This is a genomic window from Methanomassiliicoccus sp. (assembly GCA_033485155.1).
Lineage (GTDB): Archaea > Thermoplasmatota > Thermoplasmata > Methanomassiliicoccales > Methanomassiliicoccaceae > UBA6.
This window is the reverse complement of the sequence record JAWQJJ010000004.1, coordinates 1-57,671: the sequence shown is the minus strand read 5'-3', so window position 1 is coordinate 57,671 and position 57,671 is coordinate 1. Positions and strand designations below refer to the sequence as shown.

The window sequence follows — 57,671 nt, the reverse complement described above, 5'->3', positions numbered from 1 at the left end:
GAGATCGGTACCGGGCCTCACCCTCATACGGGCCCTCTGGCCCAGGGCTCGCGGGGACCTCCCTGAGCGCCACCAGCGTGCCTCCGAGACGACCGCCCTCGCTCAAGAGGGGCGATGATCGATATGATATCCAGATACCAGAACCGTCCTTGCGACGCGCCCTGACCTCCTGGCAGCCCGGCCGTTCGCGCAGGCCTGGACGCTCCACAGGGGCCAGGAAATCGGAGACCGGGCGACCAGTCATTTCCTGAGGATCGTATCCGAGGAGAGCAGCGCCGCGATCGTTCACAAGGCCGATGCGGCCACCCGGGTCGAGGATCCAGATGCCCTCGTCGACTTTATCTCCTGGACCGTTGATCGGATCGGACTGCAACATCGGGGGGCCGTTCTCCATCTTCTCTATCCTGAAGCTCGACCGATCCATCGCCGTTCGAACTCCATGTCTAAAATAGAGGTCCTATAGAATCTATGTTTTCCAAAAATGGGGTCGAGCCGTCAGTGATGGGCCCATTGATAAAAGCCGCCATCGATGGTGAGCGATACCTAGGCGAAGGCCTCGAGCGTCACAATATAATTCATTTCGACCTTGACCCGGTCGCCATAGAAGAAGGGATTTGCGAGAGGGGTCGGGCAAACCCCTGGCTCGCTTTGGGATGACACATCTTCCTCGATGTCACAACGCACCCCGTTGGCGCGGTAGACCTCCTCCCAACTGTTATCCTCCACGTCGGTGAGCATTGTCACATCACTGTTACTGTGAACAGCACCCGTTTTTATATTCTCGACGGCGGGAGGTGGGTGAAAATCTAACTAGATAGCATATACCTGGCAAGCAAGGTGGAAGTTTGAAAGTGGCTACTTCCGCTTCCTCTTGTGCCGGATGCGGACCGCCTCGCCCCTCCGGCTCTGCACCATCTCTTCCCCCGACATCGAGGCCACTCCGACACCTTCCAATTCGCCATTGCGCACGATGGCCACCTCGTCTCCGGTCCGGATGCGGTGGTCCGCCCCGGTCACCCCTACCGCGAACAGGTTGCCGCTCAGGTCGAAGTCGCCCATTTCCACCGTGGCGATGCCATTGTCCATCAGCACCTTTCCCCCGTCCATGGTTAGGGAGAGCATACCCCGCTCCGGCGTCAGCATTCCGAGCTGCACGTCCCCCCGCAGGAACTTGAGGTAAGGATACTTGCCCATCACCGAGCATCCGTCCAGCAGGGCTGCCCCCTCTTCCCCAAACTGATACCTGGCCTGGGACCGCATGAGCTCGACCCGGTCCACCGCCCGGGGGACCTTCTCTACATTCCCGCATGCTTCCTCCAGCTCCTTGCGCAGGCCCTCCAATGCTTCGGGGGTTGTCGTCCCCGAGCCCTGGGTGGTGTCCACGCAGTCGACGACCTCGCCCACGAACCCGCTCTCGCTCCCCAGGTGGGATATTATCTTCGAGAACCCGAAGGATGCCGCGTGGACGACCAGCTCCTGGATCATGCTGACCTCCTCGCGGTCCCAATTGCCGGTTACCGGTATGTCGTACTGGGCCGCGGGATAGAATAGCTCCAGCTCCCGGGGCACCGCTCCCAGGGGGGAGGTGATGATCAGTTCCTGCACCACGCTGGAGTTGGGAACGGAGAGGAGCACCTCTTCGAACATCCGGTGACTCTTAGATGTGAAGTAAGGCTTCTTGGCCGAGCAGGGGATGAGCAGGAGGACCTTCTTGTGAGCACCTGGCTTCCATCTCCCGATGATGCGGCGGCGGAAGCGCCATACGTCCGGGCGGAACAGGGAGGCTTTGGAATTGGCGTAGAACCTTGGGCCGACGACAGGCCAGCGCTTCTCCTGGTACTCGTAGTGCCGCAGATCCAGGACTCTCAGCGCGGCCACCATCCACGGGCTGGCATTGACCCTGGTCTCCACCAGCTCCCGCAGCCTACCGATCCTCACCATGTGCCGCACCAATTGCAGCTCCCTCCACGCAGCCTCCAGATTGTGGGTCCCCGCCCCATCGGCTCCCGCCAGCCAGCTGCCGTCCTCCACCGTCATCGAACCCTCGGTCAGCAGCAGTCTCCTCCGGGCCGACTGGTAAAGCGGCAGAGTCGAGTCGAAAAGGTCGATGCCCAGGTAGGTGAGCAGGGCCAAGTTGGACGGCTCCATCAGCCCGGGGGCGTAGATGAGCTTGTCCGCGCCCGCGGCCTCACGCAGCGCGACCACAGTATCCACGAACACGCGAGCGTCCCGCCGGAGTTCGAAGGCGTTGCCCAGGACGACGATCTCCTCGGGACGCCCCGACAACGATGCGGGCCGTCCGCGCACCACGATGGCATTGGTGCCCTCCTCGACCGTAGCCTCCTTCAACGCGTCCAGCGGCCGAATGATGGTCTGTCCGAAGCTCGCCAGTTCCCCGCCGTCCTTGCTCCTCACCTCGGTCCGCTTCCCTCCGGTGACGGTCAGCTCGGCGTACGGGGGCGCTGAGTACAACGGTGAATCGCGGAACAGGATATTGGGGAATTCGACCTTGGTCGGTCCGGCGGTCCAGCGTCCTGTGCGGGCCGGGCCAGAGCGGTCGGTGACGTCGAGCATGCACGTGGATTGAACTTGACCTTAAAAAACAATGGGGGAAGGGGTTTCAGAAGGTATTGACCAGCTGGTGCGCCTTTACGACGGCCCGCGCTTCCTCCCACGAGATCAGTTTCACTCCCTCTAGGACCTTCATGTCGCCCGCCCTGGCCCTCAGGTCCGGCTCCACGCAGTACACGGACCCATCGAGGTCTATGATATCCTGCAACGCCTCCAGGTTCGACGGCATGCCGACCGCTCCGGGGCTCTGGGTCTCCAGGGCGTTGAGCGTACCATCGCCCATCAGCAATAAGTTGGAGTTGTCCATGATCCCGCTGACCTTGCCTCCCAGGGCCAGCCTGGCCCCGGCGAACGCTTCCTCCAGCCCGTACGGCGGTTTGGTTATGAGTACCAACAAACTCTCGGCCATGATCTCACCTCGCGATCGTCACCAGGCGGTCCGACTCGGACGCCATGCGGGAGAAGTCGTTGGTAATGCTTCCGATCTTCGTCCCCTCGATCTCCTCTCCCCGGCGCACGCCCCGGGCATGGCAGCAGGTCTCGCACACCACGACCTCCAGGCCCTCCTTTACCATCTTCGCCAACTCGTTACCAACGTTGGGGAAGCGCTTGGGGTCCTGGCCGGCCTTGATGAGGGTGATCCCCTCACCATAACCGAAAATCTTCACCTTGTGGCCCTTGTCCATGGCCGCCCTCGCCAGCTTGACGACGACGTTGGTGTCCATGTTCATCATCGTTCCCGAACGCAGCTGAATGCACATAGTTCCCATGTCCAAGCCTCACAAAGTTATGGTCTGGTCGTATTCGTTCATGATGAGATCGACCGCCCTCGGGTAATTAATAACCTCGAAGCCCTTGCCCGCCCTCCCCTTGAAGCCGCGGGCCTCCAGGTCGTCCTCCATGACGTAGACCTCGTCGGCCACATCGACGATTTCCTCCCGCCGGTCCGCGAGGACCGTGAAGAGCGTGGCGTCCTCGAACAAGAGGACGCCAATGCGGTCATCGCCTCCCAAGGCCGCTACCGCGTCCAGGTCGTGGTACTCATGGGGCGATTTCAACAATATGAACAGAGTGGATGACATGTTGATCCTCAGCCTACGAAGAACTGCATGTCCGTATCGGCGGCGATGTCGAGGAATCCGGCAGCCCCGATGACCTTCACTCCATCCACCAGGTCGCTCTGCTTGATCTGCAGGAGGGACATGGTCGTGCTGCAAGCGTACAGGCTGACGCCAAGGTCGGCGGCCATGGCCAGCTGCTCAGGGTAGTTCACTACCCCGCCCTTGGCCATGCGCTTTATGAACGTCCCGGTAAATAGCCTGTAGATACCCGGCAGTTTGGGCTTGGTCCCCTTTTTCAGGAGGTTAAGCCCGAAGAACGTGAAGAATATATGCGCCTCCATACCCATGCTGGCGGCAGTGTTGGCGATCATCAATGCCATCATGCCCTTGTCGAATGTGCCTTCGGACACTACGATCACTAGTTTCTTTGTGTCTGCCACATGATCACCTCGTTTGCTTGAACTACGATCTTCAATCAAATTTCTGACCCGATGAACCGGCCGAATCGTTCCCTACTGTTCTTACTTCAGCTTCTTGATTCGGTAGGTGAAGATCCCGTTACCCTCCTTCATCTCCACCAACTGGTTCCCCGTCCTCTGACACCACGCCGGGACATCGTTCTTTGAACCTATATCGCTGGCGATAAGGTCCACCTCGTCCCCGATCTTCATGGTCTTCATCTTCTTCGCGAGCTGCACGATCGGCATCGGGCACATCATTCCTTTAACGTCCAATGTCTCAACCATTTCGTTCTCTCCTATCGGTTTTGCACGGTTGTGCAATAACTATATATAACCCCCTTTATAATGCTTTCCCAGTAAGGGTTAGGGATGTGAACGATGCCACCGCAGAGAACCATTGCCACCATAGCCTCGTGCAAGGACATCGTTCAGTGTGCATTCAGTCTAAATGACTTCGAGGTCGAGGTCTTCCGTGCCGCTGCTCAATACGGGCCGATGCGTGCAGATGAACTGGCCGACATCATGGGCCGGGAGAGATCAACAGTCTATCGCGCCCTCCAGAAGTTATTGAGCTGTGGAATGTGCATCCGCGAGACCCACTCCCTGGAGAAGGGCGGCTATTATCATACATATAGCGCGATCAAGAGGCAAGAGCTGAAGATGAAACTAGAGCAGTGCGTTGAGGAATGGAGCCTTAGGATGCGGGAGGCGTTGTCCCGCTTCGACGAGAACCTGTTCTCAGACGATGGCCTGCAGACAAATGGCCACTGACTGAACAGTTATTATAACCCCCCTTGGCCATTCTCAACCGACCGCCATGACGTTCAAAGGGATGGATGTCGTTTCTGTTCGTGACCTGAGCAGAGAGCAGATCGAGCAGGTGCTCGACCTGGCACAGAAGATGGTGCCGTACGCTAAGGGAGAGAAGACCACCAAGATCCTCGAAGGCAAGATCTTGGCCAACCTGTTCTTCGAGCCATCCACCCGGACCCGGCTGTCGTTCGAGAGCGCCATGACCAGGGCGGGTGGGCGATGCATAGAGATCGCCCAACCCCTGACCTCGTCCACAGTCAAGGGGGAGACCCTGGCCGACACCGTGCGGATGGTGGACGGGTACTCCGACGCGATAGTCCTCCGTCATCCTCACGAGGGCGCGGCCAGGCTGGCAGCGCACTTCTCCTCCAAGCCGGTCATCAACGCCGGGGACGGGGCGGGGCAGCATCCTACTCAGACCCTGCTGGACCTGTTCACCATCAGGCAGCAGACGGGGGCCATCGCCGGCAAGAAGGTGGTAATGGTTGGCGACCTCAAGTACGGTCGCACCGCCCACTCCCTGGCCGAGGCGCTGGCGATGTTCGGAGCGGACCTGACCTTCGTGGCGCCGCCTCTTCTGCAGATGCCCCGGGAAACGGTCAAGCAGCTGGAGAAGGAGGGCGTTAGAGCCAGGCTCAACACCAACCTTGAGGAGGTCATCGCCGATGCCGATGTTCTCTATGTGACTAGGATACAGCGGGAGAGGTTTCCCGATCCCTCGGAGTATCAGAAGGTGGCAGGCTGCTACCGGGTGGATAACACCCTCCTAAGGGAGGCTAAGAAGAACCTCGTCATCATGCACCCCCTGCCAAGGGTGGACGAGATCGCTCCGGAGGTCGACTACACCGAGAACGCCAAGTACTTCGTTCAGGCGTTCAATGGGGTGCCGGTAAGGATGGCACTTCTTTCGATGGTCATGGGAGGTGAGCTGATATGAAGGACTTCCGGGTCACTCCGATACGCAACGGGACGGTCATCGATCATATCGACTGCGGGCAAGCCCTCAAGGTGCTCAGGATCATCGGGGTCACCGGCGACGTCGCATCTACCGTGTCGGTGCTGATGAGGGTGCCGTCGAAACGGGACGGGTGGAAGGACGTGGTCAAGGTAGAGGATCGCGAGCTCGATCCGAGGGAGGTGGACAAGATCTCACTCATCGCGCCTAAGGCGACGATCAACATCATCCGGGACTTCAACGTCTCGGAGAAGTACAACGTGACGATGCCTGATGTCGTGAAGGGCATCGTCAAGTGCGGGAACCCCAACTGCATCACCAACAAGAACGAACCGGTGGAGCCGCAGTTCACCGTCGAGTCCAAGGATCCGGTGGTCCTCAGGTGCTTTTACTGCGACCGCATCCAGGAAGACTTCTCCGAGCGACTCATATAAACCCCTTACTAAAAACCATTTTTAAGGCCGCCAAGCGGCAGAGCCTCGTGGTGACCAGCGGTCAAAAAAGATTCAGCGGAGCCAGACCAGCTCTTCCTTGGTCCGGGTCACGATGTGGGTCATATTCTCGAGGATCTTGGCGTCCTCCGTCTCCCGATCCACGGTGGCCACGATGAGAAGGCTGGAAGAAAGCTCAGAGATGTACAATTTGGTATTGCGGAACACCGCGATGACGTAGTCGATCTTGTCTCGGAAGATATCGTTCTTGGTTGCCTCTGCCGCCGAGAACATGATGGCCGCCATCGCCGAGAAGGTCTCTGCCCGAGCCGACGACGCCGCCTTACCGGCGACAAGCAGGCCCGTCTTGGATACAATAGAGACGCTCTGAATGCTCTTTCCCTGGGGAAATTCCCCATTAATGATCTCCTCAAGGATGTTCTCGACCGACTTGGCGTCCTGCACCTGCCTTCCTCCACAATACGGAGCCTGGTCTCCCAGGTATAGATGTAGATAAGCGAGAGCATGATTATAAATGTACGGGGCCAGAAAACCAAAAGGTAAAGTTATCCGGCCGCCACTCTTGATGATACATAGCGTAAGCTGGGCCTGCCTGGAGGAGAGGCCCGATGATGGAGTCGAAACTAAGAAAAGCACTAGTAGGTCGTCATCGTTCCATGCTCAGCAGGTAGTTCAGAATTGCCAAAGGTCATTATTCTAACGGGCATGCCCGGAGCGGGCAAAGAGGAGTTCGTCCAGGTCGCCCTGGAGAACGGATATAACATTATCCGCATGGGCGATGTGGTCCGCGAGGAGGCCAAGCGCCGAGGGACGGCCATGGACGATCGGGGTGTGGGCGGGTTCGCCAATCAGGAGCGCGAATCGCACGGCCCAGGGATCTGGGCGGAGCGATGCCTGCAGGCCCTAGACGAAGGAGACACGGTGATCGACGGCTCCCGCAGCCTGATCGAGCTGGAGGTCTTCCGCCGCTTGTTGGGCGGCGACCTGCGCCTGGTGGCCATCCACTCGTCCCCGCAACAACGCTTCCTACGACTGCAGAGAAGGGGACGCTACGATGCCCCTCCAGACCACGAGGCGTTCAAGGAGCGGGACAGGCGGGAGCTCGGCTGGGGGCTTGGCTCGCTCATAGCCATGGCTGACGTCATGCTCGTCAACGAGGGCACCCTGGAACAGTTCCGGAGGTACGCCACGGAGGAGCTGAGAAGAATATGGTGAAGTTTAAGGTGGTGCGCCTGTGCAAGGAAGAAGCGGTCTCCGTCGTCCCGACCGAGATGCTTCGCTACGACCTCGATAAGGCCGCTAAGCTCCTAGAGTCCAAGGGGTACGAGGTCGTATCCCAGGGATTGATGGTCATTGCAAAGGGGGGCGGGCATGAGGTGACCCTGTACGCCAGCGGTCGCATGCTGCTGTCTCGGGTGGAAAATAAGGAAAAGGCCGGGGAAGTGGCCAAAGAGGTTTATGCAACAGTGGAGGGCTCATCGGAGCCTTCGGCCGCCAAGAGGTCCTGAGATATCTCCTGCGCGGAGCGCTCCATGTCCTCGGCGTCCATCTTCAGTTCCGTCCTGGTTCCGTCGCGGTAGCTGATGGCCAGTCCGAGATGGTCGTCCTCCAGGCTTATCTCTACGGAGCGAAGATTGGAGATATAGTAGGTCACACGGCTCTCGGGGTCCGTACGGCTAAGGATATTCATCTGTTCCATCTCCTTCACCATGCGGTAACAGCGGGAGACGGATAGGTTGGTGACAGCAGCGATTTCCCGGGCGGACCGTGGAGTGGTCTCAATGGACGAGAGTATCTTCCGGCTATCGATGTTGCATGCCAGTTGGGCTATGTCGAAGTACATTGCATCCCTTCCTCGGTTACCTACTGGCGGCGACATATAAAGGTATTTTTTTCAGATTATCTAGTGTGATATCATTAAACAATGATAATATTGAAAAAGGGCCTAGAGCCTGCGCTCCATTGCGGCCAATATCATTTAAATAGAATTATATATGCTTATAACGATTGCTGCCTGGCCATCAAGGGATGCTGATGAACAAACAAAATTCCTTAGCTTGCTTGCTCTCGTTAATAATGGTATCATTGCTACTTCTCGTTTCGTTCAGCGCCCCATTATCCCCTTCCAGGGCCATCTCGCCGACGAGTTCCGATTCTGGTGCCCATTACTCCGAGGCGAACCTGTTCGCCCGGAACACAGTGTTCACCGATCGGGTCCAATCATATTCGATGCCCGGTGATGTCCGTGATATGGCTACCGGTGACTTGAACCACGATTCTTACACCGATTTTGCAATAGCTACCGGGACTGGCGTGACAATCTACTACGCCAATTCTACTGGATCTCTCGTTAGCTCATTCAACTTACCCTTGAGCGCAAGCGATGTCCGGCGGATCGCGGTGGGCGATCTGGATAACGACGGGAAGGACGATATTGCCGTCACATATATTGGTTCGTCGGATGCCCTTCCCTGCATCGGCATCTTCTATCAAAAAGACAGCTTCACATATTCATCCTCCTTGCAGATACAGACATATGACGACCCTTGGCAGGTCGTCATCGGTGACTTTGCCAATACCAGCACGAACGGCTTGGCCGTGATTTGTCGTGGAGACCCTGGCAATGGCCTCTCCGCAGAACTAATGCTTCTGAAGGAACCATTCTACAAACTTGGTGACAGAAAAGCCATCGAACTCTCTGGATTGACCAATCTCCAGCTCCTGGCATCTGGATATGTTAACACCGACAGTCGCCTCGATCTGGTCGCAGGTGACTCCTATGGGAAGAACATTGTCGTCCTCACTCAACCGGCTACTTTTTCCACCTCATGGTCCCCGGTGACCATGGACATCGGGGGCTCGATCGCGGACATCCAGTTCATTGACTATTCGGGCAACGGGATCGCTAAAGATCTGGCGGCAGTAAAGTACGGAGTGGACTCGGGACAGGTGGAGATTAGGATCAACGACGGGAGCGGAATTCCGATCGCCTCGGGCAAGGTACTCTCGCTCTCAGGAGCCAGCTCGCTGGCGATGGGGGCCATGACCTCAACCCAGTATCCTGACATGGTGGTCCTGTCCAGCTCAGAAAGCCTGCTAAAGATGTATCCACGTCAATCCAGCGGCCTAGATGCCAACACTTACTTCCAATTCCCGGTAAACACTGCTCCCATCAAGGCCAAGATCCTGGAGTACGGCGTATACGTGCTTTCGTCGGGAAGCGCTGCTGCTGGACCGACTCTCGATCTGTACCGTTACGTAGGCTCCAGCATAGGGAATGCTAATGGGAACAGCTTCCTGACCGATGGTCAGCCGACTGTAGTATGCGCCGGGGATGTTACGTTCGATATCGTGGCTGCGGCTTACGACGGCCAGAACGCAGTGTACATTACAACTCTCACTGGGTTAAGCAGGGTCATTACCACTGTCAGCGTCCCCACCAGCCTGTACATCGGCGATCTGGATGGCGATGGGGTCGGGGATCTGGCCATTGGATTCAGGAGCTCCAACAGCGTTGTCATCTACAAGGGATCAAGCGGATTCATGAGCAACAATCAGCCGGTGACAATCTCCCTCTCCCTGAGCCAGCCACAATCCCTGACCGGCGGGAGGATCGAATCGATCGGTAAGGATGTGCTTATAGTAGGTTGCAAGGCAGGCATCGACGTCATATATGACGCCCTTTCAGGGTCGCCGACCCAGGAGACCATCGGGACCGGTAACTCTGGTGACCGGACCGATGTTGCCTTTGGTCGTCTGAGTTCTACTGGAGCAAATGGTGGCATCGCCGCTCTTAACGGCAACAGCATCGAGATCTATCTTGTCAAGAGCTCCCCGACGATAGGCGACTGTTATGATTCCACCTACAATGCACACCTCTCCATGTACGGTTCCACCCCAACATCCATAGCGGTTGGGAATTTCGACGGTTCGGGCGGTGATGACGTCGCCGTGGCCACGACCGTAGGCCAGAGCCAGAGCCAGATAAAGATCTTTATTAATTCCGGATTTTATGATTGGTCATCTGCATCCGCATCCATCTCTCTTCCAGGAGCTGCCAGCCAAATACGATCGGCCGATCTGAATGATGATGGTAAGGCCGATATTGCGGCCAGATATTCATCGATCGCCAAGGTTGGTGTTTGGTTGAGTAAAACTGGCATGGTTTTCACAAACCCATTCAACCTAACTGCGGGGGGGGTAGCAAATGGCATCTATGTCGGCGACATAAATGGCGATCTAAGAGACGATGTTCTTGCTTCCTCATCAACAGCCGAAACGGTCAGTTGGTGGTTCCAGAATGACCTCGCGCCAACTGCAGCGATGTGGCAATCAAGCCTCGCGATCGATATCGGGGCAACAGTGAGCTTCGATGCCTCCAACTCCACGGACTCGCACTCGGACATCGGTTCCTTGTCCTATCTCTGGAATTTCGGTGATGGTGGCTCATCGACGAGCAAGGTCGCCACTCATATATATTTAGAATCGGGTATCTATGCTGGCTCCCTGACAGTCTCCGACCGCAGCGGCCTAACCGACACCCTCACCTTCGTAACCCAGGTTTACAATCCACTGACGGCATCGTTCATAATTTCTAACTCTCATCCGATGATCGGTGAGAACATAACGATCCAAGATACTTCGGGCATCTCGCAGGATCGTATAGCATCTAGAGTGTGGTATCTAGGCGATGGCCGTTCGATTACAGGCTCTCAGAGCGCCAATTTTAGCTATACTTTACCCGGCGATTATGTCATTACGTTGGCCATAACAGATAAGCGGGGTGTGACGGTCGCATCCAACCAAACGATCAGGGTGGTATCCAGTTCAGAGGTCGTTGAAAGTGTTGTATCCGACGGAGGCAAAACGAGTTTTCTCATGGACCAGCCGATCGATTTCGAGGTGAGGACGGCAAGGGACACAACCACCATCACCAGATATGAATGGGATATGGACTATCATCCGGAAAAAGGCTTTAACGCCGCACCTAATGTCAGCCTTAACCACACGACCCATTCCTATGATTCGCCTGGAGAGCACACCATTAATGTGAGGATGTATTTCTCATCATCCAATTCGTTTATCCAGATGAATCTGACCGTTGCCGTAATGAATGTCCAACCGGTGGCTGACATCAAGGTTTCGTCGACCGCGACTGGGAATTACACCTTTGATGCCAGCGGAAGTACAGATACATACTCAGATATGCAGGCCGGCCTGATGTACAGGTGGAACTTTGGAGATGCTAATGGATGGACCGATTGGACAAAAAGTGCCCAAATCGTGAAAGAATTTTCTAGTGACGGTGCTTACAACGTCACTCTTGAAGTCAGGGATCGGTGGAACAACATCGGCAGCACATATTGTGTAGCGCTTGCCGATAATGATCCCCCCTCCATCAAGATATCCTCTAGCCTCATCTCGTCCCAGGTTTATCGTGGTGATGACTTGGTCATCAAGGCTGAGGTTACCGATGAGTCGGGTGTGAGCCAGGTCTTGTTGGTATATACCAGCAATAATCTGACCAAGACCCTCATTATGAGCCAGGTCAGCGGGACAGATACCTACGTCGCCACCATCCCAGCCTCGGATATAACCAGCGATTTGACATACCATGTTGAGGCAGTCGACAGTAGTGGTCACCGCTCGGCCTCCACGACATTGACAGTTGGTCTGGTGAACAGACCGGACAGCACCTGGATGTTCGTTGCCTTGTTCGTCATCGCAGCATTGGGGGCCATCTTCTTCCTCCATTATCGAACCACATCCATGGTCGTCGATGAGGTTTTCATCATCTACGAGGACGGCAACCTGATGGCTCATCAGACCCGACGGCTGAAGCCGGGGATGGACGACCAGATCCTGAGCAGTATGCTCGTGGCCATACAGGACTTCGTCAAGGACTCGTTCAAAGATGAGTCGTCCACTGGGCTTAGCCGCATGGACTTCGGAGACAAGAAGGTCCTGATAGAGAGGGGCGATCACATCTACCTGGCAGTGGTTCTCCACGGCAAGCGCGAGGGGCGCGTGCCTCAGCGGATGAGGGACATTATCGCTAGAGCGGAGAAAGAGTACTCGAACGTGCTCGATGGGTGGGATGGCGACCTCGAGAAAGTCAGGGGCATCAAGGACGAGACCAACGGCCTGCTCAAGAGCACGGTGAAGGACATCGTCTCCTCGCTGCCGTTCAGGAGCCACGAGAGCGAAGAGCCGATACCGATGACCACCTGTACCTACTGCGGGAACCTGTTCCCTGCCACCGACCCCAAATGCCCGACCTGCGGGACCGCGGTGGACAAGAAGGTATCAGAGGAGCGGCCAGAGGGGCCGGGCGGTGACGCGGCCTGATATGTTCAGAAATAAAACCGAGCTGGCAAGATTAATAACCGAAGGGCCTGTTTACCGTGCATGGTTAGCCTGGAGAGCCTGGCCATCGTGGTTGTCCTGTGCACAGTACTGTCGGTGCTCTCCTACCGCTTCGGTCTGCTGACCGCCAGCGGCTCGGCCGCCTCCTTCCTCGTGGGCATGGCCATCGGCGGCCTGGGCTCGATCGGATGGCTTCTGACCCTCGTGGTCTTCGTGTTCATGGGCTTCGCGGTCACCAAGTTCCGCTTCCAGATCAAGGAGAGCAAGGGCCTCCAAGAAGGAAAGAAGGGCGAGCGGACATACCGCAACGTCCTGGCCAATGGGCTGGCTCCGGCGCTGGTGGCGATCATAGCCTTCGCCAGCGGAACCCAGGATTCGACCTTAGCGGTCATCGCCTACATCTCGTCGGTGGCGGTGGCCGCAGCAGATACCACGGCCAGCGAACTCGGGGTGCTATCCGACCGCACTTACCTCATCACCACCGGGCAGCGTGTCCCTCCGGGGACCGACGGGGGGGTTTCGCTCATGGGCACCTTCTGGTGCATCGTAGCCTCGGGGGTGGCGTCCTACACTGGCTGGCTGGTCATCTTCCACCAGCCTTTCGATCCTCTAGTGCTCATCCCGACAGCAATGGGCGTGGCCGGATGCATGGTGGACAGCCTCATCGGAGCGACCCTGGAGAGGCGGGGGGTGGTGGGCAAGCTGCATGTCAACTTCATGTCCATGGCCTTCGGGAGCGTGGCCGCGGTCGCCCTATATCTGCTCCTGTGACCCCGGGACCGTCAATGATAGCAATCCTTTTATACATGGGGCCTATTCGGAGAGTTGGTGTGACGGCCACAGCGGCGGGGATACACCCGGTCCCATTCGAACCCGGAAGTTAAGCCCGCCTGCGTTCCATGCTGTACTGCGGTGCGCGAGCCCGCGGGAACCATGGAACGCTGTCAGCCACTTTTTCCTCTCCATTAACAAAAATCACTAACTGTATCGCAAATTGTTTTTACACCCCATAATAATTGTTCCGCAGCAGGGTGCTCAACATGGACATATCCCTGGAGATTGTCTTGCTCATCGCCGCCGTGGCCTTCGCGGCCGTGGTGGGCTTCCTAGAGCTCAGGTTCCTGAGGGGACGCAAGCAGGTCAAGATGGACGCGGCCATCGAGCGCGACGATGCCTACAACGCCGTATGCACCACCAAGGCGGTTGCTGAGTCCCTTCGCCAGAACGGAAGGGACACCACTGAGGCCGACCTCCTCATCTACAAGGCGCAGAGCGCCTATGAGCGGAGGGAGTTCCTCGACGCTACTGATATGGCGAAGAGAGCGAGGAACATCCTCATGAACTGCAAGGAAAAGGACCTCATCTCCATGCCCTCCCCCGACCCCGTAAAGGCAGGGAAGGAGAGCATCGAGGTGCCCGCCAATCAGGTCAAGAAAATGCCTGCCAACTATCTGGAGTCGAAGTTCATCATCGATTCCGTGCGTGACGGCATACCCGGTGCCTGTGACGAGGCCAAGGTCGAATCCACCCTGTGCCTGGACCGGGCCCAGGCATGCTTCGACGCCGAGGACTACGACGGAGCATTGAAGGAGGCCATGAAGGCTAAGCGCCTGCTCGCTCCCATCGCTCCGGCGGCGGGGAAGAGCTACCCGTCCACGGTGGTCAAGCTCGCTCCTCCGACCAAGATCCCGGTGGCCGAGGGGCCGGGGATCAGGTGCTGCCCCTCCTGCAGGATCGAGGCTTTGCCCGACGACATGTTCTGCCGGAAGTGCGGGACCCGCCTCGGCAGCTGAATTCCGAAGGGTTGCCCAGACCCTAGGGCGTGGATTTCGACGAGCGCCGTTGGTCCCGCTCGTATCCTATTTATACGCCACGCGGTATGTTCCGGCCGTACCACATGTTGCTGGTAAAGCTGGGCGGCAGCGTCATCACCGACAAGATGAACTACAGGGTCCTGCGGGAAGGCATCCTGAAAAGACTGGCAGAGGAGATAGCTGGTTCGGGGGAGACGACGGTGGTCGTTCACGGGGCTGGCTCGTTCGGCCATGTCGTAGCCGCCAAGCACCGCATCCAGAACGGATACGAGGACGCATCTCAGCTTATGGGAGCGGCCCAGGTGCTGGAGGATGTCAGGGTGCTGAACCTGGCGGTGACCTCGGCCCTCGTCCGGAGCGGGGTTCCCGCTGTCTCCCTGCCCCCGTCAGCGCTGGTGAGGCTCTCCGGGGGCGTGTTGGAGAGCCTGGACGTCGACGCCTTCCGCCGATACCTGGCACTAGGGATAGCACCGGTGACCTTCGGGGACGTGGCCCTCGACGTCAAGCGCGGCTTCGGCATCTGCTCGGGGGACCAGCTTATGGAGGTCCTGGCCCGAGAGCTCTCTCCCCGGCGCATCATCTTCTGCTCCGATGTCGACGGGGTGTTCAGCAGCGACCCGCGGTGCGACCCCTCGGCCCGCATGTACGAGGTGGTGGATCGCTCCGTTCTGGACGCGCTGCCGCGGACCCAGCACTGTGCCGATGTCACCGGCAGCATCTATGGGAAGATCGAGACCATGCTGAGGATCGCCGCCCACGGCGGCGGCTCGATGGTCATCAACGGCATGGTGCCCGGCCGGCTGGCCGCGGCGATGAGGGGCGAAGAGGTCGTGGGCACAAGGGTGGTGGTTTAAGGTGAAAGGGATCGAGCAGAGGAAAGCTGAGCATATCCAGGTATCGCTGGAGGAGGACGTGGCATCGGCCCACGACTACTGGAACGACGTCAACCTGGTGCACGAGGCCCTGCCCGAGGTCGACCTGGAGGAAGTGGACACCTCCACCGTCCTGTTCGGCCGAAAGCTCGCCTGCCCCCTGATGGTCACCGCCATCACCGGCGGCCATCCCCTGGCGGAGAAGATTAACCGCAACCTGGCGGAGGCCTGCGCGAATCTGCGCATCGGGCTCGGCGTAGGAAGCCAGCGCCCTGCCCTGGAGAAGGGGGCAAGGAAGAGCTATGAGGTCATCAAGGACTACGACGTCCCTCTGAAGGTCGGCAATATCGGGGCTCCCCAGCTAATTCCTCAGAAGCGGAAGCGGGCCTTCGGCCCGGACGATGCCCGCAAAGCCATCGATATGATCGACGCGGACCTTCTGGCCATCCATCTTAACTTCCTGCAGGAGATCGCGCAGCCGGAGGGCGACACCAAGGCCAGGGGCTGCTATGACGGCATCCGTTCGCTATCGCGGGAGCTCCCCATCCTGATCAAGGAGACCGGGGCGGGCATCTCGAGGGGGGTCGCTATGCGCTTGAAGGGCATCGGCGTGCGGGGCCTCGATGTCGCGGGTGCGGGAGGCACCAGCTTCTCCAAGGTCGAGGGACGGAGAGCCACCCGGCAGGGAGATTGTAGATGCGAGCGCATCGCCGCCACCTTCGCCGAGTGGGGCATCCCCGCACCGGTGTCGGTCATGTGGGCCGATGTCGGCCTGCCCATCATCGCCAGCGGGGGCATCGAGAACGGGCTCCAGGCGGCCAAGGGGATCGCCGTCGGCGCGGACTGCGCGGGATTGGCCCGGGCGGTCCTGAGGGAGGCGATGGACTCTCCCAAGGCGGTTGAGGAGAAGCTTTCCCTGATCATCGAGGAGATGAGGATCGCCATGTTCCTCACCGGGTCAAGGAACGTCAGAGAGCTGGGTAACGCTCAATACATCATCACCGGCATCACCAGAGAGTGGGCCGCTGCGGAACAGGAGATCTGATCATGGACGTGCTTAAGGAGATCACCAAGAGAGCGAAGTTGATCGATGGACAGGTCATGTCCTACCTCGAGGGTGGGGACGACATGAAGTTAATGCTGGCGGTGAGGCACTATCCCGTCGCCGGCGGGAAGCGGCTGCGGCCGATGATGGCCCAGGTGGTGGCCCAGGCGGTCGGGGGGGCGGGAGACAAGGCCATCCCCTTCGCCAGCGCGTTGGAGATCATCCACAACTTCACCCTGGTCCACGATGACGTCATGGACAACGACTCGATGCGGCGGGGACGACCCGCTGTGCACGTGCTCTTCGACGTGCCTACAGCGATCATCGCCGGGGACGCCCTCTTCGCCCGGGCCTTCGAGATCATCACCGACGCGGATATCCCGCCGAAGCACATCAACCGCCTGGTCCGGATGACCGCCCACACCGTGTGGCTGATCGCCGAGGGACAGCAGGAGGACATGGACCTGGAGAACATCCCGGTGGACCGGGTGGCTCTGGACGACTACCAGAAGATGATCTACAAGAAGACCGCGGTGCTGTTCGAGTGTGCCGCCGAGGGTGGGGCACTCATCGGCGGAGGGACCGAAGAGCAGATTGCCCGCATGAAGGATTACGCCAGGCTCATGGGCATGGGCTTCCAGGTGTGGGATGACATCCTCGCCCTGACTGGAGACGAGAAGCAGCTCGGCAAGCCAGTGGGGAACGACATCCGCAACGGCAAGCGGACGCTCATCGTCCTGCATGCCCTGCACACCATGGACCCCAAGGACCCCCGCCGCGCCACTCTGATGAGGGCGCTGGGGAACGACAAGGCGACCGCGGAGGAGATCTCGGCGGCGATCCAGGTGCTGCACGATTGCGGCGCGATCGACTATGCCAAGAGAACCGCGGCCGACTACGCGGCCAAGGCCAAGGAGCAGCTGGAGTGCCTGCCCCCGACCTTTGAGCGGGAGTTCCTCAGCGGGATCATAGACTTCGCGGTGGGCCGCAAGGTTTGAGCTAGCAGCTGATCCCTTCGGCGGTGAGGCGGAAATCGGCCTCTAGGCCTTCGGGCAGGTGGCGGGCCTTCATCAGGACCGCCCTCCTCCTCCCTCCGGAGCGGACCTTGTCCACCCGGACGATGAGCTTGGCGTTGTGGTGCAAGGCGTGGCCACCCAGCGCCTCGAAGGTCCCCGTCTCCACGTCTGTGTATACCTGCGAGGTGACGATGACCGGCAGCGCCTTCTCCCGGGCGAGGTTGGTGAGCTTGGTGGTCTGCCCGGCCAGCGATTTACGGTCGGCGCGGTCCTCCTCCTGGCTGGTCAGCCGGTAGTGCATGCTGATGGAGTCGATGATGATCATCCCGACATCCACATTGCCCTGGGCCAGCTTGATGGCCTTGTCCACCATCCTCTCCTGCTCGTCAAAGCTGCCGATGTTGGAGAACAGGATGTTCTTGGCCACCGCCTCGAAATCAGGTCCGGAGATCTGCCTAAGGCGGTCGATGGAGACCCCCTCGGTGTCTAGGTAAACGACCTTCTTCCCTGCCCTGGCCACATCCCGGGCGAGGAGCAGGCACAGCGTGGTCTTGCCAGTACCCGCCTCTCCGTAGAGCAGGGTCAAGCACCCCGCCTCCACTCCGCCGTCCAGCATGGCGTCGAGGCTGCCGCACCCGAATGGGAGTTTGTCCATGGTTGTAAAAAATGATTCAATTATGATAATCTTTCTCTACTAACGGGGGCAGAGGACAGGATGCTTCCTCCCGGCCCTTAAAACCGAGCAGCGCCGCTCCGCTCAGGACGATCAGGGCCGCGAGGAGCAGGAGGGCAGCATCGTAGGAGCCGGTGACGGCAACGATCGTTCCCACCGAGACCGGTCCCAGGGCACCCAAGCCATTGGAAACGCCGTTCTCGATCCCAGCCGCCGAGCATGTCAGCCAGGAAACGCAACAGCCCTGCAGGAGGGTCGCCACGTTCGGCCCCAGTATGGCTACGAAGAAGAACATGGCAGAAAGAGCGAGTATCGTCTCCACCTTTCCGGTCAGGAACACCAGCGACAGCATCATCACCGCCCCGGCCATCAGGAAGGAGATGGTCACCAGGGACCTTCGACCGGTCCGGTCGCTGAGGAACGAGCCCGCCAACAGGCCCCCTATATATCCGACGTAGGGGATCGCTGCGGCCCATACCAGCTCATCGGACGAGAAACCCCGGGCCATGATCATGAAGGTCGGCAACCACATGGTCAATCCCTAAAAGGCGATGGACCACAGGGAATGGCTGAGGATGAGAAAGAACGGGCCCTTGATGCGCACCGCCTGCCGGAGCTGGGAGGAGGCGTAGCGCACGTTGTCCTTCAGTGTCTCCGGTTCGCACTTGGCCGGCCCCTCCGGGGAGTCCCTGAGCCACAGGACAATGGGTACCAGCAGGACGAAGCCCAGCGCCCCCAGGACGATGAACATCAGGTTCCATGATGCAGCCATCATCAGCGGGATGAGCAGCAAGGGCGACAGAATATTGGCCAGGGCAATGGCCGAGTAGTACATGGCGTTCGTCCTCGACCTTCGCCGCGGGGGCGTCCATGCCTGGGTGATCTTTCCCGCCGCCGGGAAGACTACCCCCTGAGCCAGGCCAAGGGCGGTTCGGAGCAGCACGAACGCCGCAAACGCCATGCCCACCACTCCCATCAACGCGGTCACCGCGGACCACAACAGCACGGCCAGGGGGCTGAGGAAGACGTTGGAGAGGCCATACTCCAACAGGAATACGCCCATGAGGACGCCACCCAGACTCCCTATCTGCTCCGGAGATCAATCGTAGTCCACGGCGATGAAGGGCAGGGCAACGGAGATGGACACCCGGGCGAGGTAGGCCGCGAGCACGGTCATGAACAGGATGGCTCCTATCCTGACCTCTATCTTCCTTCGCCCCTCATTCACTTCCATCGCTCTACTGGTCTTGGACCTCGGCCCTTTTATGGTTCCCGGTGCAGCTTACGGTTAATCGCAATGAATGGCTAGGACGAGGCGCGGTCATCCTCCTCATGGAAGCTTGCGAGATTCATCAGGGTTCGACAGAGGGACAGACGACAGGCCTGTTTCCCCATCAGGTTGTACGCGGGGGACAGGAGAGATTCCTGGAAGATGCCCGCATGTGCATGGCCCATCGAACGCACCTACTGGCCCATGCCCCCACAGGACTGGGGAAGACGGCGGTGGCCCTCACCGCAGCGGTGGAGACCGCATTAGCCTCCGACGGTGTGGTCCTATTCCTCACCTCCCGGCAGAGCCAGCATGCCATCGCCGTGGAGACTGCTCGGGGAATATGGAGGAAGAAGCGGATCGGAGTGGTGGATATCATCGCCCGGGAGGACATGTGCCTAGCACAGAAGGACGGAGCGAGCGTTCCGTGCGCCCGGGGGCGCCGCTGCTTCTTCTCCCGTCGGCAAGAAGGCGGGAACGACGTCCTCCTCGACTATCCTCTCAACATCCAGGAGGCGATGCGCTCCTGCCTGCGGGCTGGGCAGTGCCCCCACCAGGAGGCCATGCGCGCCGCAGCCGAGGCCCATGTGATCATAGGGGACTACAACCAGATGTTCGGCCGCGGCCCCAACATCCTGCAGCGGCTGGGCCGCCGGGAGTCGGACGCCATCCTGGTCATCGACGAGGCCCACAACCTCCCGGCGAGGGTCATGGGGGCGGGCAGCGGGAGCGTGAGCGCGTTAGCCCTGTCACACGCTCGTGACCTACCCGCCCTGAGGCACTTCACCGAGGATGTGGACATCCTCGCCGAGGTGTTCCGCGACCTGGCTCGCCGGGATCCCGAGCGTATCGCCGGAGAGGACCTGGACCGGCCCCTCAAGGAGGCGTGCGGGGTCGACGCCGGCGGCCTGGCCGAGGAGATCGAGACCGCCGTGGGAGAGGGCAGCGAGGTCAGCAGCCTCATCGACTTCCTCCACGCCTGGAGCGCTCCCGACGACGTCACCGTCCGATACCTGGACGGGGAGCCGGCCAGGCTCAGGGTCAGCCTCATCGACCCCTCTCCGGTCACCGCGCCGGTGCTAGCCAGAGTTCGGAGTTCGCTCATCATGAGCGGGACGCTCCACCCCCCGGAGATGTTCGCCGAGCTCCTGGGAGCGCGCAACGCCGTCTGCCGCAGCTACCCCTCGCCCTTCCCCCAGGAGAACCGCCTGGTGCTCGCCTCCGGCCGAGTGTCGTCCAGGTATCGGTGCCGGGGTCAGACGATGTACGCATCCATTGCCGAGGAGATCGCCCGGAGCGCGGACAAGGTACCGGGAAACGTCGCGGCGTTCTTCCCGTCTTACGAACTCCTCGGACAGGTGGAAGGGTACCTCGCGGCGATGGTGGGCGACCGGCGGATCCTCGCCGAGCGCCGGGAGCACGGGAAGAACGAGAAGGAAGCCCTGGTGCACCAGCTCCGGGAGGGAAGGAACCTGCTGCTGGGCACGATGGGGGGCTCGCTCTCCGAAGGGGTGGACTTCCGGGACAACCTGCTGGGGGCGGTGTTCATCGTCGGCCTTCCTCTGGCCCCACCGTCCCGAGAGATGGAGGGTATGCTCCACCGAATGGAAGGAAAGTACGGCACGAAGAAGGCGAATCTCTATGTCCAAGTGTACCCTGCGATCTCTAAGGTGCTGCAGGCCGCGGGCCGGGCCATCCGGTCGGGGACGGATCGGGCGACCATCGTGCTCCTCGACGATCGCTATTACCTTCCTCAGGTGCGGAGGGCTTTCCCCCAAGACTTCATCATCTCGCCGGAGCAAGAGATCCCCGAGAAGATCGGCGCGTTCTATATCCAGACATGAACGTCCGCCTTTCTCTCAATATATTATATTGTAATTAATATCAAAATGTTTATATCTATATGTCACCTCCGATAAAATGGATATGAGGGAATCGATCGTTCATTCAGAGGACGGGCTGAGCCTGATCCAATACGTCATCGTGGTGGTGGGAGGGCTAACGCTGTTCATCACCCTGCTGGAGTGACCGGCGCGCCGAAAGGGGGGATGTGCCGCGGGCCGCCTGCGGCCAGATCATGCGGACGTCGGCGTGAGGCAGGAAGGGAGGCCGCGGCCGCCTGAGCGACGGCCGCGTGCGTCCAATCATTGCAATCCTTATCTATCCTCAGGCTATCTCCGGGGACCATGGAGATCATTCGCCGGGGAGCCGAGGCCGAGATCAGGCGCGGATGCTGGCTGGGACGCGATGTCATCATCAAGAGCAGGGTGCCCAAGGCCTACCGCCACGCCGACCTTGATCGCTCTCTGCGTGCTTCCCGCACCCGCAACGAGGCTCGTCTCATGCATGATGCCAGAGAGTTGGGCGTGCCCACGCCCATCCTCTACGACATCGACGCCGTCGCCGCCGAGATCACCATGGAGGAGATCAAGGGGCCGCGGGTGAAGGACGAGCTGGACACCGCCGACGGAGCGCGGGCCGCGGAACTGTGCCGGGAGATCGGTCGGCTCATCGCCCTTTTGCACCGCGGAGGCATCGTGCACGGCGATCTCACCACCTCCAACATGATCCTGGCCGAGGACAGGATGTGGTTCATCGACTTCTCGCTCGGGAGCCGGGGGGCCATGGTGGAGGAGATGGGCGTTGACCTGCACCTGCTGAAGGAAGCGTTCCAGTCCGCACACTCCACCCTCTTGGACCTGTTCCCGACGATCCTCGAGTCTTATGGTCAGCATTTCGACCGCGCCCCCGAGGTCATCAGAAAGATGAAGGAGATCGAGGGCCGGGGGCGGTACACGTGAGGATCAGCCTGGTCACTTCGAACCTCGGGAAGCTGCAGGAGTTCCGCTCGGCCCTTGCCTCCCTGGGCATCGAGATCGACCATTCGCAGGAGGATTGCGATGAGATCCAGGCGGACTCCCTGAACGAGGTGGTTCTATCCTGCCTTGACCAGCTGAAGAGCCGGGGAATGAGGGACATCGTCATCGACGATTCCGGACTGTTCATCCACGCGCTCAACGGCTTCCCCGGGGTGTACTCCTCGTACGCCCTTCGCACCCTCGGGATGGAGGGGGTCCTCCGCCTCCTGGAGGGCATCCAGGACCGCTCTGCGCACTTCGAGTGCTGCATCGGCGCCTCCGTCGGCGGTGAGGAGTTTACCGTCACCGGGCGGTGCGACGGGAGCATTGCCTTCGAGCCGTCCGGGCACGAAGGGTTCGGTTTCGACCCGATCTTCGTTCCGTCTGGATTTTATCGAACCTTCGCCGAAATATCCATAACCGAGAAAAATGGTATATCCCACCGCGGGAGGGCCATCCAGGCCTTCGCCGCTGAACTAAGGGGACGAATCGATGAAGCTCCAAGATAGAAGGGTCGTGGTCACCGGGTGCGCCGGGTTCATAGCCAGCCACCTGGCGGAGGAACTCCTGGCACGGGGCAACGAGGTAGTGGGCGTGGACAACCTTTCCGCCGGCAAGCGGGAGTTCATGTCCGGAATGGTCAAGAACGACAAGTTCTCGTTCGTCGAGGGGGACCTCCTAACCATGGATCTGGCTAAGGTCCTCAAGGGGGCGGAGGTGGTCTGCCATCTCGCCGCCAATCCCGACGTTCGGCTGGGGGCCAAGAATACCCACATCCACTTCGAGCAAAACATCGAGGTCACCTACCGCCTGCTGGAAGCGGGCAAGGACAACGGGATCAAGGACATCCTGTTCCCCTCGACATCCACCGTTTACGGGGAGACGGAAGTCATACCAACGCCCGAGGACTACGGTCCCCTGCTGCCCATATCGGTGTACGGGGCGTCCAAACTCGCCTGCGAGGCCATGATCTCGTCTTACTGCCACACCTTCGACCAGAACGCGGTCATCTACCGCTTCGCCAACGTCGTAGGCACGCGGTCGACGCATAACGTCCTGCATGACTTTATCCGCAAGCTTAGGGAGAACCCCCACCAGCTCGAGATCCTCGGAGCGGAGCCGGGGACCTCGAAGTCGTACGTGCACGTCAAGGACTGCGTCCGCGGGATGGTCGCCGGTGCCGAAGGCGCGAGGGATCAGGTCGAGGTGTTCAATATCGGCTCCCGGGATTGGATGACGGTCAAGGACATCGCCGACATCGTGGTTGAGGAGATGGACCTGCCCGAGGTGGAGTACAAGTGGACCGGCGGGGTCAAGGGCGGCCGGGGTTGGGTCGGCGACGTGAAGAAGATGCTGCTGTCCGTCGATCGGCTGGAGGCCAGGGGCTGGGAGCCGAGACTCAACAGCCGGGAAGCGATCCGCCGGGCGGTGCAGGAGATACTGGCCTAGAGGGACCCGAGCACGCCGCCGGAGATCGTCTTACCGGTCACGTCAATGCTCACCAGATAGGAGGAGAGCATTGTCCAGTTGCCGTCGGCGGTGGTCGGCTCGGACTTCGCCGGCAGGCCGCCGGCATAGGGGAACCCCGTGGTGTCGATGACCAGCCAGTAGCCGCTGGCGTCGGTCAGGTAGGTCATCCTGTACTCGGACGTCTCCAGGCCGTAGAAGGAGGCGAGGGATTGCTTGGCCTTCAGCAGGTCCCCGGCGGTCGAGCCGATGTACACTGTGGGGAAGGCGTGCTCCTGGATGATGTTTACGCGGGATGTCCCGCCGAGGGCGCTGATCATACTGCACAGCAGGATGGCGTGGTCCTCGCAGTCCCCGGTCCCACGGCTCAGGGTCTCCGAGGCAGTCTGCCAGTAGTCGGTGGAGGTATCGGAGATATAGGCGATATTGTCCTTGACCCATTCATAGGCCCGGGCGATCTGCAGGGTGCTGTATCCTCCGGGATAGGCGTCCTCGATGCTCTGGGCCAGAGAAGCGACGACCTTGGTATCGATCCGCTCGTTCACCCGGTTATAATAGTCCTTGACGTTCAGCTCGACGTTCTGGTCCCGGGCGTAGGTCAGGGGGTCGATAGTGGCGGTGTTGGAGCTGCTGGGCATCGTCCCCGCATCGTACCAAGTCGTGCCCGCCCGGTTGGACACCGCCGCCTTCACGATGATCTGGTATTTCGCGGTGCCGGCGGAGGGCGCACCGAAGAGCAGCAGGCCCACATCTCTGGTGTCGCCCGAGACGATAGCCACGCTGCAGTTGCGCATGTAGGTCTGACCGCTCTCCGCCCACTTCAGGCCGAAGGAGTATACATACAGCGTCCCGGGGTTCATGTTCTCGATGCGAAGCTGTAGCGCGCCGCCGTAGCCGGCATAGATGTCCTCGGTGATGTTCCAGAACAGGTTGATGTTCTCGGCACTGATGGGGACCAGGGACATGTTGCCGATGAGCGACAGGTTCGAGGTCGGGGCCAGGGGGGCGGTGGGCTTGACCAGGTCCCCGTGCTGGAACCCGACAGAACTGCCAGTATCGTCGACCACCACAAGGGCGTAGTAGCTGGCGCCGATCAGAATGACCACGGTCAGGGCTACCGCGGCGAATATGCCTGCCCCCTTCATGCTATGCCTATGTCAGGTACCTTTCTTAATCCTTCGGAGGCGGTTATCAGTGGCTACCGGGTCAGATATGGCAGCAAGATTTATTGAGGGGTTCGTATTACTCGCACTCAACGGGTCTGTGGGGTAGCTTGGTCCATCCTTGGGGCTTTGGGAGCCTTAGACCCCGATTCAAATTCGGGCAGACCCACCATCAACTATATCCAGATGTTCCATAACGATTGTCAATAGAGGGGGGTCCGTGCATTATTACTGGTGTCTCCCTCCATAGGTCCTTGAGCTTCTTGCTGGCTACGCCGCGTTCTATTTTGTTGTAGAACTTCAGCGTATTGTTCGGATCCAAATGCCTCAATTGGGCCGACATGGGTATGATCCGGCTCATGTCACCGTTCACGGTGATGGTTGTCAAGGTTGAGCGGAGGTCCTTGAGCTTGAACTCCACTCCCGAAAGAACCTCGACCTTGTGTTTAATCTGGTTGAATCGGTTTGCAGAGTAGAACCCCTTCTCGCTAATAGTGTTTGGAAAGAGGGCCACGGCAGAACTGACGCCCCTAGCTCGTAGATGGGTAGCTCGCTCTCGGACGTACCGCTCGATCAGGGGCAGCATGTCTTCACGGATGATGTCGACCGTCTCCGGGCTTGCCCAGTTGCCCAGACCTTTGGGTTTACGGATAAAAAGGGTCCGCTTCTTGAGGTTAAGATCCTCAAAGTGGGCTTCTCTCAGCTCCGAAGGTCGCTGTCCGGTGCCGAAGTATAGTGCAAGCATCCCCCGGGCGACAGAGCCGGTCCAACCCTTCAGCTCATAAAGGCATCCAAAGACGGCAATGAGCTCATCTTGTGACAAAGCCCTGATCGGCTTCTTGTGGGTTTTGGGCATTCTTACACCTTCGATCTTCATATCCTCAATCACATGGTTCTTGTAGAATGCTAGATACCTCTTCAAACGACCCATCTGCTTGGTCTGAAAGTTTGGGTCAGCCTTACGCAGTTCGACCATATATTCCTGAATGTCGGCGCGGGTGAGGTGCCGAGGGTCGGTGGACTTGATGCGACCTTGCGCTTTCAGTTCTTCGAGGTTTCTAGCAATCTGCTCCAACTTCCTTCGCTCCTCTTTCATAGTAGTTTCTGGGTTCCAAGTTCCTTTTCTGCTCTCGATGTACGGATCGATGCCCCCGCGGAAGGGGTACCTTCCTAATCGCAGGGAATCGACCTCCTTGTCGGCACTATTGAGGCGACTCCTTCGTGCACGAGGTTTCGCCTCACCTGCCATATCGGAAGACGCCCTATTAGCATCATAGGTAGCGAGCGCGGAGATTTGCTCACCAACCTGTTAACCTGTTAATTAAGGCTGTTAATACGACATCTGGCACCTCATTAACAAGTTGAGGGCACGACCTGTTGGAGAACCTATTAATCCAGTTACTAGAACCTATTTGGCCCCTCATTGGGCCCCCGTCGAAGAAGGCTCGATTTTCTTGACCTCCCTCTTCGAGATTACTATCATCCGCTCCTGTTCGCGATATCTAGTGAGGTCAGCCTTAGGCCTGTCGAGCACCTTGAGCCCCTTAGCGTCAAAATCCTTCTCTAGCTCGTAGCGGTAACATTGATAGACATAAGTGCCGCGGCTTCGCAGGGGGGCGATAATGCGGGGCAGGTGGATGCCCAACGCAATGCCCCCCTTCGGCCAGTTCTTATCCTTGGTCTCGATGTTGCAGATCTTAGGGATGTTCCTACTGGGATCGTTGATCCAATCATGTAATTCCGTTGCCGTGCCGATAAAGCCACATAGAGAGGCGACATGCTCGATAGCGACAGCCAGCGGGTCGCCCTCCATCGCGTCCGAGTCCCTCCGCTCGATGACTCCCTTAAACATCTTCTCAAATGATTCTTCTCCACCTGCGGAGTCATTCGCCATCGCTTTGTTGATGGCCATCATCCAAAGGTAAGCGTCCTTGAGGCGAGGGCTCCAGCCCTTGCGGGCTTTGAGCCCCTCATGGATCGGTATCGCCTTAACTAGCAGGTCCAGGGCGGCACCGAACGCGTAGGGCATGAGGTTCGCGATCTCGTAGTCGACCTCTTCCTGGCCCAGGCGCTGCTCCTCTGCCACTACCTCACAATTGTAGATGATAGTGCGGTCTAGTAAATCAGGGCGGACGCCACTCTCTAAGCCGATTGCATTGAGGACTATCTGGGTGTGGTAGCTGCGACTGTTCTCATCGTTGTTCGTGAACAGCGCTCGCCTTGACGATGAACCGCGGGACGCCCTTGTGAGGGTATCAGAGAGGTTGGCCGTTATTCTTGAAATGTTGTCGTAGGCGGCGACACATCTCTTCGACAAATGAAGGTCGAGGTCATCGACCTTTGCGGGCAGCGAATCGCGATTATCGCTGCCGGGATCCACAGTCGCCTTGAATATGTCCGTCCCGGTACTCTTGGTCGAGCCTTGCGGGCCTAAGAAGAAGGCATAATAGAGGAGGATGCGAGGCACTAGTGATATGATAATGTGAGCCTTGAGCAGCCTCCTCGACTCTTCCGAAACGTTGACAAGCCTGACCAGGTCATCCAGTGCTTCCGGCCTACCGGAGATGGGCATTACTTGGGGTCGCATCTTGTCGAAGCGCCGGAACATCACTGGTGGGTCGTCCACAATCTCCCAGCCCTCTGCGGTGATGCGGACGGCCCGCCATTGATCGTCGCATAAATCGTAGAAGAATGCTCCATCGTGCTCGCCTTTTCGGATGTAGACCTCCCGCTCCTCCCCCTCGAACCTTGCGAGGACCGAAACAGTATCGATGGCCTGATTCAGCGGATCTTTCTTCGGGGCCCTACCAGTCTTCTTAACCGCGCGATACTTTATCCAGTCCGAAAAGTCCTGCTCGCAGATGGCCTTTACCTCGTGGTGATTGCCCTCCCACACACGAACGAAAGGCATGTTGGCGGCGTTGTGGAAGAACTCCGCCTGTCCGCCCTGCTTCGCCAGGCGGATGAGCGAATCGACCTGCTCGGCCGTGTGATCGACGATACCCTTCATCGAGCCATTGGCCTTTCCCTTGGCCACTCTCGATGTCAGTACCAGCCCGTATTTCTGTTGGGCAGCCTTCAAGGCCTCCTTGAACTTCTCTCCGTTCAGGCCGCCCCGCACGCTCTCGCTACACTCGATGATCTTCTCCTGAATGGCGATGGCGTGCATCGGCCCGCCTCCGGTGCTGTGCCGGAAGCAATGCCAGACGTTCTTATCCAGGTCGATGGTAAAGTTCGAGCCCGTCTCACTACCGTGCCAGGGGCACGGCCCTTGGTACTTATGTCCGTGCCGTGTGAGCTTGTCGAGCGGGACGATTTTCTCGATCCGCAGCTGATCGAGGTCGTCCCCGCCCTCGGGGACGTGTCTTTTCATGTCCTCCGGAGTGTCCATCTCTGGCGGAGGTAAAAAGTCCTGGAGAGCAGCAAGCAGCTGCTCGGCGGCAATTTCGGTTATGGGTAGGTCCTTAACGATCTCGTATTTCCGCCCGGTCCGGTGCGTGCTGCCTGGACCGATGACCTGCTTCCCTGTGGATTGAACGTCCCCGCCCTCGCCCTTCTTGGCGCCTGGGACCTCTAGCCTGATTGGGTTAGGTAGATCCGGGCACCAGTAGTAATAGTGAAAACCTCCAGCACCATCCCTGCCCGATTTGACGGTGAAGGTTTTCGGCAGCCTCTCATCGACAGTCGCGGCGACCTCTGGATAATCGGCGTCGATGACGATCAGCCCGTGACCGCACAGGACGCCGTAGTTGCCTCCGTCGGCGATGTGCTTCGCTAACTGGAGGGAATTAAAGGGGTATGCGTTCTCCCATTCATTCCAGCCGTTTCCCATAGCTTCCTTACCGTTGGCGGGCTGCCCGTTCGGTTTGATCTCCCCCACCCTGCGGACTCTTACGAACCTGATCCGCAAGTCTCGCAGCCTCTCGGGGATGGGGGGTGCCACCTTCATCTCGATGCCCGTGGAAGCCCCTAGAGTGGCGATGGGGGCATCCCCTACCTCCGGCACATTGGAGGTCAGCTTCTCGGTCTCCGCCGCCGAGATGTCGATCTTCTCGGCCTTCCCTCCGAGAATCAGCGCACGGGCGGTGTTGTCCGGCAGCCGCACTAGATCCTCCTTCCTCAGAAGCCTATCTTTCCCGTTGCTATCGCGGATACTTGGCAGGTCCTCAGGGATCCCCACAGTAACCTCATGGATCTCAACGCCCTTGCTGGCCCTCAATAGTTGATCCTTGAAAGCGAGAGCCTTGGTCTTCGGATGCTCGACGAGCTCTCCGCGCTCCTTCAACCTGGTCGCCATCTTCTGAATCTGCGCCGCATCAGTCCCCTCCAACCTGCGGAGATCCTTCATCGTGGTTCCCGGGTGAGCATCCAGGTAGGCTCTGAGGTTACCAACCTGATCAAACACGGAACCACCACCTGATCTTGTCAATCACTTTCAGAATGTGGTCTTCCTGAATGACGAGGAAACCTCGATACTCATCTACTGTTGAGGATTGATAGGATGGCAAGCAGATCTCTCCCCTCTCACCCAATCGTTCAAGAAGAGCATTGATCTCACGAAGGGCTTTGGGGGTAGCTCGGCAGAAGATAAAGCTAATCGGTTTAAGCTCAGATGGGGCCTCTGAGGACTTGGTTGAGGAAGCCTGCATGCCTATGGCTCCCTCCCGGGGTCGCCCCCATCATACCTCGAGCCGTTGTTTTCCTCAGGCACGATGTATAATCGGCCGAGGCTGGCCCGATGATAGATTATCCTGGTGCCTGGGATGCGCTCGATGGCGTGCAGGATCTCAGGCATCCTGGAGATGTCAGTCTGAACTAAAATTGCCAGATTCCCGCGCGATTCGTGGACTAAAACTGAACCTCGAGAATCGATATTATTAAATTCGGTTGTTACTTTGTTCGTACCGGTCTCAGACAAGTTGGTTGCCTCCAGTTTGTTTCGGACCATCCAGCAGGATCGTTGATACTCGTCGCCAAACGTTGGTAGCAACGATTCTGCTGGACTATCCCAGGCTTCTCTCTGTCTTAACCTTGTATTCGGTTATTTTTAATTTAAAAGTCGAGCACCGTCCCGGTACAATAACTTACTCATCTCATTCAACATGGTCTTAGATTATACGCCATGATGAGACAATATGATCGAAGTTCCTTGGAGGAATTCTAAGGCAATAACTCTTGCATATGCATGTTAATGAAAATGATGGGCGATTGCGACTATAGGGCCATCTTCAAGCCGCGACTCAGGTACTTAAGGCCCCGGTTCCCTGGCTTCGGTGTGGGCGATGCGCTCGGGCCCGGAGTCTGGAGAGATACTGCGGTGGCGCCGTTTCGGGAGATCAGGGGGCGGACTAGAAAAGTCCATCGTCTCCAGGCACTCCGATCGCTGCCAGTTCATGGAGGCGGCTGAGGCGGTCATCCCTCCCTGAGCCGTGGAAGTCATGTGCCGCCGGGCCCCATTACACCTCTCCCGGCGGGAGACCAAGCTCGATGCAAGAATGGAGCTTGGGTATATTAAATTTTAGCCTTTATGGGAAATAGTCGTACATTTGTCCTCACGCTTATCTTCCTGATCGATGATGTACTTGAGAGGCATCCGATCATGACTTACGCACGTGAGGCCGTGGAGCAATACCGACCATGGTTAGGAGTATCGAGCAATCTACCATTCTGTGGTGAACTTGACCACATCCAGAATCAATGGCGACAGCGGTGCCTGATATTCGTCACCCTAGTCGTGCCCGTCGGCTTGCTCGGCGTGTTTCCCCTAGACCTCAGTTCGACCCAACTCGCCGTCGTTATTATCTTGGGCCAGGTGGGGGCCAGGAAGACCTACCATCTCAGCGTTCACGTGGATCCCAAGATCAATGCTATGCTACTCTTGGAAAAGAGACGCACTGGAATGACCATATCCGAGATAGTGGAGAAGATCTTCAGGGAGTACCAGAGACGGCGAGAAGGTAAGGGCCCCTTAGCATGAGATTTATTATTACTTCTGAGATCTTTCGATCTAGGGACCTAGGCAATCGAGCCGAGGATGAAAACGCAACGATCTCGCTCCGAGCTACATACTAGAGTTACTTGTTCTCTCTCTTATCTATCTCTAAAACTCAATAGCACCCCCCTGTTGCGTTTTGCGTTTTTGCTGGCTCAATTTATAATCCGCAAACAAGATATTTTTGATATTTACCGATAACCCAGGTTTAGGTTACCCGGCTCGGAACCCAAGGCAAACCCAATTACTCTTCCTGAGGTGTCAACCAGAGATCGATCCGCTTGGTTTGATCTTGGTTTCAAACCAAGCAACGAGCTCGGAACCAAGAAAACGATGATCGATCCGGTTTGGTTTTAGGTTGGTTTTCAAACCTAAATCGAACCTAGCACCAAACCCCACTGGATAACCCGACGAAACCCAGGCTCAAAGCTTGCGAAAGCGACTTCCGAACCTGGGTTTCCTGGGTTTGTTGCTTGTTGCTTGCTCTCGAGCGAGCTGATCTTCCCTGAGCTTAGCGTAATTGCGGACCGCGACGTCGAGAGTGCAACCCATGACCTGCGGGATCTCATAGATCGAGTAGCCTTCTGTGGTGAGGCCGCGAAGGCACCGGTTATGGCGGAAGGTCATAGGACTGACGTCCTGATACCCGGCCTTGAGGCCAATCTTCTTCACCAAAAAGTGGTAATGCTGCCGGGTTTTTCGCCTCATTTTCAGGAAGTTCTCGATGATCTTGACGCGGTCGTTCGGTACCAGCGCTTGAAGCGTCTTCCTGGTCTTCGGCCGAACCCATCGAATGTAGGTTTTCCCGCCCTGCCGGATCAGGTTCTCAGGACCGAGCTCGCACATGCTTGAGACGTGCATGCCGGTTAGATCGAAGATGGTGACCAAGCCGCGCTCCTCGTCATCGTTGCAGGAACCCATCATCCTGAGGTAGAAGTTTTCGTCCAGTATTGGGAATTTGGTACTGCCCATATCTATCTCTTATAGGAACATTTTACCTATTTAGGTAATAACTTTCGTTCTAGTTAATAGTATTGATATCTGTCGCCCAGGGCAATGAAAGAGATCAATGACATGACTACAATTCATGATACTAGCAACCTTTATCTTGATAGCTGGTGCCTTAGCCCCTGATGCCCGCCGATTTACGCGATCAAAAGAACTTTGCTAACACATACTTCGGAAAATCTCTTTTCGAAATCTCTGAGGATGATGTTAGCGATTTCGTTATGAGGAAGATTGAAGAGAACTTGACGCTTGAATATAAAGGCATTAAGGCACTAACTAAGCGAGCCGAAATTGGAAAAGAGATTTCTGCTTTTGCGAACTCGTCAGGTGGCCTTCTCTTAGTTGGCATATCCGAACAGAATGCCAGAGATGGTCGGAGTAAGATCCCGGTAGGCATAGAGGGGAATAATGAAAAATGTTACACAAAAGAGTGGTTTAGTCAGGTCATATTGTCAGGCATTCAGCCTCATGTGAACGATATTGACGTTGTATCAATCCAAATAGACAATGGAACAAGTAATATTTTCATCGTCGATGTCCCGTCGAGCCCATTCAGTCCGCACATGTCCTGTTGCGACGACCACCAGTATTACGAGAGGATTGGGGCTAGGTCAGAGCCTATGGAGCACTATCAGGTCGATTACCATTTCGGCAAGAGGCTGAGGCCCGACCTAAGGCCGCAGTTGATCGTTAGCAAGGATCCATCTGGCCGACACCTCCTTCAACTATCAGTCAGGATTAAGAACGATGGCAGATCTCTCGCAAAGTGGCCCTTCATCAAGATCGAGTTCTTCGGTTGCCATTTATTTGAAGACCTCATCAATCCCAAGGTGAATGAGAGATATATTGGTCACGGGCAATTGCCATGGCCATTTGTTCAATTCACGAGCTCGGAAATGGCCATATATTCCAATGTGATGATAGATCTTTTCGATGTTTACCTAGCTACAACCAGTGACTATATTGCATTCCGGTTAAGCGTTTGCGGAGAGGATGTGGTATCGAAGAGTTTTATTGGATTTGCATATAGGCCCAAGCTAGTGGGGCAAATAGAAAAAAGTCCCAAACCTGTAGAGATGCCTGTTTTTCCTATTGAGGACATAAATGATACGATTGAATACCTAGTGACAATCGCTCCCAAGGCGACGGAAGATGGAAACACACCGACGCAGGGACGAAAAAGGGGGTTTGGATGGCTTTACCAACGACTGTTATTTGTTGACAAGAGTGATAAGGAGATAGATGAACTCATCGACAAACTTGAGGTCGAATATGAAGAAAGGTTTATGGCGATGATTGGTGACAAACAAATTAATCCCCCCAAATAATAGACCTCAGCAGGCCCCCCTCTCCTGTTGCACCTTACTGTCCCCCAAACTGTAGGCCAGCAATATCGATATACCGGAGTTCTTTACTATCCTACCTCTCAGTATAAAAAAAGGCAAGCGTTCAGCCCTTTTCAGATTGTTGTTCCTCGCTCAACGCCTGACACTTCTCTAGTGGAAAGGCAACATGTTGATGTTTCAACTAAATCCCTATCGATCTCGATGTAGGGCTTAATGCCAAAGACATCCCTGGCTCATAGCGCCGGGTCAGGGGAGTGGCGCAGGGTGCGGAGGTCCCCACTCATCGATCCCACTGAGGAAGGCGGTGTTTATCGATTGAATTCGAGAGGCTTTCTGGAGGCTTTGCTCCGTGTTCAATATCAAGTGGAATATGATGTGTAATTAAATATTACATAAAATATATGCTTGATTGGGAAGTTGGAGAATGGAGAGAATACTATCATTGGTTAGCGGAAGCGCTAATCGAGATGTTCCACTCCAACTTATTCATGGGGTGGGATTATTAGAAATGGGTCGATCCAAAAAAAGAGCATCATATACGGATTGTGTGTGGTTTTGGGCTGTCTTGCCATGTTGGTCCCTACCACCATGGCTCCAATGGTCTCGGCAGCATCAATAACTCCTCAGCCAAGCGGCGAGTTCAAGGGCGTTTCCCTAAGCGATACATTCAAAATGGACAAGACGGCGATTGGGCAGTCCATAACGAAAGGTGAACCGATAGTTCTTTCAATAGATGGCCAGAAAGTTTCATTCGTCCTTGAAGAGAAGGATATACTATCGTCCGATTTCTCCATATGTTATGCTAATGGTATGGGCTTTTCTAAGGCTCAAACAAGAGGGGAATTAAGGACATACATCGGTATCGAGCTGAGTGGTGCAAACCTAGTAACATCCAGCATAACGTCTGGAAAGATGCACTTTGCCGTCGATATGCCAAATGGCAAGACATATTATGTAGATGCGCTAGACGGAACCGGTCAATCAGGATATTACGCAGCATATGCAGCTGGAGATATTAACAACCCTGTGAGTCTGGATGGGAGTGCTGCGGTCACGGTTCCTGTGTCAACTCAATCTGGAAGTACTTATGTCCCTGTGGCGACGTCTATCTCTGCATCCGAGGAGTCATCGACCGGCAATTCTTCCGGCACTGTAGCACCTCAGGATGGTACGAGGGAAGCGGTGGCTTCAGATTGTTCAGTCCAAGGAAGCGGAGCTAATGTTGTTCAAACTATGGCAGCATACTCAAATGAGAGAACAACTTATAAGTCTGAGGTCTTCGTAGCGTGTGACTACACCTACTGGAGCACACATCAATATTGGTGGTCAGATATCGTGACCCCTTTCTTCGATATCGAAGCGAGGTTTGAGCAGCAGACCGGTATATATCAACATATCTCAAGGGCAGTACAGTTGCCCAATGACGTTTGTACATCAACAGATTCAGCAACCCTCCTGGAACAATTCAGATCGTATCTTATTACGCCTGGTAACGTGGCGGCGAGTGAAAGGGACTCTGCAATACTGTGTTCCGGTAAAACCCTCTCAGGCGGAATTGTAAAAGCATACGAGACCGGTGCCGGGCTCAAATTACTCTATGGATCGGACTATGATGGGTATGGATGCGCTGTCATGCAGATGATGCCCACCTCGCCACAGAACGAGTGGTTGATGGGACACGGCCTAGCGCTTACATACAATGCTGATGAAGCCTATGGCCAATACAATGGTGGTTCAGCGACTTGGATGTATGGCACATACTATTCTACATCGACCCTAAATTTTGAAACAGCTAACATCGCTCGAATGAAATCCTGGTCGTGTGAAGTCCTACCCATGCGATATATTAACTATGGACCATCCGCGGCTGAGACAAGGGCCGGATTGAACATTATAGCAAAGAATATGGAGGTGTCGACAACAGACAACGTTTTCACCGTTGGTAGTCAAGTGACAGCTAGGTTTGATATCGAAAATCTCGGCGGCACATCTAAGACATTCAATACGATCTCCCTTGTAGTTAGGGATAGCAATGGGAATGCTTGGAATATCGGATTCCAAGGACCCATCACTATCAATGCAGGATCTCAGTACTCTTACTCATACACCTTTGCAGCTCAGTTCTCTGGTGAATATACACTCTGGCCGACCTTCAATTACCAGGGAACTACTGGAGTGAGCGAGTGGTTGGATATCCATCCAACTTTTTATTATCAGCTGAGCTCTTGGCAGAACCATGCTACATCTGGATACAGCACTGATCTCTTCTATCGTTGGGGCTTATACTCTACGGTAGCAAATCCGGTGCAGGGGAGCACGGTCCACGCTTCGTTTACTGTGTTCAATACCAACTCAGGAACCGGGTCCGACAATTATCAACAGATTGGCCTGGGTATCAGGAACCCAAGCAATACTGCCCTATCGGCCGGCCTAATAGCCTCCACGCTCACTCAGAAAGCCGGCGGCGTGGTGGGAGGGGGACAGCACATAGTTGTCGATACAACTCTTCAAAGTCCAGCGGGAATCTGGAAATTCTGGCCAATCTATGAGACTTCGGCAGGGAACTGGGGTCCAGTCTGGGCTCCGATGTACATCAACACTGGCTATAGTTTCGCAGGTTACATCACTGATAGTACAACGGGGAATCCGATCGTTGGCGCTACCGTAACCTGCCCCGGCCACGGCTCATATGTCACCGATACCAATGGCTTCTACGCGATAAGTACCGGAGCGTCCGGCAGCTTCGCATTTACTGCGACGGCTACTAACTACAATTCTCACTCTGGTACAGGTATCGCCGGACAGTATGCTGGGTACGGCAATAGCAGCTTTACAATGAGCTATACTGGGACTTCGGTTAACATTGCGGGCCACATCTATGATGCGGTAAGTGGTGAAGCAATAGCCAATGCTACAATTACCACTAGAAGCGGTACGCTATACACGGACATCAACGGCTACTACTTGATGCCGGGATGCCATGTTGGTAACGTCATTGCCGTAACCGTGAGCAAGACCCACTTTGTCGATGTAACCGCGCCGGTACAAGTGGCATCGACAACATTCGATCTCCGTCTGGGACGGGACTCAATGGCAAATCGGTCCTTCGGCGTTGACGAGACGACTGCATTGGCCCATGCGATCAATGCTTACATCAATAACGTTGCTGGAGAGGCAGGCTTGAATATGAACTTCCCCGGCCCAGGAGGTTATATGAGCATCACGGGATGTAGCAACGAGGCCACGTTCTGGGATAAGTACTTCGAATATTGTCAATACTATGACATTGACCTGGTTCGGGTAGGAGCCGCCGATTTATGGGGAACAAGTATACAGTATGATGCATGGAAAAACCATACCACCGATAACAAATATCCCGATATGCTAGTGGCCATGTGCGACCGATCCTATGCCCATAATGTCAAGATCGTGCTCGTCATAGCCGGATCTGCGAATAATAAAAGCAACGATCCCATATTTGCTTTCAACAAAGCCAGTAATCCGTTTGATAATACCACTGCGGCCTATTGGGAATACATACGGTATGCCAACAGTACTATGGGCATCCTAAACAACATGACCTTATCTCATAGGCCCATTATGATCGACTTGTGGAACGAGCCAGATCATAATCATGCCAATTACATATATTGGCATAATAGGATAGGTCTATTCCATGGGTGGTCTAATGGTGTGGCACGTCAGACTAGCGGGCACAACCAAGGATACCTTAGGACGATGGGGACAGCAGTTCAAGCTAACATGACTGACAATAACACGATTGATAGCTCGAGCCCGACGAATAAAGCTAATCTTACTCTGGTAATGAACACCGGTCTCGAGGTATGGCAAGCCCACCTATACAGGACCGACAACGGAGTTACTTCTTATCAGGTGAACGCATTGACCAATTGTTCTGCTGGCCACCCTCTCTTTTGGGGAGAGGTCGGATTGGAGAATTGGAATAGAAATACGTACATGGAGCAGAAGATCTATGCGAATGGTTGGACCTATGTGTGCAGCATGATGCTATATAACGCCACTGCCGACTATCCATATGCGGGGGTGGCACCAGAGTAGGCCCCCCATAACAGAGAGAAGGCCTATCGGATTAGCTGTGCCTTGAAGAGAGGTTAGCAGTAAGCTGGCTGCTTCAGCAGATGGGCCGATTCCCTATATACGGGCGCAAGTGGATTAACTCCGTAAGTGGTCTACCTGGCATCGTGATGAATATCCTCAAATCCTTTTTACCTATTATATCGGAACATGATGTCTCATAGCACACATCTTGAGTATCTTTCTTAGCATGTAACTCATGCTATCGGATCCCGAAGCGATGAGGGTCGCATTGCAACTCGATGTGGTTATGCGAGCTTAAGAAGGCCCCAACCACATCCCAATCGTGAGTTGGAGAGACACAGTCCACGGCCAGCGGCATAGGCTGGGCTACTCCCCAACAGACCCATGATTGCCATTCACAAACCTGAGGATACCGATGGAGACCGACCCTAAGGCCGCCCCATGTTCAGCCCCACCACCAACAGAAAAAATTAAAAGGAGGGGGGGCGGGGTGCCGCATCATTCCCATTGCTATTGAAATATTAACTGGACTCGATCTTTCTTTGGCTCTCCCAGCGGCCCCGGCTTGAAACGCTCGAATAGGGCACGGCCTATTTTTATCGGTTTCTCGGGGATGGCATGTAGCCTCTTGGATTCATCATAGCCATATCTTGACAAGAATTCATCATAGCGTTCAAAGTCATCCTCGGACAGATGTATTCTCAGGCCTTCGTCCCTAATCTGGGATGATACCACAACTACCGCCTTCCATAGCGTAGCAAATTGGCAGAACTCATCAGCATTTTTCAGAATGTCTTTCAGTCCCGAGGGGTTACTGCTATAGCCGACGCCATCGACCAAGGCCATAATCAATGGTCGGTTATTGGGGAATTTTTCTTGGAATTTTTGTACGGCAGTAATGATTTCCAAGGAGTCTTTGCTTTCCCCATACTGACCAATGGCCGCGGTGTGAACCGTAGATTTAAAACATACGGCTGGACTGGACTCGCTGGGAACGATGACATCAAAGGATTCACCAAAAATCTGTATGTCTCCGCATAGCGGATTACTCACCTTCTCCTCGGGCACAAATGGGATGCCTGTGGCCCTAAACGCCATTGCCAGCCTTTGTTCGCAAGCATGGCCCCCCCGCTTTGCTTTTTCCTGGCGGATGTAGCCAGGCCAAGTAGCCCTGTTTAGCGCTGAGATAACATCCGGTGTAACGACCTCCAGAGGCTCAATAACAATACCGAATCTCTCGGCGATGACCGTTAAAGCTGGAATCCATAACTTCTCTCGTTTTGGCAAGGTCTTCGTCTCATGAGGGACGACGATATCGATTTCAGATGCGATTTTTCGAAGGTCGGTAAGTATCTTGCTTCTTGTAAGGCCCGATAGTTGCAGGACAAGGTAAAGGAACCTGCCATCTACCCATATCTTTGAGCCCCTGTCAATAATCTGTTTTACACCCTCTATGTCTCCTTTTTTTGAACAGATGGCCATTTTTATTATCTCAGCCATCATATCCATGGGTATTTCGTCTGGAACATCAAAGCCTTCCAAAATTGGCTCATTTACATGATCCCAGACGTTGTCCCAAAATTCCTTAACATCTTCCCCATTGCTAGGCACGAACAGCCAGAATAGCCATTTAATTATTATTCGGATTCCATACTAAAAGAATCCAATCATACACATCTCGGCAAGTATTTATTGGTCGTTCAGGATACCTGGATGTGCCCAAGGTCCAAGTAACATTAAGCGACGAGCAATTGAGACTAATAGAGAAGTTCCGCGGAAAGATGGGCAACACTCAGGCAACCATAATCAAGAATATCGTTCTTGCCTGGTTGGCCGAAAAATCATTCATTTCAGACTCGGTCAAGAAAGAGAATCCGGACACTTTCGCCCGGAGGAAGTAGGATGGTTAAGTCGTTCTCACTCGATGATCAGACCATATTTCTCTCGTCCAGCGAGGACATGAGCATGGTCGATACAAACGCCGTCAATCTGATAATAACCTCCCCGCCATACTGGAACTTGAAAGATTACGGACATCCGAATCAAATCGGCCAAGAGGACTACAAAAGTTATCTGGCGAGGATGAACAAGGTCTGGAGCGAGTGTGCGAGGGTCTCCACGAACAATGCCATATTAGCAATCAACATCGGCAATAGGCGGGCTGAGGGACGGTATTATCCTATCGGATGGGACATTTATTGCGCCATGCCCCCCGAGTGGAAGCTCATCGACAATATTATCTGGTACATCCCCAACGCTCTACCCCAGTGCAAGTGGTACATAGAGAAGTTGTTCGACAATAAATATGAGAACGTCCTGATTTTTGCCAAGAACTATGACTATAACTACACCTTCAACAAGATACGTGTGAAGCAGAAGTACGCCGAGGCGGACCCTCGGGCGGACAACAAGAACCCCAAGGGGCGGTGCATCGGGAATGTAATCAGGATACCCGCGTACAGGCCCCCCAACATCAAGGAAATCGGCTATTATAAGGCGGGCTACCCGGAGGAGCTGGTCTTCTTCATCACCAGCACCTACTCGAATGAGGGTAACACCGTTCTAGATCCTTTCCTCGGCAGCGGGACGACCTTAAAGGTCGCCAAGACGATGAAGCGGAAGGGCATCGGCTTCGAGATTAACGATGCTCTAGAGCCGACCATACGGAAGAGGATTCTTGAAGAGTGGTCGCTGCCACCTTTCGAAAACCTAGACATTATCCACTCCTCGAACAACATACCGGGCATGAATGGGGTGACGAGGCGGCCGGACCTGGACAAGAAGAGTGGAAAAAAGGCAAAAGGACAAGGCCTGGACAAGTATATATGAGCGATTGTACGGCGGCCCGGCAGACCTACCGCACCTTCCTGTCCCTTACAATACCCTAACATGCCGGGGTGCTGGCCTATTGTAAATACCAGGCGCCGGCCTTTAGACAATATGCCCGCTCATGCAGCCGTTGCGGATGGCGCGGGGACATCCGCGAGACCAGGTTCCTCGAGGGCGAGACCATCCCTTTCCGCTGCCCGCTCTGCGATGCGTGGGCCTACTCACTAAGTGGCAAGGACAGGACCGGGCGGTCGCACTGAGGCGGTGCTATACACGCCAAGCTCATTGCGGGGCGATAACAGGGCGCCGTAGCATGATGGCAATAGAATGGAATATGCGGCGTTAACCACATCCCCGTAGCATGGGCCCCACATTGCCAAGTGTCTCAGAATGTTGGCTTGGAAGAGCGCGAAGGTCGAGCTAAACTCGATGCTCCACACATACTATCCTCATTTGGAAGCCGATTACACCACTCAGGCATTAGAACACGACGGATTCGTAAGTGCGGTGGAATCATTCATCAGGCATGTAGAGTGCGGACCATTGCGATGTATTGCATAATAAGGAATCCAATCATGCCAATCAATCACGAAAATTCCTTTTAGAAAAATGTCAACGATTGGGTGCTTCCACCAGTTTTGTACCGTTATCGAGACCGATGCCCGGAAAATCTATTATTAATTTATTACAAAAAAAGGCCTGCCTCAGTTCGATAGGAACTCCTAAGACTGTCTATTACGGAGTGTTAGGACACCCAGGGTCTTTGTCATTCTTCTTCCTTTGTAACTCATCCAACCGCCTTGCCATTCCTGGTGATTTGTGCCTCGCCGACCGGAGTTGCACTGACAGTTGCATCCCCCGAACCAAGGGCAGCCGAGGATGCACGCGGACGCGTCCGGCCATTGAGCATCGATGAGCGCCCAAGCTCTACGGGCATCGTTAGTTCGTCCAATCTTGCAGTCTTCGAGATCTCGGATGATCTATTACATGAACTTAGGCTGGGACGAGGTGTTGACATGCTTTCCGGCAGGGTGGGTGAATCTGGGGAAAAGTACTCATTAACAGATTAACAAGCCATGAACGGGTTGAGAATGCAGCCTGTTAATCATTGGTCAGTTGTCACGGGAATGCGCAATATTAACAGAATAACAGGTTTCCCAAATTTTTATTAAAAAGTAAGGAGAGAAATAATGGAGTAGCCGGGGACTCTTAGATGAATAAAAAGAAGGGGTTTATCCAGCGCCTCGCTCTGTTCCCGAATAATCGCTATTGAAACCTAGAATGATTGACTGGCTGCCCGACATATTAAGTCCGGGCAGACCCACCATATTTCCCATCCAGATATCTGATTTTTTAACTTTGCTTCCTCCTACTCTTCCTTATCGACTTTGGTGGGACGTCCGATTGGTCCGCCATTTTCGTAAAGACCTGCTCAATTCCATAAATACCGCACCGGTTTTAATCCTGACAGGGTAAGCACTGGTGGTGGGGGCGCCCCTACATTCTGATATTTATGAAACGCTACAATGCCGACGTCGCCATATTCATGCCATGATGGCCGGCCCCACTGTCTGGACTGCTGGCGGCACCCACGAGCCGTTCAGCGCGGAATCCTGTGGCCAGTACATACGCAATATGAACATGAATCCGCCTGACGGAGCGGGAAGCCAGTTGGACTCTTTCTCAGCCCCGGGAGATGTTTGTTGGATGTAGATATCAAGCGACCCATCCGGGTTGTACTTTGGGTTACCGCTGTGCGATGTGATCGCATACTGGCTGAGTGGATTGGTTACGAAATGACCCTCGCTGTCGTACAGGGTGACAGACCAGAACGCGTTGACGGGCGGGATGCTTTCTTTCGCAAAGTGTAGCACATAGTTGTTCCCGCCGGAGTAGGGGACATCTGTTGCATTAGCGAACGACCACCAGTAAAGGGCATCTTCCTGGAGGTTGCCAGCACTGTTCCCCGATGCTAAGCCGGCGCGAAGGGCGTAGTCCGTCCCGAAGGCACCCATGCTGTGCGTGATGTTCCAACCATTTGCTACGACAACGCCTGGCCAGTGAGCCTCCGCAGCAGTGACTTGGGCAATGCCGTCCTGAGTGCCCTGGACGATCGCCTCTTGCATTGTAGCGCTCAGGCCATCCCAATCAAATGGCTTGCCCGGAATGATGCCGATGCGTGCGATCTGATCAATAACGGCCGCATCAATGCTGGGTGGGGGATAGCTGCCCATGGCAGAGGTCAAACGGCCGTAGAATTCGTCGGAGGTCATATTCGCAACATAAGCAGCGCTCGTGGAAGCACTAGCATTGGGGATCACGTTGGTATTCACCGGTACGGTGGTCGGCGGCGTGTAGTGTGTTCCCCACGCACTCAGGGGGATGATTGTTATGTTGTCTAAAAAAGCCGTATTTTCAGTAAGATCGGCAGGACCGTCCTGCTGGGTCCGTCCCGCTAGCATGATAGTAGTCGTCGTAGATTGGATCTTAGTCATATTCGAGGGGAGTGTCCCGTTCCACCCGGGAGCAACTAGGACGAAATTGCCCGATCCATTCCCGGTGGTGCGTGGCCCTATTGAAGGGAGATCATTCGTCCACATATCTTCCAGCATCAACACATAGTACCGGCCGCTCGAGGCGGGAACGCTCAGCACCATCGGTTCTGTTGTCAGATTAAACCAGCCCCCGACATAGCCCCCGTCAACGTACGGATAGGGAGCGGTATGCAGCTGTTCGATCTGTTGTTCCCGGTATGGTCTCAGGACCTGGTTGATGGGTATCAGGCCGTGCACATGATCCGGCGTCGACACAGCCGTTTGGTGTTCCTCCCAGACGTCCATAAACACGAGTGGGTAGCCGTAGACATACGCTGCCGCTGCGATCTGCCGCGCCTCCGCCGATGTAGGCGTACCGCTCGTCGTTGGAAGCGTGATCCCGCCGATCGTTTGAGTGGTAGATCGTGCTGGTTGCACGAGTCCGACCACCCAGATTCCAGCGATTACTATAATGATAACGACAAGAATGCCTAGTAGCCTGAGTGGCCTCACGTGGAATAATTGACGACCCGTTTATCTATATTTTACGGATTGAGAAAATCTATTTTTTCCTCATCATACGGTCCTTTATCTTCGAACGACCACGCGAAGGTGCATGTAGATGTCTGATTCGATAGCGCCTATGTGGCCTGAATTGCCAGGAATGCGAGACATATAGAGCTACGAAAGCTGATGACCAGGAATGGAGGGAGCGGTTGGTCAAGAATTGGGCCGACGGGAGAGCTGAGCACGCGCCAGAAGATATCGAGTGCGAAGGATGCAAGTCCGCTAGGATTTCTGGCTACTGCCGAGAACTCTGCTCGGTGAGGCCCTGTGCTATGGCGAAGCGTGTCGACACCTGTGCCGAGTGCGTAGAGTTACCATGCGGCAAACTGAAGGTGTACCTGTCTACGGATCCCGTCGCGGCGAAGAACATCGGAGATCAGAAGGAATCTGATTCAAAGGCGCTTCAATATTGAAAATGTGGAAAAGGCTTACCAGCACGTTGCCTAGAACATTGCCTGATTGCTACTGATCTAGACAATGAGACATCTGGCTGGTTGATGATATGTGTTCGCAGACCCACCAACTTCCCATTCCCAAATAATTTGCGAAAAGTCGCTTTTTGTCGTTGATCATGTAGCTTGGTCCTTGGAGCCAGTGTTTATCGATTTAGCGCTTTGAATATGCAGATATGTGGCGAAACCAACGATTATTTTCTCATGCCAGCTGAAGCAAGTCCAATGTCGTCCTCATGGTTCGCTTCGCCCATCTATCTTGGCACTGTCTCAGGGGAGATGAGATCGCTCATGGAACGGTTGATGTTTCCATATCTGGTATACGACGCAGCCGGTTCCACGTTATTCCAACGTAAGATACGCACTGGCCTGATCTATACCATGGGAATTGATGAGGCCTGGATGAAAGAGATGTCCATTGATCGCCACATCGCGCTCAATGAAAACATCGTGAAGAGAGTTTTAGGTTCGGCCGAATCGCTCGCCTCCACCGACATATACTAGTTTGATGATGTTTGATGATTATTCTATAGATACGTGGCTACAAGGTTTGACGGCGAGGCAAAGGCAAGGAGGCGGAAAAAAGTGTTTCCCCAGGATTGCCAAAGAGCCTTCGACCTGGGGACGCGGCTCGTGAAAGGATGAGGGCATTATCCCAGGGTCCACTCATCGGACACCTCTGGCACTCCGGCCAGGCCGTTGACCATTAAGTCATAAAAGCTGTTGAATCAGATGGAACAATATTTTCATTCCCTCCCTTATGAAGCTTATCGAACTCATCCTTGACGACAAGACACCTCTGAGATGACTTCCTCTCCAGTTAAGAGCGCTCAACGGTAGTTCGGACCATATCAAAACGGGCTGTGCATGAGATGGTGCGATCGACATTTCACTGTCAATCATCGATGAGATCATGGAGGAAACCCAATAAGAAATCCGGTAGGCCATATGTGCCAGCCATGAGGCTTAGGGGAGCCCCGCGTGTAAAAGGACCCTGCCAGCATCCTCTTGATAAGGCCGTTCGAAATTCGAATAAGGATATTTCAGAAAACAATCCAAATGTCTAATTTGGCGCCTGTTGCAAATATATTTGTACACCTTCTACATACGATGATTCGCCAGCCGGGCGCCTTCTTCCCGAAAAACATACGGCATCGAGTTTTCGGACGTCTTCCTCCGGCGGGCGTTTGGGCGTCTGGCTGGCAATGTTGTTGCGTTATAGGCCGGGAAGGAGGCTCTGATAGCTGGGCATGTTCGGTCTCATGTTTCGAAGAACTTCCCGGCCCAATAATCATGGATAGGGCCCAAAGATATGGAGGTTACCCACATGTTTATTGTAGGGCGCATTTCAGACAATAGACCAACTGATGGCCCATTTTGTAATAACACAAGGCCCATTGTACGGCTTGTTGATTTGAGATCGCCTCCCCGATCAGAAATAATTGGTTAAAGCTCTTCCATCAGTGGGTCTTTAACCCATTTATTGCTGATCGGTAGGATCCCAACTTCATCATTCCACTCATCATGCGCTGACGTTCATTACCTGTGTTTTCTCCATGCATGTGGTTGGAAACCGACCTTATGACCGGTCCACCAGGGTCACGATCATTTCGAACATTTTCTCAAGATCGGTGAGGACCACATATTCGTTCACGGTCTTCGTCTGGACGGAATTGCCTGGGCCACAAATGCATATGTTAGGAATTGAAGGGATCAGATGACTCGCTTCGGTCGAGACCTCGAACAGCTGGGCTTTCCTTCCTGCCAACTCCTCGACCTCTTTGACCAACGGGACCTCCGGATCCACCTTTAACGGCTCCACCCGTTTCAGTATCTCTGTCAGATGATTTGTGTTGGCCAGAGCCCCCTCGACCAGCCGGATGGCATCATCGGTCGAGGATTCGGTCAGTATCTCCAGTGCCGCATGGCAGGAGACTACCGGGCCATAAGGATCCTTTCTTTTTCCGCCCCTAATCAACCCAACTCGAAGCCATTGCTTGTCCTGGAGCAGAGGCTTGCTTTGACTCAGGTTGCTGAGGAATTTGGACATATCAACTATGCTGTCCTCACTAGCGACGGTAACGTTCATGGCGACATATCCTACCTGACCGAAGGCAGGCATCATGTTGGTGGGCGCGAGGATGAGTACCCCCTTGCTCGCCATCAATCGAGGATCACGTACCGTCATTTGTGATCCGATCTGATCCCTCAATCCATCGGCAGTAAGAACAATAGTGTATGGTACATCCCAAGGAGCCATCCTTTGAGCGGCCCATATCAGGGCGGCCAAGGCTCCCTTCATATCCGAGGCTCCCCGCCCGTAGATGAAGTCAAGGGCAGCAACGCCTTGGAGGTCGCTCTCCATGTCCCCCTCAGGGGCGGTATCTAGGTGCCCCCAAAAGACCAAACCGCCCTTCCCCTTGGAAGCGATCAGTGCCACCGGGTCCGCATCCTCGTCCTCTATCATTGAGAGGGCCAGGTTCGCGCCCTTCAGCTTCTTCTCCACATAGTTCATCGTGGAGGCGAGACCTTTTTTCTTAGCTCCATTCCACTGCAGGAGATCGATCAGTATCTGCCGTATTTCATAGGCATCATCGATGCTGCAGTTGAGGTTGCGTTCTTCAGAGAGATCTCCCGGAGGCGACACGAAACCAATCTCCTCGCTCTCAGGATTCTCACCATCTCCTTGATCATCATGCTGCTCTTCACAAGTTGCCTGGACGTCAGTTGCAGATGGCGCATTTACTGTTTCTGCCAGCACATCGTGCTCATCAACCACCACAACGTCGGTGTGCTCATCGGGCATCACATCCTCTGGCTCGGGGGCCTCGAGGAATGCCTTCCTCCAGGACTGGATGGTCTTGGGACCGATCCCGATGATGTTGTCGATCATTGCATCGGACTTCGAATCATCCAGAAGGGCCTCCTTCATGTCAGCAAGGGATGTTATTCCCATCTCTTTCAGCGGCTCGGTAAAAGCGGCCCTGTAGTTCGGTAGGTCTGATAGCTCGCCATTTGACTTGCGTTCCGCGACTGACATGTGAGAATCCCCAATTGTTGAACATCGATTCGACCGGGCGATTATAAATTTTATGAAATGTTAGAATTGTCGATATATGAAGATGTATGTTCAGTACTTACTCATCCATTCAGGTTCAACGTCGTCCCGATGGCCTCGGCAAGCATTACCCGTGCCAGATTCCACGATGCTCAATCATCCATTCTTGTGAATCCACCCTCGGTCCTCCCGGCTTCGGCATCATCCGTTCGTATGACCCGTCCGCTTTCATCCACCGACCCTTGACATTGTCGTCAAGATGGATTTGGAGTATATGGTCGAGAATATTCTTCCTTATCCTTTCGTCCTGAACTGGGAAGAGTATCTCGATCCTCTTGTTGAGATTTCTCGGCATCAGATCGGAGGAACCGAGCAATATCTCATCATTACCCCCGTTGCGAAAGTAGTATATTCGGCTGTGCTCAAGGAACCGGCCGACGATGGATGTCACCCTTATATTCTCGCTTATGCCCTTGATCCCCGGACGTAGACAGCACATGCCGCGTATGTTGAGGTCTATCTTCACCCCTGCTACGGATGCTCGGTAGAGAGCATCGATGATCTCCTTGTCGATCAGTGCATTCAATTTGAATGCAATACGGCCATTGCCTGATGCCCTATGCTGCTGGATCTCTCGGGATATCCTATGCAACATCCCGCGCCGGAGCGAGAATGGCGAGACCAATAGTTTCCTGTACTCTTCCTTCCTCGAGAGGCCTGTCAGTGCGTTAAATAGGTCAGATACATCAGCAGCGATGTCGGGATCGCACGTTATGTATCCCAGGTCTCCATATGTTCGCGCCGTCTGGGCGTTGTAGTTACCGGAGCTGAGATGACATATGCGCACGATCCCCTTCTTCGTCCGTCGAACGATGAGACACATCTTCGCATGCACCTTGAGGTTCACCAGACCATAAACGACATGGACGCCGGCATGTTCAAGACGGCGAGCCCAACCGATATTGGCCTGCTCATCGAACCTGGCCTTAAGCTCCACCACCGCGGACACGGCTTTTTGATTATGTCGCGCTTCCACCAAAGCCTCGATCATCGGCGAGGACACGTCGATCCTGTACAGCGTTATCTTGATGGCCAGGACATCCGGGTCCCTGGAGGCGCGCCTTATGAGATTTACGATGGGCTGGAAGCTATCGTACGGGTGATACAGGATCTCATCATGATGGCATATTTCACCCAGGACGTCCCTGTGCTCGGAGAGAGACGCAGGAATGTTCGGTATGAAAGGAATATCCTTCAGGTCCTGCCTGTTGATCCCATGCAGTTGCCATAGATCGACCAATCCCAGAGGACAATCAGACCGATAGACGGCATCAGGCGACAGCCCCAATTTGTTCGCTAACATCTCCGCGACGCTGGATGGCATTGCATTATCGATCTCCAGACGGGAAGGGAGCCCCGCTTTTCGGGTCTCCAGGCCCTCCTCGACCGCCGTGAGCAGGTCCGACTCCTCGTCAAGCTCTAAAAGGAGCTCAGCATCACGGGTCACTCGGAACGGATAAGTTGCCTCGATAACCAGGCCGGGAAAGCATCGGTCCATATTAGCGGCTATCAGGTCTTCGAGGAGAATGAGATCGACCTCCCTGTCATCGTTTACGGTCTTGCCCTTAAGCTGAGATAGATCAACGAACCTGGGGAAAAGGCCGATGGGTATCTTCAGGCGAGCGAACTTCTTGTTTCCGTCGGGATCGATGACCACAACTGCCAAGCTCAGCGTGGAGCTGGAAATGAAGGGGAACGGATGGGAGATGTCGAATACCAGAGGGGTAAGTGCTGGAAAAATATCACTCTCGAAATATTCCCGGAGACTTGCCTTCGTTTCCTCATCCAGATCGGCCAATTTTCGGATCCTGATCCCTTTGTCCCATAATTTGGGCACTAGGTCGTGATTCCATAGGTCACTGTATTGGTCGATGAGGGCCATAGCTTTGGATCTGATTTCCTTGATCTGAGCTTGGGGCGATAGGCCGTCCAGAGGAGGTTCCAAGGCTCCTTTTTCCACCTGCCTACATATGCCAGGGACACGGACCATGAAGAATTCATCTAAGTTGCTGCCACAGATGGCAAGGAATTTTACACGCTCCAGCAGAGGTTGATTTTCACATGCTGCTTCATCGAAGATGCGATGATTGAAATTCAACCAGCTGAGCTCCCTGTTGATGTATAGCTTGGGATCTTCTGGCAAATCGGTTTTTTCGGAGATGGCAATCTCTGTTACTGTCGCCGAGCATGTTCTTGTGTCATCATTTATTGTCATCGATGGCCCCCAACTAACTCCCCGCCTTGATTTGTCTCAAGTCCAATTAGTCCCAGTCAAATACCATTGTTAAATTACTCTGCAGGCTGTTGATCCTGTTCACTATTGTGCAATCATCCGGATATCTAGATATTGCTCGGCCGTTAGAATTATTAGGATAAAGCCGGTATTATTTACCTTCATATATGCAACACTTTCAGCATATCAGAATATTTTCATCACATTCTTGTAGTGATTGAACTGCCATTTTGAAGGGTACATGGAATAAATATGCGCCATCGATACGACAGTACAACAAATGTTGGAACATACTTTCAGAGCACTAAGCTTATGTGCCAAACTATTGGTGGAGTATCGTTCCTGACCAGAACAAATCTACAGGCGAGAAGATCAGAACGTCTGTAGATCATCGGACCACCTTACCATTTCTGGTCAGGAAAACTCTTCTCATGCATTCAATGATCGATCCTTTCTACTTTGTCGGCTTGTTAAAAACCTGCATACGGGCACTATTGAGGCATACTTGAGTTAAAAAGAGAAGTTGATGGTTGATGGCCGCATGGAGCTGAAAAGGCAAAAATTTGGTCCATATTGGCTTATCGATTAACGACCGGATCGCTCGATGACCATCTTGATGGTCTCGGCGTCCCCTTGAACAAGCCCATAGCGGCCGTCCACCGTGTACTCGAGCATCAGCGTGTGCTCGGTTGAATGATGAAGGCCCTTTTCATCCACCCATCTAAGATATGTCCCTACCTTGGTTCGGTCAATGCCCTTAATAACGATCTTGTTAGGCATGCTCATTCCCTTCTGTATCTCCCATCTTACAACCAAGCGAACATCGATAACCATTGTGTCCAGACATCATATGCAGGCCCTTATTCTACTATCCCGTACTTGCTGTAATAAAAACCAATTGCCAATCTTTAATCGATGGCTGCGAATGAAGTAATCGGGCCAGGAGGCTTCTTCGCGATCCGGTATCCAAAAACTAAGTTGGCCACACTACTTCCCGCGTACAAGAAAATGATCATGTACACGGCAATCTCCGTGATCGCCTTCGTAAGTATCCTGATATTGATTGTGACCATAATGGGCGTCATTGACGCCATAATCAACAACGATCTGATCAGCTCGACCAAGCACACCGTTCTGAACATCATCGGCAATTTTCTTCTTTTGGTGGTCTGCGTCGAACTGCTGGATACTCTTTATGCGTATGCGATTAAACAAAAGATACACGTAGAGATCGTAATTCTAGTGACCTTGACCGCCGTGTCTAGAGAACTGATAGTTTTTGATTACAACACTGTGAGCAGCCTTGTCCTGGTTGGTATCGGGGTAGCTATTATCGCCCTATCGTCGTCCTATTATCTTATCCGCAAGAGTAGGACGAACAGGGACCGGCATATCTCCCACGAAGAATGAAATTTGCCGGGACTATCATTTTTCAAACCTGAACGATCCAGATGGGGCGGGATTTGTGGATTGGAAGATGTGATAGAAGACTCGAACCGCATCTGCATTGTGATGAGTTATGGCCGGAAGCGAACCGGGCCCCCATATTAATCACGGCGCAATGTGATTTGAAGGTTCATTGGAGCATATTTAGCGGCGTATGCCTAGCGTGGATCTGTCGGTGACAGCTTTCACAGACCACCATCAGGTTCTTAGGATGGTCTGAGCCATTATGGCACTTCCAAACGATGTGATGCACCTGGATATTGATGGGCCGATCTCCGCAGATTTGACAGGTACGATCATCACGGCTCAGGACGTAGTTTCTGATGCGTTGCCACATCCAGAGCTTGATCCAATCATCGACGCCAAGATAGGGATCCACGCGGCTGCCCTTCGGCGACCATGACGGATTGTTGCTGATTATCCGTTCCAGCAGCACGATGCCTTCGTGCTCGAATTCCATGGTGTTGCCAATATCACAAGCCATAGACTGATTGGAAATTGTTGTGCTGGACTCTAGAACATTTGCCAATTACTATATGTATTAAAACTCAAACATGTATTGTAATGGCAAGAAGCTGATATTGGCGGTAGACCAGCGAGTGAACGAGATCTAGCTATGAAAAACTGAGAACCAAATCTTGCTGTCAGAATTGTACTATGTAGGAGAGTTACTATTCCTTTTGGTCAGCCTTCAGAAAGTCTTGATGATGGCCTCGTGGTCACCTGATCCTAGATGTTCTTAACAGACGGCGTTCTTGGATCGGACGCTAAGTTTTTGCTGTTCCTCTGAGGGGGGTGGTCGATACAAAATCCTCGATTGTGGTTTGATATACTCTCCTCATTGCCACCATCTCATTCACCAACTTTGCATACCCGCTCTGATGCTCCCATCCAGGTTTGTCCTCCAACCTCAATTTCTTGCCGCTAGGGCGTATCGCATGCATGACCCCATTCTCACTACGTAGCTCAGGCATGTCGTCCCAAGCAAGGCCTTTCGCGAGGGCGTAGTCAACAGCCTTCCTGAACATCCTTAAGCTCGGGTCTATGCATCGTCCATCCCACATGTTCTCACCCTTTCTTATTCCGCTTGCCTTATCCAAGGACACAACCCCCCCATTGCAATTTTTCTTCTGAAGACCTGCAGATGTTCATCTTGCTCAGAGTAATCATCGATAAGACTTCAAATCGTCCAAAGGAGAAAAAATAGAAAAGAATTCGAATGGAGAGTACATTCAGCGCCTTAGCCCGCCATACGGTCGGGGCATCCGGTTCGAGGCGGGCTGGGAATCACTAAGTTCTCATTCTCGACCTATTCTACTAAGGCACTCAAATTCATTTGGACTTCATCCTCACGAAGGTACCTTCACGACAGCTCTGATACTTTCCATGATCAAGTCGGCGACCTCCTTGGGGTGGGAAACCATGACGACGTGACTGGATTGAATCTCTGCCGTGGGGGCTCTCATCCTCCCAGCGAACATCCGCTCGGCGTCTGGGGGAATCACCTGGTCATTTGAAGCAACGATGTACCAAGAGGGGATCGACCTCCAAGCTGGCGCGGTCATCACGGTCTTAAAGGTGGCAGCCGAGAGCGGCTGCTGGACCGCATACATGACATTGGCCTTCGTCCGATCGACATCCGCAGCGAAATAGCTGACGAAATCGGCCTGGGGGAGCCATGCGAACCCCTGGGAATCAACATGCATGTGAGCTATAGCGGGCGGTGAAGGTCCCTGCGCGAGAAGGCCTTCCAGGGTTTCTCCCTCATCAAGTCCGAAGGCTGCGACATATACCAAACCAGTGACATTGGGGGCATCCCTGCCAAGCGCGGTGATTATCATGCCGCCGTACGAATGCCCAACCAGAAGGGTCGGACCATCTTGGAGGGCCAGCACTTCGCGCAGTTTGGCGACGTCGTCTGCCAGCGAGGTCAGGGGGAACTGCGGGGCTGTGACATTGAAGCCAGCCGCTTGGAGACGCTCGATCACTCCGCTCCAGCTCGTTCCGTCTGCCCATGCACCGTGCACCAAAACAATATTTCTCTCGTTCATTTCATATCCTCTTATCGATGCTGTGGGCATCGTCTCGAAGAAAAACCTATCACGTTGCAATCGCAGTCAGCTTACATTATGGCCAGAAAAACGCGCACCATGACATCGTTTTTATTCGAGATAACGCGGACATATGTGCGCTATGTTGAATAGGCCAAGGCCGCGCTCTGGCCGAAGGGCAAACCCCCAGCCAATTCAAATAAGTTACTTCACATATCATCCACCATGAGGTCCATATTGGTCCTTCGCTCTTACCATCATCGCAACACCGAAAAGATCGCCAAGGTCTTTGCGGAGGTGCTTGATGCCCGAATTGTCGAGCCGCAAGACACAGGCCTGGAAGAGCTTGGACAATGTGACCTGATAGGCTTCGGTTCGGGGATCTACGATGGAAAGCATCATGTGGATCTGCTGAAACTTGCCGATAGAATGCCTTCGTCCGATAACAAGAAGGTCTTCCTTTTTTCGACCAGTTGGGACAAGAGGATCGACCTGATCCACTCCCAGCTCAGAAAGAGATTGGTACCTAAAGGCTATATCATCATTGATGAGTTCAATTGTGGAGGCTTCAACACCAACAGCTTCCTCAAATACTTCGGAGGGCTGAACAAGGGACGGCCTAATGCTGAGGACCTCAAGCGCGCTCAAGTGTTCGCCCAAGGGTTGAAGGGCAAGATGGGGACCCAATAAACGATCTGGGACGAGAAAGGGCTTGCTCGAGCTGGATGTTCAAGGCCCATGCAAGCAATTCTCCGTTGATGTCCGACTGACCTGCCCCATATCCTATTGTGGCTGAGCTCATAGATGGACCTGAGAAGCCAGAGCGAGCGCTCCCGGAAGGACGATAATTATTGCCTTCGTATCCGAATGGCCTGTGCCCGCCCTATCGACTGCAGCTCACCGCATCATTCGATTAAGGAATTTGCACCCCGCCAACCTCTCGGTTCGCTTCCTCAAGGCGTAGCAAGTCCAGCAGACCCAGTCTCACCATGTGAACAATAATACAATGCAGTAGCAGACCACTGGATCTGCAATTCCGGACCTATTTGCTGCTGACCTTTGCTCACTTATGTGAACTACCTTCATTATCGATGGTCTTCCGCCCCCACTCACCTGCTACGATCATCAGGAGAATCAGGGACGCTATCGCCACGATCATGACCGTTACCGCCACGAGTGGCCGATCGATGAAATTGACTCCAGATATCAGAATGCCTGCCGAAATGTTCCTGTTCGCGGTACTAAGTCCGAACACCCGCCTGGTGTTCGTGTCATGTCCTCCAGAGAAGTATCCGACCACCAATGCGATTATCGCAAAGATTATTGAGAACCCGATGGCGCCAGTCCCGAAGGTGCTGACAATATCGCTCCAGTAGAGGGCAAAGACCAGGAAGAGTAGAAGAAAGATGCTCAGTGTATTGACTGGTACCAATAGTTTCGCGGCCTGCTCGGCGAACGACTCATAACGAAACCTGATCAATAGTCCGATGAGGAGCGGGGCCAGCATGAGAAATACCAAAGGTTTAGCCACGTCCCATGCGTTGACCGTGATGCCTGGAATAACCAATGGAAGCATGATCGGCAGCACGATTATGGTCGCTACCATGAGCAACGTCATGATGCCAACCCCCATGGCGATATCCCCCTTGGCATGTTGAACGATCATTGGGATGAATGGAGCACCGGATGCAAATGCCAGGATCGTAATTCCCAGTCTGATATCTTCCGGCAGCTGGATGATGTATGTGAGAGAGATTATGATCGCCGGAACGATAACGAAATTAGCCACCAGTATCAGAACGTCCAAACGCCAATTCCCCAATGCCTTGGTGATCTTAGCGGGGGTCAGCTTGAGCCCCATAGCAAGCATGGTCCCCACCACAAAGACCAGGGCGAATACCGAGAGCAATAACTCCCCGAGATCGGCCATATTCCCTCTGAAATAATACTTCAATTGGGCATACTTAACCATATTCTAGGCACAATATATGGCCGTACTTCGCCACAACCTTCTGATCTGCCGCAAACATGGGCGTCCTCACAAGTGTTTTTAAGGCGTCACATCCTGGAGAGAGTCGCTGCTAGCCCTTGGCATGCGGGCCTGGATGTATCTCCTGCCGCAAGCGTAAACGGCTGCGGTGGCCGATTATGCTGGCTGCCCATTCTTCTCACTCAAGCATTCAGCCATTCGATGATCGCGGCATTGACTGCGTCTGGTTTCTCAACGGTGGACAGATGGCCACATCCTGGCACCACCACGAGGTGGGAGTCCAGTATGTTGGCATACATCTCTCGCGCCAATCCCGGCGGAGTCAGTGCGTCTTCCTCCCCCACCAGCACCAGCGTCGGGCAATCGATCTTTGAAAGTAGTGGTCGTGAGTCCTTCCTGGACATGAGCGCTTTCTGCTGGCGCACGAAAGCATCTGATCCGGTTTCGTGTGCCATGTCGCGCACGACCTTCATCAGGCCCTCGTCCTTCATGCTATGTCGACACAGAAACTTGGGCATCATGATATCGACTACGTCGTCGAGCTTACCCGCTTTAGCCAGCAAGATTAATTGTTCGCGGCCAGCCCTCTGCTCCGGTGGATCGGGGCGCGCGGAGGTGTCGAGCAATGCCAGCCTGGCAATGCGCTCCGGAGCTAGCCGCATCATCGCGAAGGCGATGTAGCCGCCCATGGATAAACCTGCGAGCGCGAAGCGCGGCGGCGCGTCTTTGAGAATGCGTGCTGCGATAGCTTCCATCGTGTCGCCGTGACGGTGATCGGCAACTGTGATCTGTCCGTGCGGCCACAGCGCTGCAATCTGAGCCGCAAAAAGCCTGGCGCTACACAGCAACCCGGGCACAAGAACGAGCGGCATTGATCGCGTCATCATCCAACCACGGGAGCGCCTCCATAATAGAGATGATGATATTTTCCAGCATGTGGGGTCCTTCGGAAAAAAAGTCTGAGATGAGGACGAACCTCATCCGTTCGTAGTTGCTCTGTATCGGGGGACGGCTAACCTTCTTCAATACCTCGACGAACTATTCTCTAAGTCAGGCCTTTTTTCCTCTTGTTGCGGTAGATGACCAAACCGATGGCTAGCAATGCCGCTGCCGCGACCACCGCCGTGCCGATCATTGCAGCATCGCTTGGACCAGGAACTGTGCTGGCCTCGGAGCCGGTCCCGCCTGGGCCGGCGGGCGTGGTGCCGTTGTTGGGCGAGTTGACGGCGCTATTGGCGTTGTCGGTGCTGGCGCCGCTGCTATTCTCAGCACTACTGCTTGTGGTACTGAGCTCGTGCTGGATGTCCGGTTCGAGATCGTTCTTAATGGCATCCTCGGCAATCAGCACCTTGTCCCCGATGTACACCTCGGGAACCACTGGGTTCTGGACCCCATAGCGGTGATTGAATTGCTGGAAAAGCGCCTGGTTGGTGCTGTTGTAGTAAATCTCGTACCTTTCAAAATCGACCTGAGGATATTTTACGGAGAGGCGATCTATTACTGGCTCAGCGATCACGCAATGGGGGCAGCCGTTCCCATAGAAAAAGTATACGGTGACGGTCTGGCTCTGACCGTTTCCGCTGGAAGCGTTGGTGGACAACGAGCCTGGGTCGCTATCCGTTTGCGTTGCCGTGAGCGCGCCGGTGCCTAATGCAACAAGGCCAGTTGCGGATACTATCACGAGAACCAGCGTCAATACGAGGATCCTGTTGAGGCTCGGTCTCAAGTCATCACCACTGCCTCAGTTGTCCTGCGAGCTAATGCCTTATATTGTTAGCGTAGGCCGACGAAGATGGCCTACTCTGAGTTACTCCAGATCCATCAACGTCGAATGGCGTGTTCGGCGGGGGTAGGACCATTCAGTCCATGCACTAACATCGCGATGTCAGGATCCGCGCTCGCAAGAAGAGATACGGCTCACGATGTCCTCAGTGAGACATCCTATGGTGTAGAGCATCAAGACCGCGAGCCTCATACTGATAAGCGCCTCTTATGTCGGGTCGGCGAGGTCCCACTCCGGGCTTGAGGGATGGCTTGGCCAAGCATCTTTACAAATATGGCGAGCAGCCTAGCAATAATCGCCGATCTACGACAGCTCTCCCTTGGCGATTGAGGATCAGGGAACGACGCTCAGTCCTTGGCGATTGAGGATCGGGGAGTGAGTCATGAGATGTGTCATAGATCGGTGCCTCTCACATTTACATAGCGATAGGACCGACCTCTAGTTGAACAAGGATCGAGAGAACGAATGAGGCCGATGCCACAAATAAAAAAGCACCCACATTTTCACTGGATTGGTAATAACAATGTGCTCGCCAAGAAATTTACCAAACAAAGGAAAAACGAAGAAGGGGTTTAGGAGCTTGCCGTCACGTTCACTTCAGGCACCACTCCCGAGATCTGCCCTAGATTGACCATGCTGTCTATGTCCAGCAACATGATCAGCTTGTCCTTGAGCTTGCAGATCCCGACGAGATAGGAGCGGTCGAGCGATGATGCGAGAGTTTTCGGAGGCGGGGAGATGCTCGATCTCGGTACTCGCAGAACATCCTCCACCGCATCGACGACCATCCCGATCTGGGTCTCCCCCACCTCGGCGATTATGATCCGGGATTTATCGGTGATACCGCTCTCCATATCGATGCCGAACCGCTTCTTGAGGTCGATCACCGTGGTGATCTGCCCGCGCAGGTTCATGACCCCGACGATATAGTCGGCCATCATCGGCACCTTGGTGATATCCTTCACCTTCCCTATCTCCCGGATCTGGGAGACCTTCACCCCGAAGGTCTCCTTGCCCAAGATGAAGGAGACGAGCTGCTCCTCGTCCCCATTGAGCTCTACCTTTTCCCTCTTTCTTCTGGCCAAGGTATCGCCCCTTAGACCGAGGCCTTTATGCCTCTCTTGCCGAGCGCCTCTTTCACCTTCTGGGGAACCTTGGGAGCCTCATTCGTTCTCGGTTTGACGTTCACTGGCGGCTTGGCGATCGGCCGCGACTTGGGGGCAGGGGAGGGGGCCGGAGCCTCCGCCTCCTTGCCCGCCTCATCGATGATGAAGGTCCCTGCCACCCGCTGGAGGTTCACGGCCATCTCGCTGAGCGACTGCGCCCTGGCGGTCATGTCCTCCATGCTCGCCGTGAGCTCCTGGGTGGACGACGCCGACTCCTCG

General features: G+C 54.9%; 55 protein-coding genes, 1 tRNA gene and 1 rRNA gene (1 of these 57 running past the window's edge). 25 read left to right on the top strand and 32 right to left on the bottom strand.

The window, feature by feature from the left end:
- The 8 genes from SA339_07340 to SA339_07305 all read right to left on the bottom strand — a co-directional run.
- On the bottom strand, window positions 1-424 hold the beginning of the coding sequence (locus tag SA339_07340; protein ID MDW5563024.1) for a PAS domain S-box protein. It extends 1,793 nt beyond the left edge of the window; the window shows 424 of its 2,217 coding nt (coding positions 1-424); its start codon is at window positions 422-424; the stop codon falls past the left edge of the window.
- 119 nt (window positions 425-543) lie between these two features.
- Window positions 544-738, bottom strand: a complete 195-nt coding sequence (locus SA339_07335; GenBank protein ID MDW5563023.1) for a hypothetical protein — start codon at window positions 736-738, stop codon at window positions 544-546.
- Between the two features lie 117 nt (window positions 739-855).
- Complete coding sequence (locus SA339_07330; GenBank protein MDW5563022.1) at window positions 856-2,574, bottom strand: DUF5591 domain-containing protein; 1,719 nt, start codon at window positions 2,572-2,574, stop codon at window positions 856-858.
- 46 nt (window positions 2,575-2,620) lie between these two features.
- Window positions 2,621-2,980 carry a DsrE family protein gene (locus SA339_07325; GenBank protein MDW5563021.1) on the bottom strand — a complete coding sequence of 120 codons (360 nt, stop codon included), beginning with the start codon at window positions 2,978-2,980 and terminating at the stop codon, window positions 2,621-2,623.
- A 4-nt stretch (window positions 2,981-2,984) separates the two neighbouring features.
- Window positions 2,985-3,341: a DsrE family protein gene (locus SA339_07320; GenBank protein MDW5563020.1), complete on the bottom strand. Its 357-nt coding sequence runs from the start codon at window positions 3,339-3,341 to the stop codon at window positions 2,985-2,987.
- A 9-nt stretch (window positions 3,342-3,350) separates the two neighbouring features.
- A complete protein-coding gene (tusB, locus tag SA339_07315; GenBank protein MDW5563019.1) occupies window positions 3,351-3,653 on the bottom strand; it encodes a sulfurtransferase complex subunit TusB in 303 nt (100 codons plus the stop codon).
- Window positions 3,654-3,661: 8 nt separating this feature from the next.
- A complete protein-coding gene (locus tag SA339_07310; GenBank protein MDW5563018.1) occupies window positions 3,662-4,072 on the bottom strand; it encodes a DsrE/DsrF/DrsH-like family protein in 411 nt (136 codons plus the stop codon).
- A gap of 81 nt (window positions 4,073-4,153) precedes the next feature.
- Complete coding sequence (locus tag SA339_07305) at window positions 4,154-4,378, bottom strand: sulfurtransferase TusA family protein (protein ID MDW5563017.1); 225 nt, start codon at window positions 4,376-4,378, stop codon at window positions 4,154-4,156.
- 93 nt (window positions 4,379-4,471) lie between these two features.
- On the opposite strand from SA339_07305, the gene SA339_07300 reads away from it, so the two are divergent.
- From SA339_07300 to pyrI, 3 genes are read left to right on the top strand one after another with little or no spacing between them, the layout of a single operon-like run.
- Complete coding sequence (locus tag SA339_07300; protein MDW5563016.1) at window positions 4,472-4,864, top strand: helix-turn-helix domain-containing protein; 393 nt, start codon at window positions 4,472-4,474, stop codon at window positions 4,862-4,864.
- A gap of 46 nt (window positions 4,865-4,910) precedes the next feature.
- A complete protein-coding gene (pyrB, locus tag SA339_07295) occupies window positions 4,911-5,843 on the top strand; it encodes an aspartate carbamoyltransferase (GenBank protein ID MDW5563015.1) in 933 nt (310 codons plus the stop codon).
- A complete protein-coding gene (pyrI, locus tag SA339_07290; protein MDW5563014.1) occupies window positions 5,840-6,295 on the top strand; it encodes an aspartate carbamoyltransferase regulatory subunit in 456 nt (151 codons plus the stop codon). The genes pyrB and pyrI overlap by 4 nt, the downstream gene beginning before the upstream one ends.
- 72 nt (window positions 6,296-6,367) lie before the next feature.
- On the opposite strand, the gene SA339_07285 is transcribed toward pyrI, so the two are convergent.
- The gene (locus SA339_07285; GenBank protein ID MDW5563013.1) at window positions 6,368-6,757 is read right to left on the bottom strand and encodes a roadblock/LC7 domain-containing protein; all 390 of its coding nucleotides are present in this window, start codon (window positions 6,755-6,757) and stop codon (window positions 6,368-6,370) included.
- A 234-nt stretch (window positions 6,758-6,991) separates the two neighbouring features.
- On the opposite strand from SA339_07285, the gene SA339_07280 reads away from it, so the two are divergent.
- Together SA339_07280 and SA339_07275 are read left to right on the top strand one after the other, a co-directional pair.
- A complete protein-coding gene (locus tag SA339_07280) occupies window positions 6,992-7,528 on the top strand; it encodes an AAA family ATPase (GenBank protein MDW5563012.1) in 537 nt (178 codons plus the stop codon).
- Window positions 7,522-7,821: a hypothetical protein gene (locus SA339_07275; protein MDW5563011.1), complete on the top strand. Its 300-nt coding sequence runs from the start codon at window positions 7,522-7,524 to the stop codon at window positions 7,819-7,821. Before SA339_07280 ends, SA339_07275 begins: the two co-directional genes overlap by 7 nt.
- Here the strand turns inward: SA339_07275 and SA339_07270 are convergent.
- On the bottom strand, window positions 7,770-8,156 hold the full coding sequence (locus SA339_07270; protein ID MDW5563010.1) for a winged helix-turn-helix domain-containing protein: 387 nt from the start codon (window positions 8,154-8,156) through the stop codon (window positions 7,770-7,772). The two genes, SA339_07275 and SA339_07270, sit on opposite strands and share 52 nt — an antisense overlap.
- Window positions 8,157-8,563: 407 nt before the next feature.
- Between SA339_07270 and SA339_07265 the strand changes: the two genes are divergently transcribed.
- From SA339_07265 to SA339_07235, 7 genes are all read left to right on the top strand, one after another.
- A complete protein-coding gene (locus SA339_07265) occupies window positions 8,564-12,661 on the top strand; it encodes a PKD domain-containing protein (GenBank protein ID MDW5563009.1) in 4,098 nt (1,365 codons plus the stop codon).
- 60 nt (window positions 12,662-12,721) lie between these two features.
- On the top strand, window positions 12,722-13,450 hold the full coding sequence (locus tag SA339_07260; GenBank protein ID MDW5563008.1) for a DUF92 domain-containing protein: 729 nt from the start codon (window positions 12,722-12,724) through the stop codon (window positions 13,448-13,450).
- A 58-nt stretch (window positions 13,451-13,508) separates the two neighbouring features.
- Window positions 13,509-13,629, top strand: a 5S ribosomal RNA gene (rrf, locus tag SA339_07255).
- 90 nt (window positions 13,630-13,719) lie between these two features.
- Complete coding sequence (locus SA339_07250) at window positions 13,720-14,472, top strand: hypothetical protein (protein ID MDW5563007.1); 753 nt, start codon at window positions 13,720-13,722, stop codon at window positions 14,470-14,472.
- A 104-nt stretch (window positions 14,473-14,576) separates the two neighbouring features.
- Window positions 14,577-15,347, top strand: a complete 771-nt coding sequence (locus SA339_07245; GenBank protein MDW5563006.1) for an isopentenyl phosphate kinase — start codon at window positions 14,577-14,579, stop codon at window positions 15,345-15,347.
- A 1-nt stretch (window position 15,348) separates the two neighbouring features.
- Window positions 15,349-16,410 (top strand): type 2 isopentenyl-diphosphate Delta-isomerase, encoded by a 1,062-nt coding sequence (gene fni, locus SA339_07240; protein ID MDW5563005.1) that lies wholly within the window; start codon window positions 15,349-15,351, stop codon window positions 16,408-16,410.
- A 2-nt stretch (window positions 16,411-16,412) separates the two neighbouring features.
- On the top strand, window positions 16,413-17,408 hold the full coding sequence (locus SA339_07235; protein ID MDW5563004.1) for a polyprenyl synthetase family protein: 996 nt from the start codon (window positions 16,413-16,415) through the stop codon (window positions 17,406-17,408).
- Between the two features lies 1 nt (window position 17,409).
- Here the strand turns inward: SA339_07235 and radB are convergent, their stop codons facing one another.
- From radB to SA339_07215, 4 genes are read right to left on the bottom strand one after another with little or no spacing between them, the layout of a single operon-like run.
- Window positions 17,410-18,081, bottom strand: coding sequence for a DNA repair and recombination protein RadB (radB, locus tag SA339_07230; protein MDW5563003.1), 672 nt, complete (start codon window positions 18,079-18,081; stop codon window positions 17,410-17,412).
- 16 nt (window positions 18,082-18,097) lie between these two features.
- Window positions 18,098-18,631 carry a hypothetical protein gene (locus tag SA339_07225; protein ID MDW5563002.1) on the bottom strand — a complete coding sequence of 178 codons (534 nt, stop codon included), beginning with the start codon at window positions 18,629-18,631 and terminating at the stop codon, window positions 18,098-18,100.
- A gap of 9 nt (window positions 18,632-18,640) precedes the next feature.
- Window positions 18,641-19,162, bottom strand: coding sequence for an MFS transporter (locus SA339_07220; GenBank protein MDW5563001.1), 522 nt, complete (start codon window positions 19,160-19,162; stop codon window positions 18,641-18,643).
- A gap of 36 nt (window positions 19,163-19,198) precedes the next feature.
- A complete protein-coding gene (locus SA339_07215; GenBank protein ID MDW5563000.1) occupies window positions 19,199-19,333 on the bottom strand; it encodes a hypothetical protein in 135 nt (44 codons plus the stop codon).
- A 41-nt stretch (window positions 19,334-19,374) separates the two neighbouring features.
- Here SA339_07215 and SA339_07210 point away from each other — a divergent pair, with 41 nt between their 5' ends.
- The 4 genes from SA339_07210 (at window position 19,375) to SA339_07195 (ending at window position 23,676) form a co-directional block, all read left to right on the top strand.
- Window positions 19,375-21,213: an ATP-dependent DNA helicase gene (locus SA339_07210; protein ID MDW5562999.1), complete on the top strand. Its 1,839-nt coding sequence runs from the start codon at window positions 19,375-19,377 to the stop codon at window positions 21,211-21,213.
- Window positions 21,214-21,555: 342 nt separating this feature from the next.
- Window positions 21,556-22,170: a KEOPS complex kinase/ATPase Bud32 gene (locus SA339_07205; GenBank protein MDW5562998.1), complete on the top strand. Its 615-nt coding sequence runs from the start codon at window positions 21,556-21,558 to the stop codon at window positions 22,168-22,170.
- Window positions 22,167-22,736 carry an RdgB/HAM1 family non-canonical purine NTP pyrophosphatase gene (gene rdgB / locus SA339_07200; protein MDW5562997.1) on the top strand — a complete coding sequence of 190 codons (570 nt, stop codon included), beginning with the start codon at window positions 22,167-22,169 and terminating at the stop codon, window positions 22,734-22,736. Before SA339_07205 ends, rdgB begins: the two co-directional genes overlap by 4 nt.
- Window positions 22,720-23,676, top strand: a complete 957-nt coding sequence (locus tag SA339_07195; protein ID MDW5562996.1) for an NAD-dependent epimerase/dehydratase family protein — start codon at window positions 22,720-22,722, stop codon at window positions 23,674-23,676. The genes rdgB and SA339_07195 overlap by 17 nt, the downstream gene beginning before the upstream one ends.
- Here SA339_07195 and SA339_07190 read toward each other — a convergent pair.
- The gene (locus SA339_07190) at window positions 23,673-24,839 is read right to left on the bottom strand and encodes a transglutaminase family protein (GenBank protein MDW5562995.1); all 1,167 of its coding nucleotides are present in this window, start codon (window positions 24,837-24,839) and stop codon (window positions 23,673-23,675) included. The genes SA339_07195 and SA339_07190 overlap by 4 nt on opposite strands.
- A 112-nt stretch (window positions 24,840-24,951) precedes the next feature.
- Here SA339_07190 and SA339_07185 point away from each other — a divergent pair.
- Window positions 24,952-25,029: transfer RNA gene (locus SA339_07185), tRNA-Pro, on the top strand.
- Here SA339_07185 and SA339_07180 read toward each other — a convergent pair.
- From SA339_07180 to SA339_07170, 3 genes are all read right to left on the bottom strand, one after another.
- Entirely contained in the window at window positions 25,030-26,106 is a 1,077-nt protein-coding gene (locus tag SA339_07180; protein MDW5562994.1) for a tyrosine-type recombinase/integrase, read from the bottom strand.
- Between the two features lie 171 nt (window positions 26,107-26,277).
- Complete coding sequence (locus tag SA339_07175; protein ID MDW5562993.1) at window positions 26,278-29,262, bottom strand: bifunctional DNA primase/polymerase; 2,985 nt, start codon at window positions 29,260-29,262, stop codon at window positions 26,278-26,280.
- Between the two features lie 246 nt (window positions 29,263-29,508).
- On the bottom strand, window positions 29,509-29,652 hold the full coding sequence (locus SA339_07170) for a hypothetical protein (protein MDW5562992.1): 144 nt from the start codon (window positions 29,650-29,652) through the stop codon (window positions 29,509-29,511).
- A 487-nt stretch (window positions 29,653-30,139) separates the two neighbouring features.
- On the opposite strand from SA339_07170, the gene SA339_07165 reads away from it, so the two are divergent.
- Window positions 30,140-30,283, top strand: coding sequence for a hypothetical protein (locus SA339_07165; protein MDW5562991.1), 144 nt, complete (start codon window positions 30,140-30,142; stop codon window positions 30,281-30,283).
- Window positions 30,284-30,456: 173 nt separating this feature from the next.
- On the top strand, window positions 30,457-30,834 hold the full coding sequence (locus SA339_07160) for a hypothetical protein (protein MDW5562990.1): 378 nt from the start codon (window positions 30,457-30,459) through the stop codon (window positions 30,832-30,834).
- 438 nt (window positions 30,835-31,272) lie between these two features.
- Here the strand turns inward: SA339_07160 and SA339_07155 are convergent, their stop codons facing one another.
- On the bottom strand, window positions 31,273-31,821 hold the full coding sequence (locus SA339_07155; protein MDW5562989.1) for a hypothetical protein: 549 nt from the start codon (window positions 31,819-31,821) through the stop codon (window positions 31,273-31,275).
- Window positions 31,822-31,982: 161 nt separating this feature from the next.
- Between SA339_07155 and SA339_07150 the strand changes: the two genes are divergently transcribed.
- Both SA339_07150 and SA339_07145 read left to right on the top strand, forming a co-directional pair.
- Window positions 31,983-33,185, top strand: a complete 1,203-nt coding sequence (locus SA339_07150) for an ATP-binding protein (protein MDW5562988.1) — start codon at window positions 31,983-31,985, stop codon at window positions 33,183-33,185.
- Between the two features lie 588 nt (window positions 33,186-33,773).
- Window positions 33,774-37,283 carry a hypothetical protein gene (locus tag SA339_07145; protein ID MDW5562987.1) on the top strand — a complete coding sequence of 1,170 codons (3,510 nt, stop codon included), beginning with the start codon at window positions 33,774-33,776 and terminating at the stop codon, window positions 37,281-37,283.
- A 510-nt stretch (window positions 37,284-37,793) separates the two neighbouring features.
- Here the strand turns inward: SA339_07145 and SA339_07140 are convergent.
- Complete coding sequence (locus SA339_07140) at window positions 37,794-38,894, bottom strand: hypothetical protein (GenBank protein MDW5562986.1); 1,101 nt, start codon at window positions 38,892-38,894, stop codon at window positions 37,794-37,796.
- 291 nt (window positions 38,895-39,185) lie between these two features.
- Here SA339_07140 and SA339_07135 point away from each other — a divergent pair, with 291 nt between their 5' ends.
- Window positions 39,186-40,112 carry a site-specific DNA-methyltransferase gene (locus SA339_07135; protein ID MDW5562985.1) on the top strand — a complete coding sequence of 309 codons (927 nt, stop codon included), beginning with the start codon at window positions 39,186-39,188 and terminating at the stop codon, window positions 40,110-40,112.
- A gap of 1,544 nt (window positions 40,113-41,656) precedes the next feature.
- Here the strand turns inward: SA339_07135 and SA339_07130 are convergent.
- Complete coding sequence (locus SA339_07130; protein ID MDW5562984.1) at window positions 41,657-42,952, bottom strand: DUF1214 domain-containing protein; 1,296 nt, start codon at window positions 42,950-42,952, stop codon at window positions 41,657-41,659.
- Window positions 42,953-43,791: 839 nt separating this feature from the next.
- Here SA339_07130 and SA339_07125 point away from each other — a divergent pair.
- The gene (locus SA339_07125) at window positions 43,792-44,169 is read left to right on the top strand and encodes a hypothetical protein (GenBank protein MDW5562983.1); all 378 of its coding nucleotides are present in this window, start codon (window positions 43,792-43,794) and stop codon (window positions 44,167-44,169) included.
- A 1,075-nt stretch (window positions 44,170-45,244) separates the two neighbouring features.
- Here SA339_07125 and SA339_07120 read toward each other — a convergent pair.
- The 3 genes from SA339_07120 to SA339_07110 form a co-directional block, all read right to left on the bottom strand.
- The gene (locus SA339_07120; protein MDW5562982.1) at window positions 45,245-46,705 is read right to left on the bottom strand and encodes a M20/M25/M40 family metallo-hydrolase; all 1,461 of its coding nucleotides are present in this window, start codon (window positions 46,703-46,705) and stop codon (window positions 45,245-45,247) included.
- A 145-nt stretch (window positions 46,706-46,850) separates the two neighbouring features.
- Window positions 46,851-48,998 carry a polyphosphate kinase 1 gene (gene ppk1, locus SA339_07115; protein MDW5562981.1) on the bottom strand — a complete coding sequence of 716 codons (2,148 nt, stop codon included), beginning with the start codon at window positions 48,996-48,998 and terminating at the stop codon, window positions 46,851-46,853.
- Window positions 48,999-49,601: 603 nt separating this feature from the next.
- Window positions 49,602-49,850, bottom strand: coding sequence for a hypothetical protein (locus SA339_07110; protein MDW5562980.1), 249 nt, complete (start codon window positions 49,848-49,850; stop codon window positions 49,602-49,604).
- 81 nt (window positions 49,851-49,931) lie between these two features.
- Between SA339_07110 and SA339_07105 the strand changes: the two genes are divergently transcribed.
- Window positions 49,932-50,426, top strand: coding sequence for a phosphate-starvation-inducible PsiE family protein (locus tag SA339_07105; GenBank protein MDW5562979.1), 495 nt, complete (start codon window positions 49,932-49,934; stop codon window positions 50,424-50,426).
- Between the two features lie 166 nt (window positions 50,427-50,592).
- Here SA339_07105 and SA339_07100 read toward each other — a convergent pair whose 3' ends face one another.
- The 3 genes from SA339_07100 to SA339_07090 all read right to left on the bottom strand — a co-directional run bounded on the left by SA339_07100 (window position 50,593) and on the right by SA339_07090 (window position 52,513).
- Window positions 50,593-50,922 (bottom strand): HNH endonuclease, encoded by a 330-nt coding sequence (locus SA339_07100; GenBank protein MDW5562978.1) that lies wholly within the window; start codon window positions 50,920-50,922, stop codon window positions 50,593-50,595.
- A 307-nt stretch (window positions 50,923-51,229) separates the two neighbouring features.
- Entirely contained in the window at window positions 51,230-51,562 is a 333-nt protein-coding gene (locus SA339_07095) for a hypothetical protein (GenBank protein ID MDW5562977.1), read from the bottom strand.
- Window positions 51,563-51,811: 249 nt separating this feature from the next.
- On the bottom strand, window positions 51,812-52,513 hold the full coding sequence (locus SA339_07090; GenBank protein ID MDW5562976.1) for an alpha/beta hydrolase: 702 nt from the start codon (window positions 52,511-52,513) through the stop codon (window positions 51,812-51,814).
- A gap of 225 nt (window positions 52,514-52,738) precedes the next feature.
- Between SA339_07090 and SA339_07085 the strand changes: the two genes are divergently transcribed.
- Window positions 52,739-53,203 (top strand): flavodoxin family protein, encoded by a 465-nt coding sequence (locus SA339_07085; protein MDW5562975.1) that lies wholly within the window; start codon window positions 52,739-52,741, stop codon window positions 53,201-53,203.
- A 373-nt stretch (window positions 53,204-53,576) separates the two neighbouring features.
- Here the strand turns inward: SA339_07085 and SA339_07080 are convergent, their stop codons facing one another.
- The 5 genes from SA339_07080 to SA339_07060 all read right to left on the bottom strand — a co-directional run.
- Window positions 53,577-54,443, bottom strand: coding sequence for a bile acid:sodium symporter (locus SA339_07080; GenBank protein ID MDW5562974.1), 867 nt, complete (start codon window positions 54,441-54,443; stop codon window positions 53,577-53,579).
- A gap of 242 nt (window positions 54,444-54,685) precedes the next feature.
- Entirely contained in the window at window positions 54,686-55,387 is a 702-nt protein-coding gene (locus SA339_07075) for an alpha/beta fold hydrolase (protein MDW5562973.1), read from the bottom strand.
- 161 nt (window positions 55,388-55,548) lie between these two features.
- The gene (locus SA339_07070; protein ID MDW5562972.1) at window positions 55,549-56,229 is read right to left on the bottom strand and encodes a thioredoxin family protein; all 681 of its coding nucleotides are present in this window, start codon (window positions 56,227-56,229) and stop codon (window positions 55,549-55,551) included.
- 629 nt (window positions 56,230-56,858) lie between these two features.
- Window positions 56,859-57,371 (bottom strand): chemotaxis protein CheW, encoded by a 513-nt coding sequence (locus SA339_07065; protein ID MDW5562971.1) that lies wholly within the window; start codon window positions 57,369-57,371, stop codon window positions 56,859-56,861.
- An 11-nt stretch (window positions 57,372-57,382) separates the two neighbouring features.
- On the bottom strand, window positions 57,383-57,671 hold a 289-nt coding region (locus SA339_07060; GenBank protein MDW5562970.1), incomplete at its 5' end, for a hypothetical protein.

Bases quoted from the DNA above. Each gene is read 5' to 3' on its own strand.
- SA339_07075 (MDW5562973.1), bottom strand. From the start codon at position 55,387: ATGACGCGATCAATGCCGCTCGTTCTTGTGCCCGGGTTGCTGTGTAGC.
- SA339_07135 (MDW5562985.1), top strand. From the start codon at position 39,186: ATGGTTAAGTCGTTCTCACTCGATGATCAGACCATATTTCTCTCGTCC.
- SA339_07155 (MDW5562989.1), bottom strand. From the start codon at position 31,821: ATGGGCAGTACCAAATTCCCAATACTGGACGAAAACTTCTACCTCAGG.
- SA339_07235 (MDW5563004.1), top strand. From the start codon at position 16,413: ATGGACGTGCTTAAGGAGATCACCAAGAGAGCGAAGTTGATCGATGGA.
- SA339_07335 (MDW5563023.1), bottom strand. From the start codon at position 738: ATGCTCACCGACGTGGAGGATAACAGTTGGGAGGAGGTCTACCGCGCC.
- pyrI (MDW5563014.1), top strand. From the start codon at position 5,840: ATGAAGGACTTCCGGGTCACTCCGATACGCAACGGGACGGTCATCGAT.
- SA339_07270 (MDW5563010.1), bottom strand. From the start codon at position 8,156: ATGTACTTCGACATAGCCCAACTGGCATGCAACATCGATAGCCGGAAG.
- SA339_07180 (MDW5562994.1), bottom strand. From the start codon at position 26,106: ATGGCAGGTGAGGCGAAACCTCGTGCACGAAGGAGTCGCCTCAATAGT.
- SA339_07100 (MDW5562978.1), bottom strand. From the start codon at position 50,922: ATGGAATTCGAGCACGAAGGCATCGTGCTGCTGGAACGGATAATCAGC.
- SA339_07120 (MDW5562982.1), bottom strand. From the start codon at position 46,705: ATGTCAGTCGCGGAACGCAAGTCAAATGGCGAGCTATCAGACCTACCG.
- SA339_07130 (MDW5562984.1), bottom strand. From the start codon at position 42,952: ATGGACGTCTGGGAGGAACACCAAACGGCTGTGTCGACGCCGGATCAT.
- SA339_07215 (MDW5563000.1), bottom strand. From the start codon at position 19,333: ATGGAAGTGAATGAGGGGCGAAGGAAGATAGAGGTCAGGATAGGAGCC.
- SA339_07160 (MDW5562990.1), top strand. From the start codon at position 30,457: ATGACTTACGCACGTGAGGCCGTGGAGCAATACCGACCATGGTTAGGA.
- SA339_07165 (MDW5562991.1), top strand. From the start codon at position 30,140: ATGCGCTCGGGCCCGGAGTCTGGAGAGATACTGCGGTGGCGCCGTTTC.
- SA339_07195 (MDW5562996.1), top strand. From the start codon at position 22,720: ATGAAGCTCCAAGATAGAAGGGTCGTGGTCACCGGGTGCGCCGGGTTC.
- SA339_07090 (MDW5562976.1), bottom strand. From the start codon at position 52,513: ATGAACGAGAGAAATATTGTTTTGGTGCACGGTGCATGGGCAGACGGA.
- SA339_07080 (MDW5562974.1), bottom strand. From the start codon at position 54,443: ATGGCCGATCTCGGGGAGTTATTGCTCTCGGTATTCGCCCTGGTCTTT.
- SA339_07085 (MDW5562975.1), top strand. From the start codon at position 52,739: ATGAGGTCCATATTGGTCCTTCGCTCTTACCATCATCGCAACACCGAA.
- ppk1 (MDW5562981.1), bottom strand. From the start codon at position 48,998: ATGACAATAAATGATGACACAAGAACATGCTCGGCGACAGTAACAGAG.
- SA339_07220 (MDW5563001.1), bottom strand. From the start codon at position 19,162: ATGGGCGTATTCCTGTTGGAGTATGGCCTCTCCAACGTCTTCCTCAGC.
- radB (MDW5563003.1), bottom strand. From the start codon at position 18,081: ATGGACAAACTCCCATTCGGGTGCGGCAGCCTCGACGCCATGCTGGAC.
- SA339_07190 (MDW5562995.1), bottom strand. From the start codon at position 24,839: ATGAAGGGGGCAGGCATATTCGCCGCGGTAGCCCTGACCGTGGTCATT.
- SA339_07225 (MDW5563002.1), bottom strand. From the start codon at position 18,631: ATGTGGTTGCCGACCTTCATGATCATGGCCCGGGGTTTCTCGTCCGAT.
- SA339_07330 (MDW5563022.1), bottom strand. From the start codon at position 2,574: ATGCTCGACGTCACCGACCGCTCTGGCCCGGCCCGCACAGGACGCTGG.
- SA339_07145 (MDW5562987.1), top strand. From the start codon at position 33,774: ATGTTGGTCCCTACCACCATGGCTCCAATGGTCTCGGCAGCATCAATA.
- SA339_07305 (MDW5563017.1), bottom strand. From the start codon at position 4,378: ATGGTTGAGACATTGGACGTTAAAGGAATGATGTGCCCGATGCCGATC.
- SA339_07150 (MDW5562988.1), top strand. From the start codon at position 31,983: ATGCCCGCCGATTTACGCGATCAAAAGAACTTTGCTAACACATACTTC.
- tusB (MDW5563019.1), bottom strand. From the start codon at position 3,653: ATGTCATCCACTCTGTTCATATTGTTGAAATCGCCCCATGAGTACCAC.
- SA339_07205 (MDW5562998.1), top strand. From the start codon at position 21,556: ATGGAGATCATTCGCCGGGGAGCCGAGGCCGAGATCAGGCGCGGATGC.
- SA339_07245 (MDW5563006.1), top strand. From the start codon at position 14,577: ATGTTGCTGGTAAAGCTGGGCGGCAGCGTCATCACCGACAAGATGAAC.
- SA339_07170 (MDW5562992.1), bottom strand. From the start codon at position 29,652: ATGCCTGAGATCCTGCACGCCATCGAGCGCATCCCAGGCACCAGGATA.
- SA339_07265 (MDW5563009.1), top strand. From the start codon at position 8,564: ATGGCTACCGGTGACTTGAACCACGATTCTTACACCGATTTTGCAATA.
- SA339_07275 (MDW5563011.1), top strand. From the start codon at position 7,522: ATGGTGAAGTTTAAGGTGGTGCGCCTGTGCAAGGAAGAAGCGGTCTCC.
- SA339_07110 (MDW5562980.1), bottom strand. From the start codon at position 49,850: ATGGTTATCGATGTTCGCTTGGTTGTAAGATGGGAGATACAGAAGGGA.
- SA339_07320 (MDW5563020.1), bottom strand. From the start codon at position 3,341: ATGGGAACTATGTGCATTCAGCTGCGTTCGGGAACGATGATGAACATG.
- SA339_07105 (MDW5562979.1), top strand. From the start codon at position 49,932: ATGGCTGCGAATGAAGTAATCGGGCCAGGAGGCTTCTTCGCGATCCGG.
- pyrB (MDW5563015.1), top strand. From the start codon at position 4,911: ATGACGTTCAAAGGGATGGATGTCGTTTCTGTTCGTGACCTGAGCAGA.
- SA339_07325 (MDW5563021.1), bottom strand. From the start codon at position 2,980: ATGGCCGAGAGTTTGTTGGTACTCATAACCAAACCGCCGTACGGGCTG.
- SA339_07250 (MDW5563007.1), top strand. From the start codon at position 13,720: ATGGACATATCCCTGGAGATTGTCTTGCTCATCGCCGCCGTGGCCTTC.
- SA339_07300 (MDW5563016.1), top strand. From the start codon at position 4,472: ATGCCACCGCAGAGAACCATTGCCACCATAGCCTCGTGCAAGGACATC.
- SA339_07260 (MDW5563008.1), top strand. From the start codon at position 12,722: ATGGTTAGCCTGGAGAGCCTGGCCATCGTGGTTGTCCTGTGCACAGTA.